Source organism: Verrucomicrobiota bacterium (genome assembly GCA_016871535.1).
Classification (GTDB): domain Bacteria; phylum Verrucomicrobiota; class Verrucomicrobiia; order Limisphaerales; family SIBE01; genus VHCZ01.
Genome location: VHCZ01000020.1, coordinates 1 through 44873, shown reverse-complemented (window position 1 = coordinate 44873; position 44873 = coordinate 1). Strand labels below are relative to the sequence as shown.

33 protein-coding genes and 1 riboswitch are annotated in these 44873 nt (G+C 60.0%); of the genes, 10 read left to right on the top strand and 23 right to left on the bottom strand.

The features are described from left to right. Positions 1 to 681: 681 nt before the first annotated feature. From FJ398_04895 to FJ398_04860, 8 genes are all read right to left on the bottom strand, one after another. Positions 682 to 2484 carry a nitrite/sulfite reductase gene (locus tag FJ398_04895; protein MBM3837294.1) on the bottom strand — a complete coding sequence of 601 codons (1803 nt, stop codon included), beginning with the start codon at positions 2482 to 2484 and terminating at the stop codon, positions 682 to 684. Positions 2485 to 2642: 158 nt separating this feature from the next. Further along, entirely contained in the window at positions 2643 to 3983 is a 1341-nt protein-coding gene (locus FJ398_04890; GenBank protein ID MBM3837293.1) for a hypothetical protein, read from the bottom strand. Positions 3984 to 4726: 743 nt separating this feature from the next. Next, positions 4727 to 7018, bottom strand: coding sequence for a DUF1553 domain-containing protein (locus FJ398_04885; GenBank protein MBM3837292.1), 2292 nt, complete (start codon positions 7016 to 7018; stop codon positions 4727 to 4729). Positions 7019 to 7223: 205 nt separating this feature from the next. Next, positions 7224 to 7853, bottom strand: coding sequence for a redox-sensing transcriptional repressor Rex (locus tag FJ398_04880; protein MBM3837291.1), 630 nt, complete (start codon positions 7851 to 7853; stop codon positions 7224 to 7226). A 230-nt stretch (positions 7854 to 8083) separates the two neighbouring features. Next, on the bottom strand, positions 8084 to 11602 hold the full coding sequence (locus tag FJ398_04875) for a DUF1553 domain-containing protein (protein ID MBM3837290.1): 3519 nt from the start codon (positions 11600 to 11602) through the stop codon (positions 8084 to 8086). Between the two features lie 426 nt (positions 11603 to 12028). Beyond that, a complete protein-coding gene (gene lpxB, locus FJ398_04870) occupies positions 12029 to 13231 on the bottom strand; it encodes a lipid-A-disaccharide synthase (GenBank protein MBM3837289.1) in 1203 nt (400 codons plus the stop codon). Further along, a complete protein-coding gene (locus tag FJ398_04865; GenBank protein MBM3837288.1) occupies positions 13228 to 14244 on the bottom strand; it encodes a Gfo/Idh/MocA family oxidoreductase in 1017 nt (338 codons plus the stop codon). The genes lpxB and FJ398_04865 overlap by 4 nt, the downstream gene beginning before the upstream one ends. 103 nt (positions 14245 to 14347) lie before the next feature. Then, positions 14348 to 15154 carry a helix-turn-helix domain-containing protein gene (locus FJ398_04860; GenBank protein MBM3837287.1) on the bottom strand — a complete coding sequence of 269 codons (807 nt, stop codon included), beginning with the start codon at positions 15152 to 15154 and terminating at the stop codon, positions 14348 to 14350. A gap of 125 nt (positions 15155 to 15279) precedes the next feature. On the opposite strand from FJ398_04860, the gene FJ398_04855 reads away from it, so the two are divergent. From FJ398_04855 to FJ398_04845, 3 genes are all read left to right on the top strand, one after another. Then, positions 15280 to 16761 carry a hypothetical protein gene (locus tag FJ398_04855; protein ID MBM3837286.1) on the top strand — a complete coding sequence of 494 codons (1482 nt, stop codon included), beginning with the start codon at positions 15280 to 15282 and terminating at the stop codon, positions 16759 to 16761. 6 nt (positions 16762 to 16767) lie between these two features. Continuing rightward, a complete protein-coding gene (locus FJ398_04850) occupies positions 16768 to 17028 on the top strand; it encodes a DEAD/DEAH box helicase (GenBank protein MBM3837285.1) in 261 nt (86 codons plus the stop codon). A 134-nt stretch (positions 17029 to 17162) separates the two neighbouring features. Beyond that, on the top strand, positions 17163 to 17984 hold the full coding sequence (locus FJ398_04845; protein ID MBM3837284.1) for a macrocin O-methyltransferase: 822 nt from the start codon (positions 17163 to 17165) through the stop codon (positions 17982 to 17984). A gap of 65 nt (positions 17985 to 18049) precedes the next feature. Here FJ398_04845 and FJ398_04840 read toward each other — a convergent pair whose 3' ends face one another. Together FJ398_04840 and FJ398_04835 are read right to left on the bottom strand one after the other, a co-directional pair. Next, positions 18050 to 18589, bottom strand: a complete 540-nt coding sequence (locus tag FJ398_04840; protein ID MBM3837283.1) for a GNAT family N-acetyltransferase — start codon at positions 18587 to 18589, stop codon at positions 18050 to 18052. Beyond that, positions 18550 to 18870, bottom strand: a complete 321-nt coding sequence (locus FJ398_04835) for a hypothetical protein (protein MBM3837282.1) — start codon at positions 18868 to 18870, stop codon at positions 18550 to 18552. Before FJ398_04835 ends, FJ398_04840 begins: the two co-directional genes overlap by 40 nt. Positions 18871 to 19169: 299 nt before the next feature. Here FJ398_04835 and FJ398_04830 point away from each other — a divergent pair, with 299 nt between their 5' ends. After that, positions 19170 to 22079: a metallophosphoesterase family protein gene (locus FJ398_04830; protein MBM3837281.1), complete on the top strand. Its 2910-nt coding sequence runs from the start codon at positions 19170 to 19172 to the stop codon at positions 22077 to 22079. A gap of 138 nt (positions 22080 to 22217) precedes the next feature. Here FJ398_04830 and FJ398_04825 read toward each other — a convergent pair whose 3' ends face one another. Further along, positions 22218 to 23627 (bottom strand): response regulator, encoded by a 1410-nt coding sequence (locus FJ398_04825; protein ID MBM3837280.1) that lies wholly within the window; start codon positions 23625 to 23627, stop codon positions 22218 to 22220. Between the two features lie 284 nt (positions 23628 to 23911). Here FJ398_04825 and FJ398_04820 point away from each other — a divergent pair, with 284 nt between their 5' ends. After that, positions 23912 to 24238 carry a hypothetical protein gene (locus tag FJ398_04820; protein ID MBM3837279.1) on the top strand — a complete coding sequence of 109 codons (327 nt, stop codon included), beginning with the start codon at positions 23912 to 23914 and terminating at the stop codon, positions 24236 to 24238. On the opposite strand, the gene FJ398_04815 is transcribed toward FJ398_04820, so the two are convergent. From FJ398_04815 to FJ398_04805, 3 genes are all read right to left on the bottom strand, one after another. Next, positions 24178 to 26121, bottom strand: a complete 1944-nt coding sequence (locus FJ398_04815) for a DUF1289 domain-containing protein (GenBank protein ID MBM3837278.1) — start codon at positions 26119 to 26121, stop codon at positions 24178 to 24180. The two genes, FJ398_04820 and FJ398_04815, sit on opposite strands and share 61 nt — an antisense overlap. A 280-nt stretch (positions 26122 to 26401) precedes the next feature. Continuing rightward, a complete protein-coding gene (locus tag FJ398_04810) occupies positions 26402 to 27376 on the bottom strand; it encodes a hypothetical protein (protein ID MBM3837277.1) in 975 nt (324 codons plus the stop codon). 305 nt (positions 27377 to 27681) lie between these two features. Then, positions 27682 to 28575, bottom strand: coding sequence for a hypothetical protein (locus FJ398_04805; GenBank protein ID MBM3837276.1), 894 nt, complete (start codon positions 28573 to 28575; stop codon positions 27682 to 27684). Between the two features lie 519 nt (positions 28576 to 29094). Further along, positions 29095 to 29281: riboswitch (cobalamin riboswitch) on the bottom strand. Positions 29282 to 29539: 258 nt separating this feature from the next. Here FJ398_04805 and FJ398_04800 point away from each other — a divergent pair. The 3 genes from FJ398_04800 to FJ398_04790 all read left to right on the top strand — a co-directional run bounded on the left by FJ398_04800 (position 29540) and on the right by FJ398_04790 (position 33233). Next, complete coding sequence (locus tag FJ398_04800; protein ID MBM3837275.1) at positions 29540 to 30997, top strand: DUF1501 domain-containing protein; 1458 nt, start codon at positions 29540 to 29542, stop codon at positions 30995 to 30997. Positions 30998 to 31213: 216 nt separating this feature from the next. After that, positions 31214 to 32227, top strand: coding sequence for a GDP-mannose 4,6-dehydratase (gene gmd, locus FJ398_04795; protein ID MBM3837274.1), 1014 nt, complete (start codon positions 31214 to 31216; stop codon positions 32225 to 32227). 7 nt (positions 32228 to 32234) lie between these two features. After that, positions 32235 to 33233, top strand: coding sequence for a GDP-mannose 4,6-dehydratase (locus FJ398_04790; GenBank protein ID MBM3837273.1), 999 nt, complete (start codon positions 32235 to 32237; stop codon positions 33231 to 33233). 13 nt (positions 33234 to 33246) lie between these two features. Here the strand turns inward: FJ398_04790 and FJ398_04785 are convergent, their stop codons facing one another. Further along, positions 33247 to 34179, bottom strand: coding sequence for a GDP-L-fucose synthase (locus tag FJ398_04785; GenBank protein ID MBM3837272.1), 933 nt, complete (start codon positions 34177 to 34179; stop codon positions 33247 to 33249). Between the two features lie 400 nt (positions 34180 to 34579). On the opposite strand from FJ398_04785, the gene FJ398_04780 reads away from it, so the two are divergent. Further along, a complete protein-coding gene (locus FJ398_04780; GenBank protein MBM3837271.1) occupies positions 34580 to 35248 on the top strand; it encodes a PAS domain-containing protein in 669 nt (222 codons plus the stop codon). Between the two features lie 375 nt (positions 35249 to 35623). Here the strand turns inward: FJ398_04780 and deoC are convergent, their stop codons facing one another. The 8 genes from deoC to FJ398_04740 all read right to left on the bottom strand — a co-directional run bounded on the left by deoC (position 35624) and on the right by FJ398_04740 (position 42995). Further along, positions 35624 to 36412 carry a deoxyribose-phosphate aldolase gene (deoC, locus tag FJ398_04775; protein MBM3837270.1) on the bottom strand — a complete coding sequence of 263 codons (789 nt, stop codon included), beginning with the start codon at positions 36410 to 36412 and terminating at the stop codon, positions 35624 to 35626. A 14-nt stretch (positions 36413 to 36426) separates the two neighbouring features. Further along, positions 36427 to 37341, bottom strand: a complete 915-nt coding sequence (locus FJ398_04770; protein MBM3837269.1) for a sugar phosphate isomerase/epimerase — start codon at positions 37339 to 37341, stop codon at positions 36427 to 36429. Between the two features lie 31 nt (positions 37342 to 37372). After that, entirely contained in the window at positions 37373 to 37771 is a 399-nt protein-coding gene (locus FJ398_04765) for a PIN domain nuclease (GenBank protein MBM3837268.1), read from the bottom strand. Continuing rightward, complete coding sequence (locus FJ398_04760; GenBank protein MBM3837267.1) at positions 37746 to 38012, bottom strand: hypothetical protein; 267 nt, start codon at positions 38010 to 38012, stop codon at positions 37746 to 37748. Before FJ398_04760 ends, FJ398_04765 begins: the two co-directional genes overlap by 26 nt. Before the next feature lie 27 nt (positions 38013 to 38039). Then, positions 38040 to 39392 carry a hypothetical protein gene (locus tag FJ398_04755; protein MBM3837266.1) on the bottom strand — a complete coding sequence of 451 codons (1353 nt, stop codon included), beginning with the start codon at positions 39390 to 39392 and terminating at the stop codon, positions 38040 to 38042. A gap of 15 nt (positions 39393 to 39407) precedes the next feature. Beyond that, positions 39408 to 41804, bottom strand: a complete 2397-nt coding sequence (locus FJ398_04750; protein MBM3837265.1) for a polysaccharide deacetylase family protein — start codon at positions 41802 to 41804, stop codon at positions 39408 to 39410. A 508-nt stretch (positions 41805 to 42312) separates the two neighbouring features. Then, positions 42313 to 42729: a hypothetical protein gene (locus FJ398_04745; protein ID MBM3837264.1), complete on the bottom strand. Its 417-nt coding sequence runs from the start codon at positions 42727 to 42729 to the stop codon at positions 42313 to 42315. Beyond that, positions 42726 to 42995, bottom strand: coding sequence for an AbrB/MazE/SpoVT family DNA-binding domain-containing protein (locus FJ398_04740; GenBank protein ID MBM3837263.1), 270 nt, complete (start codon positions 42993 to 42995; stop codon positions 42726 to 42728). Before FJ398_04740 ends, FJ398_04745 begins: the two co-directional genes overlap by 4 nt. 238 nt (positions 42996 to 43233) lie before the next feature. Between FJ398_04740 and FJ398_04735 the strand changes: the two genes are divergently transcribed. Further along, positions 43234 to 44787 (top strand): NADH:flavin oxidoreductase, encoded by a 1554-nt coding sequence (locus tag FJ398_04735; GenBank protein MBM3837262.1) that lies wholly within the window; start codon positions 43234 to 43236, stop codon positions 44785 to 44787. Positions 44788 to 44873: the final 86 nt, after the last annotated feature.

Below are 44873 nucleotides of genomic sequence, written 5' to 3'. Positions count from 1 at the left end.
TTTTGTCCGTGGCCTGCGTTGGCTCGGTCCTTACAGCCCGCGTTGGGGATGCTCGGACCTCGCCGCCTTGGCCACAGCCAAAATCCCTCGCCGCAGGACCCCGCGCAATTTTCGGACACGCTCTTAAGCAGAGCTTCAAGATCGGGCTTCATCCGGAAAGGCGCTCCGAAGGATTGTGTCAGCCTCAGCGTCGGACAGCGGGTTGTTCAGGCTCTGCCAGGAGTCTTCCAATTGAAGGAGTTTCCCTGAAATCTCGGTCCCAAACTGCTTTGCAGGAAAGTCAGGGTCGCTCACCAGGTTCAGCAGTGCGCGCGCCCCGCGAATCATCCACTTCAACTCTTCCCGATATTCGGCCAGCCTTTCAGGCGAGGGTGCCTGTTCGATAATCTCTCGTCGCTCGCGTTGTCGGAATTCGTTGCATGACGTGATCCAGGCGCGCAGCAACGCCTCAGTGGCCGCGGCGGCTGGCGTCGCGCTCTCGAGATTTGGTACGAAAGGTTGAGCTTGGGCCAGGATCTCCCCACGGTGCCCTTGTGGCTGTACGGCGAGAAGGCCTTGCCGCTTGATCTCTCCGCCAGTTACGCGCACACCTGCCGGGAGCAGCGGATTGAGAATGCCAGTCGATGAGCGACGGAGAATCAGCCCGCAACCGGGAGCGGCGGCCCTTGCAACAACACCGTGTCACTTTCCCATCAGCCCCGCCGTTTTCGGATGCTGCCTGAGGAAATCCACGATGGCTTGCATGCCGAGGCGCTGATGGAAGTAGCCCATGGCTTCGCCGTCGCGGCGGTTCTTCTCGTAATGCTCGAATAACGCCTCGACCACGTCGGCGGTCTGTTCGCGCGGGACGCTGCGCAGATAGACTTTGCCTTCGTTATCCGTCAATGCCTCGCCCTGGTGCCTCGCGTCTTCCGTGCCCAGCAGCTTGATCTGGTAGCGGTCCTTGCCTGAGCCGACCCAGCCGATCGTTTTCGTCGCAGGCCGCGAGCATTGGCGCTCGCAACCGCTGATCCCGATCGATTCGGTCATGTGGCCCCAGCCCCGCCCGTCCAGTTCGTCGATCAACTCCGGCAAAAACAATTCCGAGTCTGTGTAGGACAGGCGGCAAGTGGGCAGCCCTACGCACGCCACTGAAGCTTTGCGCAAGGTTGAGTAATCCTTGCCGTGCCGTTTGCCGTAACCGAAGCGCTGCATCTCCGTCTCGAACCGCTTTTTGGCGTCCGCCGGGATGTCCGTGAAGAGCAGATCCTGGTTCGGCGTGATCAGGATGTTGACGGGAAAATTCTCCATCAAATGCCGGACCATCTTCTTCAAGTCGGCCTCCGGGCCGTCGATGAGCCGTCCGTTTTCGATGTAGGCGCCGTAAGCCCAGAGTCCATTCGACGGCTGCCGAATCCAACCGTGGTGCAGGTGCCGCGGCCCAATGTCGAGCGTTTCGTCGGGCGGATCGAAGACATTTCCGATGAGCGCGCGGACTTGCTCGCGGTACCAGTCCATGCCCTTGGCATGCACCACGTATTTCAGCCGCGCCCAATGCCGGTTCTGCCGGTCGCCCCATTCCTGATGGACTTTGACAATGGCGTCCAGTCCGGCGAGCAGGTGTTTCTCGTGGAAAATGCCGATCGGCTTGCCGAGCGCGCAGAACGTCGGCTTGCCATTGCGTTCGCCTTGACCGCCGCCAATGTAAACCTGGAAGCGCTCGACTTTGTTGCCGTCCAGAATGGGCGCGATGCCGAGGTCATCCGAGCGCAGTTCAACGCAATTGTCCGGCAAATAGCGCCCGGTCAGTTCGTCGAGATGGAGCGCCGAAAAAGCGATCTTGAATTTGCGGTTGAGCAAGTTCGAGCCGTAATGGAAATGCTCCTCAGGCGTGTGTTCCGCATTCGGATTGATTCCGAAGATTTGCAGGTGCGGCTCGATAGGCAGGCGAAAGTATTTGCCGAATTTCTGCGCCAGCGCGTTGGAATCAAAGAGCGTGGAATACCGCGACAGCGGGCAGCCCATGACGTTGCGCGTATTGTCGCCGCAGCCGTTGAGCGTGTAAAAGTGCGTCTCCGCGATGCGTTGAACGATTTCGCGCACGGACTTCTTGCGCACCCAGTGAAGCTGGATGTTCTGCCGTGTGGTCAGCCGGAGCGAGGGTTTGCCGTCCTGGTTGGCGGTGTGCTTCTCGGAAACCTCGTCGAAGATTCGCCACTGCTCGCGATTCAGCGGCCCGCCGCCAGCGATGCTGAACCGCATCATGTACAGCCATTCCTTTTCCGTGCCGGTGCGATCGCGATTGAATTCCAGGTAAATCCCGTGCGATTTGGCCAGCGCTTCGGATTCCCACACGATTTCGTCGATCGACAAATCCTGGAAATGTGCCTCCAGATGCCCGACGTACCCGCCGGAGTTCAGCTTGTTCAGTTCTTCTTTGCAGAGTTGCTCGCGCGGCGTTCGAAAATTCGGCGTCGGTTGAGCAGCCTTTGGATTTTGCGCCATGGGCTTAATCAACAGCATCGAACGAGGGCTGGCAAGTTCCAGAATGTCCAGAATGGGAGTAAACGGAGTGTCGGGGTATCGGAGTGACGGAGTCTGGGAGTGTTGGAGTGTTGAGAATCATCACCCCGATACTCCGAGACTCCGGTTCGGCGGTCTGGTCACGCCGGGAGTGTGAAGTAGAAAGTGGCCCCCTGGTCCGGGACGCCCTCGGCCCAGGTGCGGCCTCCATGCCGATGGATGACCCGCTGGACCGTCGCCAGCCCGATTCCCGTGCCTTCAAACTCGCTTTTCGGATGCAGGCGCTGAAAGGCGCCAAACAGCTTGTTTTGGTAGGCCATGTCAAAGCCCGCGCCGTTGTCACGAACGAAAAATGCGCGTTCACCGCTAAGAGCGTGTCCGAAAATTCCGCGGGGTCCTGTTTTCGCGCCAAAGGCCGGATGGCGAGGCGCAACGAAGGAGAATATCCTCCCTGGATCTTCGACTGAGGAGCAACGAAGCCAGGCGGCCTTTGGCGCGAAAACCCTCCGGGCGGCGGGTCTTTTGTCCGTGGCCTGCGTTGGCTCGGTCCTTACAGCCCGCGTTGGGGATGCTCGGACCTCGCCGCCTTGGCCACAGCCAAAATCCCTCGCCGCAGGACCTCGCGCAATTTTCGGACACGCTCTTAGCTCCGTCGTCCCGAACTCAATAGGCGTCTTCGGTTTCCTGCGCGTAAACTTCCAGGCGTTGCCGAGAAGATTGTCGAGCGCAACCCGCAGCAACCTGGGATCGCCCTGCGCGCTGAGGCCGGGCCGAATCACGAACTCGGATTCCCGTCCCGTTTCCGCGCGGCTGAGATCGTCCAAAATGGTTTGAGCCACGTGGCTGAGATTGACTTCTTCGCGTTTGATCTCGGCGCGACTCACGCGGGAAAGATCGAGCAAGCCATCGATCAACTGGCCCATCCGTTGCGTCGCGTCGCGGATGCGCGCCAGGTGCTTCTTTCCGTTCTCGTCCAACCGGGCACTCGTGTCCTCCTGCAACGCCTGGCTGAATCCGTCAATCGCGCGCAAGGGAGAGCGCAAGTTGTGGGAAACGGAATAGGAGAAGGCCTCCAGTTCCTTATTCGACGCCTCCAGTTGAGCGGTGCGCTCGCGCAACGCCGCTTCGTTCTCCCGCATCAGTTTCTCAGCCTGTTTGCGATCCGTGATATCCCGCGTGATCTTGGCAAAGCCCCGCAACTGTCCGGTGTCGTCCCGCAGCGCTGTGATGACCACGGCGAAACCAATGAAGATCCAATGAAAGATCAGGTCCTTCCGCTTTCGGACAAAATAGACCAGCGTGATCGGAATCGAGTAGTACGCGGTCGCGATCAACACGTCGGAGAGAACGTGCAGCCACACCACGCCTGGATTCCACAGGTAGCAGTGGCCGTGGGGCATGAATCCATCCGCAGAAAACAGTTGTCGCAGAAATTCCATAGAAGCCTCGCAACTCGATTGTCTCTCGCGCCTGCACCGCATTGCTGGCGCGAACCATTGGCCCAGGTCATGGCATCGGGCGCATGACCACTTCCTCTCGTTTCAGGTCCGGCGTCTTTTTAGTCCGGCTCCCCGAAATTAACAATCCTCCTGCGATTGGACCAATTCCCCAAACTGGGAGAAAGCCCCCACCACTCGTTCGGGCGCGAAATCCAAATCCTACGATGTTTCCTTCCGGCCAGGGCGCAAACCGGGCGGCAGGTTCCGGGCAAAACGGCGCCGCCCAAGACCGCCGCTGGTTTCTAAAGTCCGTCCCGGCTAAAGGCTGCGTTGTGATTCGCGAGGTAAATCTCCCTTCACCAAAAAAACGAAGAGCGACCCAATGCACAAGGCCGCTCTTCCTGTCCCTTCACCCGAAGGAATCAATGCCAATCCAAAGGAGTATTGGCGAAGGTCTAAGAGCGTGTCCGAAAATTGCGCGGGGTCCTGCGGCGAGGGATTTTGGCTGTGGCCAAGGCGGCGAGGTCCGAGCATCCCCAACGCGGGCTGTAAGGACCGAGCCAACGCAGGCCACGGACAAAAGACCCGCCGCCCGGAGGGTTTTCGCGCCAAAGGCCGCCTGGCTTCGTTGCTCCTCAGTCGAAGATCCAGGGAGGATATTCTCCTTCGTTGCGCCTCGCCATCCGGCCTTTGGCGCGAAAACAGGACCCCGCGGAATTTTCGGACACGCTCTAAGAGCAGGGGCAATGCCGAGATTCGATCTTTGAGATGCGAGCCGACGGGCCTTATCTTCGGAACAAGAACTCCTTGGAATTGAGCAGGCCCCAAAGAATGTCTTCCAACGCGGCCCGGTGATCGCCGGTTTGATCGACCATCGCGGCCAAACGATTCAGTGGCTCGTCCGATGGCCCGGTGCTCAGCGCCGTCCAATGCAACTCCGCGATCATCTCGCGAGCGGACTTGCCGGAGGCAAGCAGGTCGCTGATGCGGTTTCTTTTCTCGGAAATCAGTTCGTTCACCGTGGGGCCGCTGATCATCTGGAACGCCTGGCTCATGTTGCACTCGCAAGAACGTTCGGTCTCGGAAGTCAACAATCGCGGCGGTTTCCCGAAGATTTCCAAGAATTGATCCATTTGATTGGACCGTCGCTGGCCTTTGGCTTCGGGCCGCACTCCCGGAAGTTGCGCGGCGCGGAGTCCGGCGGGAAGGCCGGCGAACCTCAGCGGAACTCCCGCGACCTGACTCTGGGCATCCAGCAGTTGCTCCGCCGTGAGACGCCTCACCAAAACATGAGAATAGTTGGCCTCATCGTCCGCATTCGATTCGTTCGGCTCAGAGCTCAGTTGATAGGTTCGGGAAGCCACGATCACGCGCACCAGATGGCGGAGGTCGAAACCGTGCTCGATGAAATCACGGGCCAGCGCGTCCAGCAGTTCGGGATGCGAAGGCGGATTGGTGGCGCGGAAATCGTCGATCGGCTCAACCAGCCCGCGCCCCATCAGATGGAACCAGATGCGATTGGCCTGCACGCGCGCGAATTGAAGGTTCTCTGGACTGGTCAGCCACTCCGCCAGTTCGTTCAGCGCGTCGCCGTCCTGCAGACCAGCCGTGGCTGCCGTTCCGAGCAGGCGCGGTCGCGCGGGCTGTCCGGTGCGCGGATTCACCACGGCGCCGCGACGCGACGCGAAGACGACTTGTTCGCCTTTCCATTCGTGCTTGTCGCTCCCGATGTCGCGTTTGTTTTCCAAAACCTTGTAACTCACTTTGGAGAATACGCTGGACCAGTCGTAATAATCGTCCTGGGTCCAGCGATCGAACGGATGATTGTGGCATTCGGCGCATTGGAGACGGACGCCGAGAAAAACCTGCGCCGCGGCCTTGGCGCGCGTGGCGGGATCCCGATTGGGCCGGTGGTAGTTCGCCGCGGGATTGCTGTACGTGCTGCCGCGGGTAGTGAGAAGCTCGCGCACGAACCGATCGAGCGGTTTGTGGTCCGCGATGCTCTGGCGAATCCAGTGATAGAAATTCTGCACGCCCTTGGCATCGAGCGAGTGTGCTTCATTGCGCAAAACATCCGCCCATTTCAGCGCCCAGAAATCCGCGAACTCCGGACGTTCGAGCAACGTCTCGATGAGCCGGGCGCGCTTGCTCGGCGAGGAATCGTCCAGGAAAACCTGCGCTTCACAGGAGCTCGGCAAAAGCCCCAGCAAGTCCAAATAAGCGCGTCGCAGAAACACCGCGTCGGAGCACAGGTCGGACGGATTCATCCGCAACCGGCGGAGTTTGGCCAAGATGTGTTCGTCGATGTAATTTTGCGCGAGGGGGCTCGCTCCGGCGAACTCAGGCCGCGAGGGCACAAACGCCAGGCGAACCGGTTGCTGGAGGTGCAAGTAGCGCGCGAGAATCGTCGTTTCTCCAAAGCCGGCGCGTTCAGCCAGGCCGTCCTGGCTCACCTTGGCCAGGCCATTGGAGGTCTCGTAAACCGTCAAGGCGGTGACATCCCGCGAGGTCCCATCGGAGAAGCTGGCCTGAACGCGCAGTGGGACGCGATTGGCCGGTTCGACCAGGATGGCCTCGGCTGGCGACACCTCCAGACGCCGGAGCATTGGAGCAGAATCGGCGTCGTTCGCCATCCCAACGGCAATCCATCGGCGGAGAATCTGAAATTCCTCCGACTCTTTGTGGAAGCGCGAGCCTCCCTCGTGCGAGACCCTAGCGGTCGGTTTGAGCAAAAGGAGGCTTTGATCTGGGTCGAGCGAATTAATCCGCCGGCCCAGGGCATCTCGAGTCAACGTTTGATAATCCGTGTCCGGATCCTGCCCGCGCAGGGACAACTTGAAGCCGCCTTTGCCGTTCTTGTTCCCGTGACAGGTGCCGGCATTGCAGCCGGCTTTCGAGAGCACCGCCATGACGTCGTTGCGGAAGGAGACCGGCGCGCCTGGCACAGCGAGAGGTTGAATGGCGAACGCCACGAGCAAAACGGCACGGAAGCAGAAGGCTCTTTCCGCCACGTTCAACCCCGTTTGGAACCGAACGAGGTTGCGGCTAGCCGGATGAGTGAACTTGAATCGGCGCATTCTGGACTCCCCATAATCTGAGGCATGAACGAGCGTTTGACAACTCAGGAGGCGGGCTTGGCTACGTGATCTACGTGATCCAGCGGCTGAGGATTTTTATGGCGCGCCATTTCCCGTCGACTTTTTCGAGCACGATGGAGCCGCCCTCGGAACCCATGCGGTATTCACGAACTGTTGCCTCCTGTTCAGGATTCAACCCATCCAGTCATTGCTGGATAAAGTAACTCAAATTCTCCAGCTCAATCGCCAGGTTCACGTCGTTCACCATCACATCCTCCGGCACGTGCAGGACAATGGGGGAGAAGTTCAGAATGCCGGTGATGCCGCACTGGACGAGCGTGTTGGCGACTTCCTGGGCGGCAGAGGCCGGCACGGTCAGGATCGCCATCTTCACGCCGCGTTGCCGGACAATCTCGGCCAGCTTCTCCATCGGATAAATAGGCTGGGGCACTTGCTTGTTGCGCTTGCGCAGATCGACGTCAAACGCGGCGACGATTTCAAAACCTTCGGGTTCGAAACCGCGGTAGGAAAGCAAGGCCAGGCCCAGGTTGCCGACGCCCACGAGAATCACGGGCTGAAGGCGTGTCGTGCGCAGCAGATCGGAAATCATTTTGCTGAGCTGGGCGACGTCGTAACCCAGACCGCGCGTCCCGAACTGTCCGAAATACGCCAGGTCCTTGCGCAATTGGGTGGGCTTGACGCGGGCCGCACGCGCCAGCGCTTCGCTGGACACGGTCCGGATTTCATTCTCCTTGAGCCGGAGCAGGCACCGCAAATAGACGGACAAGCGGTAGATCGCTTTGCGGGGGATTTCAGGGCGGCTGTTCTTTTTCAAGCGCGGCGCAGACTAATGCACATACGCTTTGCGGGCAAGGTTTGAGGCGGTCAGTCGGAAATGAATTGAAGAAGGGATGGGGAGGATACGCGCCTTCGCGTGTTCCGACTGGCGCCTCGCCAGTCGGTGCGTCGTTGAAACCCTCTCACTAAACAGTGACCTGGTCGGCGAGGGCGCCGACCACCGCACGCGAGGCCGCGTGCGGTCCCCATCTCTCCTGACGGATCCGACTAATCCACAAACACCAACTCGTTCGACATAAGGAGGACTTGCGCGAATTTCTCCCAGGCGCTCAGTGGTTTGGGCGCTTCTTTCGAGCCGCTGAAGTCCGACTTCGCGTCCCAATCCGTGGCCGCGCCCGCTTGGGCGCGCGAGCCTGTGGTTTGCACGCGAACCGCCGGCGCCCAGATGAAACCGTCCGAATCGACGCTCTCGCGGCAATCGACGACGAAATCAATCGTGTCGCCTTTGTAAACTTCCACGCGATCGAGTTTCGTCTCGTGCTTTGCCTTCTGCGCCATCCAACTTCCCAATTCGCCCAAGCGGCTGGAAACAATTCGGCCCTGAACTCCGTCCCCTTTGTCTGTATCGTGACCCAAAGTGCCGCTGATGGTCACGACGGCGTCGAAAGGGGCAGTCCACCGCCGGATTGCGGCGTGCTGGCGATCATTTCCGGCATGGCCGCCCGTGGCCGTCAGCATCACCCAACCCCATTTCGGGTCCGGCAATTTCGGTCCGCCCTGCCAGGCCTGGCCTGTGAAGTGAGGCAGGGGCCGGAACTCGCTGACTCGCTTGGCCGCGTCGTCATACTGGCCCGTTCCATACGCCCACACGACAGGCTCGGAAATCAGTTGCGACACGGTTCGCTGGTCCTTGAGGAACTTGACCGCTATCTCGATTTCATCCGGCGCCGGGTCGCGCTGGTACGCCAGCCGATAAAGCGCCTTCAAGCGCCCTGCATCGTCCGGCTGCGCCTTGAACTCCGCCCGGGCGACGAATTGCCGCGCCTGTTGCGTCACGAAAGGACTGTTCAGCATGTAGAGCGCTTGCTGCGGCACCGTAGTCGAAAATCGCTGCGGACTCGTCGTGTCCGGGTTGGCGAAATCGAATGTGCGAAACATGCCGGGCAAATTCTGGCGCTCGATGAATCCGTAAATCGTGCGGCGCGCGGCGAACGGTTCGGTCGTGATATCGACGGCGCGGCCGCCGGCCGTGAGGTCCAGTTTGCCGGCGACGGTCAGGAGCGAATCGCGCATGGCTTCGAGGTCCATGCGGCGGCGGTTCATCCGCCAGAGCCATTGATTGTTCGGGTCGATCTGTGCCCAGCGCGGGTTGTGATCGCTACCCTGCTGATACACACTCGAAAGCACGACCGAACGAATCAGTTTCTTGACCGACCAGCCTTCCTCCATGAAGCGCGACGCCAGGTGGTCGAGCAGTTCCGGATGGGAAGGCGGATCGCAGCGCACGCCGAAATCACTCGGCGTGCGCACCAGCCCGACGCCGAAAAGACTCAACCAAACCCGATTCACAAAAACGCGGGCGGTCAGCGGATTGTCGCGGCTGGCGATGGCTTGAGCGAGTTCGAGCCGGCCGCTGCCTTTCTTGAATGGCTCGCGCTTCGCGCCGGCCAGGACCGCCAGGAATTGGCGGGGCACTTCGGAGCCGGGATTGTTTGGATTGCCGCGAATGAAGACGCGAGGATTGGAAGGCGAGGTGTTATCGACCAACGCCATGGCCCGCGGTGGCGCGCCCGGATGCATGGCATCGAGTTCATCCACCTTGCGCTGAAGCGCGCGGAAGCGCTGGGCCGTCGGAACGTCGAACAGTCTCCGAAACTCGGAAGAGGGCACATTGGCGGGAGAATCCGCACCGTAGAGAATCTGCCGGAGCGCTTCCAGATTGGGATCCGCAAAACCCGCGGGCGGCGCGGATTTCGCATCGCTGCTTCCGGACGCCTTCTCAAAAGCCAGCAGCGTTTCCTGCCAGCGTTTGTCCACGTCCGCGAAGAGTTTTCCGTAACGCTCCGCCACGTCTTTCATCGAAGCTGGAGGTTCACCCGCGAAGGCGAGCGCGACGAAGGGATTGACTGCAAGGGTCGAATCCGAACGACCGATCGCCCCTCTCCCTACCCTCTCCCCATCGGATGGGGAGAGGGTAAGGGTGAGGGGCGATTTTGTCGCTGGCGTTACGTCGGTTTCGGAGTCGTCGGGAGAACTGGACACCGACTGTCGTCCGACCGCCAGACCGAGTGTGAACTCGCGTGCCTTCGACGCGAATTCGTTGGTTGGAAAGCCGGTGAAAGCAACCCAGGGCGCAAAAACGGGGTGATGCTCCTTGCCCCAGGTTTCCAGGCGCGACATCCAACGTTGCAGCGTGGCCGGGTGCAATTTGCGTTCGCGCGCGAAGCCTTCGCCTCTCGATGGATTGCCCAGGAAACGCCCGTCGTAGGCCGCCAGCAAGTATTCACCGGTCCGTTGCCGAACCTGGGTCAACGCTTCCTTCTCTTTCGCAATGCGGAAACTCTCCAGCTCTTCCTGGCGTTTCTTGCGTTCGGCCAGGTAATCGTCGTAGGCCTTGGCGTTTGGGGTCGTGCCCAGCCGCGGTTGCTCTGTCGGTTCGGAGGAACTCGCGAAAACGCCGTGCAAAGAATAATAGTCGGCCGTGGGAATCGGATCGTACTTGTGGTCGTGGCACCGCGCGCAAGCCACCGTCAAGCCCATGAACCCGCGTGTCACCACGTCGATCCGGTCGTCGATGATGTCATTCTGGTTATTCAGAAAACGCCGGCCCAGCGTGAGAAAGCCCAGCGCTGCCAGCGTGCGTTTGTCCTCGCCCAGCGACAGGTGATCCGCCGCGATTTGTTGGAGCACGAACTGATCGAACGGCAAGTCGTCGTTGAACGCGCGGATCACGTAATCGCGGTAGGTGTAGGAGTACGGAAACCGGCGTTCCTCTTCGAAAACATAGCCTTTGGTGTCGGCGTAGCGCGCCACATCGAGCCAGTGCCGCGCCCAGCGCTCGCCGAACCGCGGCGAATTCAGCAAACGATCCACCACGCGCGTGAACGCGTCGGACGATTCATCCGACAGAAAATCCGCGACTTCTTGGGACGTGGGCGGGAGCCCGGTCAGATCGTAGCTCGCTCGGCGAATCAGCGTGCGCTTGTCTGCAAGCGGCGAAGGCGCCAGGCCATTGGCCTCCAATTTGGCCAGGACGAACGCGTCGATCGGAGTCTGAATCCAATCCGAATCTTTGACGCCAGGGACGGGCGGTTTTCGCACCGGTTGAAAGGCCCAGTGCTGATTAGTTGAGAGTTGAGAGTTGAGAGTTGAGGGCAATCCGATCCGAGGATCCGGAGCGCCCATTCTGACCCAGGCCTCCAGGTCGGCGATTTGATCGCTCGACAGCTTCTTGTCCTTTGGCGGCATCTGAAGGTGTTCATCGGCGTAGCGGACCGCCTTGATCAAGAGGCTCCGGTCCGGATCACCTGGGACAATCGCCGAGCCGGAATCGCCGCCTTTGAGCAAGCCTTGGCGGGTATCGAGCGAAAGCCCGCCCTTTACCTTTTCACTTTGGGCGCTGTGGCATTTGTAGCAGTGCTCGACGAAGAGCGGGCGAATCTTCGTTTCAAAGAACTCGACGCCCGCGGCGCTCGGCGCAGCAGCGAGGCTGAGTCCCGTGTTGCAGACCAGCGCCAAGATGGAAGCGCCTGGCGCCCAGAACGTGCAAAAAGTCGGAAGAGTCATTTCACAGATTACGGCCAAAGAATATCACGACCTCACTCGGCGGCCAAATCATTCCTGGCTTTTTGATGGTCACGAACGCCTGTATTGGCGAGATTAACCCTCGAATCAATGGAAACGGAAGCTCTTCAAAGCTTGATGGATGTCTTGAGACTGGATTGCGCGGCACTCGCAGCGCGTCTCGGTGGACGCGCCGAACATTACCAACGGCTAAGTAGATGCCGGCGGCTACCATTTCCGATCTGGGACGCTCTGCAACGACTCGCCTTTCGCAAAGGATATGCCTGGAATGCGAAAGCGCGTCGTTGGCAAAAGGCGGTCGTTGTTCACGAGATGGCGCAGTCCAAGTAATAATAAGAACTTCATCGTGAATCTGACATCCGCTGAACACCGGTGATCTTCTTGTTCCACTAGACTCTTAATATCCCCTCACGGCACCAGCCTCAACTCATTCGCCGTCGCCTCGCGGACCACAGCCGCCGCCGCGCGACGGGATGCTCCGGATTCACCGAGGGACCGAATGGCCTGCGACAATTTGGATTTCAGGACGGCCAGGCGCGAAGGATCATCCAACAGCGTCACCGTTGCGCTCGCGATCGCTTCCGGCGTGGCCTGACTTTGGATCAATTCGGGATAGAGCGCCTCCCCCGCCAGCAGGTTTGGCATTGCGATGTGATTGACCGTGATGATTTGCTTCGCGATCTGATAGGTCAGCCAGGACGTTTTGTAGATCACCACGGTGGGAACGCGGAAGAAACCGCATTCCAGTGTGACCGTGCCGGAGGACGCGATGGAAAGACCGGCTTCGCGCAGTGACTCAGCCAAACCCTTGGCTTGAACCTCAAGATCAGGGAGCGGCCCCGCAACCTTCGATGCAAAGTCAACCAGGTCCAGACTTGGAAGAACCATCCGCAAACGAACGGCGCGTTCTCTTCGGATGATCCTCACCGCGCCTGCCATGGCCGGGAGATGCGCTTCAATCTCGCGCTTCCGGCTGCCGGGCAACAAGAGCACGAGAGGCGTTTCCCAAAATTCCGCACTCCGCACTCCGCACTCCGCACTCCCATGCCGGTCGATCAACGGATGTCCAACAAACTCCACGCGCAACTGCGGAACACGCTTCGCATACCAATCCTTCTCGAAAGGAAAAATGCTCAGCAGCAAATCCACGGTTCGAGCCATCCGGTAAGCGCGGCCCGGCCGCGACGCCCAGACTTGCGGCGAGACGTAATAGATGATCCGGGGACTCCACACGTTGAACGTGCCGGCATGTCTGCGGACATAGCGCCTGACCGCTTCGGCAAAGCGCAGATTGAATCCCCCGAAATCGACCAGAACAATCGCCTCGGGTTGACGCTTCACGGCCTCGCAGAGAAGCGTCCGAAAAAATCCTTTGAACTTGCGGTATTGTGACAACACGTCCGTGAGTCCGAAAACCGAGTGCGCCGTCAGGTCGATCAGCACCTCCACACCGGCCTCTGCCATCCGCGGCCCGCCTGCACCGAAGAACTTTGGCGGCCATGGCATCGCCTGGACTGCCGGCAATTGCTTTAACGCCAGGACGAGTTCAGACGCGAGCAAATCGCCGCTCGGCTCGCCGGCGATCAGCATGATTTGAGTTCCAGAGCTCACGCCTGTCCAATCTGCCGCGTGATCTCCAACGCCAGGTCCAGCGCCCGCTTCGCCGATTCTCCGCTCACAATCGGCGTGCGCCGCGCTTCAACGCACTCAATGAAACTGCGCAACTCCAGCTTCAGCGGCTGTTCTTTTTCCAACGGCACCGGCTCGCGCACGATCCGTTTCCCGCCGTATTCGCTGACGATGGTGGAGTCTTTCGAAGCCAGAAGTTTCTTGAACAGCGAGGTCTCGCCTTCGCCATCGCGCGCGATGCGATAGACGAATCCTTCCTGGGCCCGGTAATCCAGCGAGACGTAGCTGGTCGTGGCGCCGCCGCTGAAGACGCGGATCTTGCGCAGGCGTTCGGGGCTGACGCGGCTGGCGGTCAAGTTCGCCACGCAGCCATTGGCAAACCGCAGCCGCGCATTGGCAATGTCCTCCGAGGCGCTCAACACGGGAATGCCCACCGCATCGACGCTTGTGACGGGCGACTTCACGAACGCGAGGACAACATCCAGATCGTGAATCATGAGATCCAGCACCACGCCGATGTCGGTGCTGCGACCCGAGTAAGGCGACAACCGGTGGGCTTCGATAAAGCGCGGGTCGGTCGCCACCGTTTCCAGGTATTTGAACACGGGATTGAACCGCTCCACGTGACCGACCTGCAAAACGACGCCTTGCTCTTGCGCCAACCGCACGAGTTCGGCAGCTTGGGACGCGCTGTCCGTCATCGGTTTCTCCACCAGCACGTGCTTGCGTTGGCGCAGCAGTTGGCAAGCGAGTTCGTAATGGGTCGCGGTCGGAGTGACGATGCTGAGGGCGTCGCTCGCCGTCGCGGCTTCGTTCACGGAACGAAACGCTGGCACGCGCAGTTTGTCCGCTGTCTTGCGCGCCGCCTCCGGCAGGATGTCATAGACGCCGGCGAACTCCACGCGCCCCGCCGCCGCCAATTCCGCGTAGAACCGGGCGTGCTCTTTCCCTAGCGCGCCAACTCCAAAAACCGCGACTCTGATCTTCTGTGACATGCGGCGAACTTAGTCAGGGTAATGGATGACGGCGATGCAAAATCCAGAGCCGAATCCACCTCAGGTCGTGAGTGCACACTTCTCGAACTGTGCTTGTGGCTGGTTACTTTTCCCGGGCTAACCGCGCCAATTCTTTCTGAATGCCGTGAGTGCAATCGACCGCAGCGTACAGACCTCCCTGTTGCGTGATGAAATCTCGCGCTTCCAATTTCCTGAGATGTCGCACCAACGCCCAGGTGGAGATTCGGGTCTTGGCTCGCAGTTGGCCCAGGGAGTGCGGCCCGTTTTGCAGAACGCGAAAGATTTCTACTCGACGCGGATGCGTGAAAGCTGTTGCCAATCGGAAAACGACCTCCACAGCGGTTGTTTCTCGTTGGAAGAGTGCGCGAAGGGCCGTCACCAAACACGCAGAAGCGCTGCCGTTCGTCGCGCAACTGAGGCGATACTCCACGCAGCGACCGACGCGGCGCGCTGTGAGCAATCCGCGCGCTTCAAGCGCCCGCAGATACTCACTGGTTAGCGAGCGTGGTCGGCCAAGACGTCGGGCGACCGCACAGACCTTTTGGCCTGGTTCCTGGACCAGCAGGCGGAACATCTCCAGGCGTGTGCGGTTGGCGAGTACACGGCAAGTGCGCCAGAGTGTTGGCTGAAGAGGCAAGGTCGTGGGCATGTGCACACTTTCCGAACTGTGCTCAGTTCGGTCAAGCGCGGGCTGCGTCTTGGCCGGTCTCCTTGAATTCCGCAGACGCCAGGCGGACAGGCGGCAATGCGCGTCGGTGCGCGAGACAGTTAGGTCACTTCTCAATTGCCGATTCAACTTGCTGTGGCAGATTTGAAGCCGAGATTCCGCCAAAACGCCGCGCTCGCCAAGCGTCATACTTGTGAAATTCACCACCATCGCGTTGAACACAAAGCGAGTGCGCTGGACACTCGCAAGTGTGATCTTCCTCGCCGGATTGATGGCTGGCTACGTTCTGTTCCGGTCGCTTCTCGACGCGGCGCCAGATCAACGCAAGACAGTCGTACAATTGATCCGTGAGCTTCCGTGAGCTTCGCAAGCAAGACACGGCTTTGGGCAGGTTCTGGCAGGCGCTGTGGCCAAAACTTCCCCAGGTGGCGCAGAAGCGCCTGATCAAACTGGAACCCAAGCCCGCCCAGCTAGTGCGGAGAGCAGCATGTGAAGCGCTCTTCGATATGCAAACCGGAGCCGCCGAAGCGGTGCCCACACTGATCGAGACCTTGACCGACTCCGATCCGCAGGTGAAATGGACGGCCATTCGGACTTTGGGAGAGATCGGACCGTCGGCTTCGGATGCCCTTCCTGAACTGGTGCGGGTTTTCAAAGGCGGCTTCAATCCAGTGCCTCCTGGTGCAGCGAAATTGGCCGCTGCCGCCTCCGTGGCCCTAGCGCAGATTGCCCCAGCCGATCCGCTCGTTTTCCATTTGCTGAAAGGTGCCTTGGAGGAAAAGGCTGCGTCAGCAAATTCATCTGATTTGGCGCTGGCTACCGTGTCCGGTTTGGAACAGATAGCCGGCGCTGGGCATGACATCGTCTCGACGCTGCTCGCGACGCTGTCCCAGGCCGGTGCCAGCGCTCTAAGATATCGGATATTGTCGGCGCGCGGACGGATCGGGCAACAACCGCAAAGCGTCGTGCCCGTATTGATCGACGCACTGCGCAGCGAGGATTCGGCGCTTCGCAGCGCTGCTGTTGAATCTTTGGGCAGCTTTGGAGCCGCCGCCGCCCCAGCCGTGCCAACTCTCATTCTGCTCGCCCGAGAGTCGCTCGCGCAGACGAGGAACCGAGCTCAAGAGTCGCTCGTACAACTCAGAAAGCGCCTTGGCACATCCTCGACCCGACAAGACGGGCCTGAACTGCCCACCGATCCGCAACCCATCGGCCTGTTCAAGCGGTACGGGCTTCTGCCTGAGGTCGATCCCATGAGCAGCAGTCTGCTCCGAACCCTTGGCAGCATCGGTCGACCAGCGAAGGAGGCGATTCCTTTCCTCGTGGAGGAATACAACCAACGCGAAAACCCGGCCCGCTGCGAGGCAGCTTTCGCGCGCTGGCAAATCGACGGCGATGTTCAGGCCGTGTTTCCCGTCTTGCTTGAAGGAATTCGCCATCCGGTTTTTCACGAGCGCTCCCACATGATTCCGTTCTTGAGAAGGATCGGATCGGAGGCCGTTCCTGTCTTGCTGGTGGCGTTCCGTGACACCGACAGCACTGTCCGGGCGACGGCAGTCGAGTGCCTGGCGAAGATTCAGCCGGAGGCATTGCTGGACCCGGTTATCTTGAAGTCCGGAATCAACGACTCGAATTTGAGCGTCCGTATCGCCATGATTCAAGGGCTTGGAGCTTGTGGTGAAAAGGCGGCGGCGGCGGCGCCGCTGTTGAAGCCGCTACTGAATCATTCCAAACACGTCATCCGCAAAGTAGCGACGGAGGCGCTTGAGAAGACTGCTCCAGCACAAACCAAGAACGCTTCGGTCCACGAGTCACCTCCTAAACCGTAACAGAGCGTGCAGACCTTCAACTTCCATCCCGCCGCCGTCTGGTGGTTCCAGCAGCGATTCGGCACGCCGACGGAACCGCAAGCGCAAGGCTGGCCCGCGATTCAGTCCGGCCAGAACGTTCTCATTTCCGCGCCGACCGGAACTGGCAAAACGCTCGCGGCTTTCCTGGCTTCGCTGGACCGACTCTTCCGTGAGGCTGCGACAGGCAAGCTGCCGGATGAGACGCGAGTTGTTTACGTCTCGCCGCTCAAAGCACTCGGCCCATGAACCACGCCCGGCATGTAGTCCCGGCTTTAGCCGGTCGGGTGCCCCGGAGCCGCCTAAAGGCGGGACTACAAACCAACGCCGGTTCATGGGAAGTAGGAATTGCAGCGTCGGCGGCAATCCGTAAAAATCCGGGCATGGATGAATCGGCTCGGCTGTATCTGGACCTCCTCAAGAAGTGCCTGACGTTCGCTTTGTGGGAGGAGACTCTGCTCATGCCCTTTGACACCGCGAAGGCCTCGGCTCCGGGAGACTTGGTGGAATTTGATATGGGCCTGAGAAAGCTCGGTTACTGTCTGGCCCGAGAGTTCCCTTATCGCCGGGAGATTGCGTGGGAAGGCGAGGGAATCACCTACCTGGGCTACACCATGATTGGAATGAAGCGGCTGGCGAATTTTCAGGAGTGCATCGAACGCGCGATTGAGGAGAACACCCCTGGGGATATTCTCGAAACCGGCGTCTGGCGCGGTGGCGCATGCATCTTGGCGCGCGCGGTTCTGAAGGTGCGTCGGGTCTGCGAACGAAAGGTCTGGCTCGCGGACTCGTTCCAAGGTTTGCCGCCGCCGAACGCCGAAAAATATCCTCTCGACCAAGGCGACGACCTTTATCTGAATCCGTTTTTGCGCGTGCCTGTGGAAGTCGTGCAGGAGAATTTCCGGCGGTTTGGGTTGCTGGACGACCAGGTTTGTTTCTTGAAGGGCTGGTTCAAAGACACGCTGCCGACGGCGCCGGTTGATCGGCTGTGCGTGCTTCGCCTGGATGGCGACCTCTATGAGTCCACCCTGGATGCGCTGACGGCGCTTTACGACAAAGTTTCCATAAACGGATTCGTCATCATCGACGACTATGACGGCAAGGGGTGTCGCCAGGCCGTCACGGATTTCCGACACACGCGGGGAATTCGCGACGAGATCATCCCCATCGACCAACACGGGGCTTTTTGGCGGCGAACAAGATAGAAGCGATGGATCTCACTCTGTCCTCCGGATTCTTGGCGTGTCGCCTCACTTTGAAACCGAACCATCTATCTATTCGTTCCCCGCACCACGGTCTTGACTCTTTCAAGTCGAACAAGGTCGCGCTTCTGCTGCCATTCAGAGCCGAGCAGTCCATACACGAGCCCGTCCTGGGGCTCGCCTTGAACCCAATAGTGTTCCCGGAGCAGGCCTTCGCGACGGAAGCCAAGGCGTTCCAGAACTCGGATTGACGGGCTGTTGCGCGGGTCCGTGTCGGCCCACACGCGATGCAATTGCATCTCACAAAACGCGAATTGCAGAAGAATGGGTAAAGCTTCGGACATGTAGCCTCGCCTCCAGTTAGGCCGGGCCAGTGCGAATCCGAGCTCGGCTCGGCGGTTCTCCATGTCCAACGCGGCCAGCGTGCACGTTCCGATGACCACATCCGTGTCGAGCAGCGCCACGCCCCATTGAAACAAAATCCGGTCCGCAAATCTGGCACGGATCTCCTCGAACAACGCTGTGGCTGCGCTGAGATCGCGCAGCACCGGATGCCCCCAGTAACGAGTCACTTCTCGATCTCCAAAGATCGAGAACAGGGAGGGCACGTCGCGCCCGCTTCAACGGCGCGTGCAATCACTCGATCCGGATCATCCACGGACAATTCGACTCGCGCGGTTGTGGTGCCGATTTCCTTCGGGCTGGCGAAGCGGCTCTTCACCGGCTCGTGCAAGAAAAAGGGCGCGCCGTTAATCTCCAGGCCAGCGACTGAACCCAGGCTCCAGAGGACTTCTGCGCCAAGCGCCTTGTGGTACCACGCAACCGCCGCCGGTGTATCCGGCACCGCCAGCATGACCGAAAGGCCTGTTTTGTTATCCGATGAGTGCATGATTTTTCCCTTCTTGCAGCCGTGTGATTTAATACCGGGCTCTCTGCGCGCTCAACGGCTCGGCAACAAGCTAGCCACCAAAAGCACAATGGGTCGTCGAGGCTTGAGGACGGAGGTTTTCAAGCTGAAGGCAAGATAGTTACCAGCGCGGCACTGTCAACGAATGCGTAATTGCTGTAATCGGTGCGTGCGATTCAGACTCTCGGTCAAATTCCTCCTGTCCCATTTGCGGTCGTGCTTTGAATGCGAATCGCTGGACGGAGTTTGACTGCGCGGCTGCACCGAATAGGCTCTGGGTTATGATTCGTCTGCTGTTGCTGCTTTGCTTTGTTGCGGTGTCCGCGCTCGCCGACGACGTGGCGTTGGTCCGCGTGGGAGAAACCTGGCGCTACTTCCCGGCCGCGGCGGAGCCGTCCGGCGGCGGCAACGCCTGGAGTCAGATCGCATTCGACGACTCGAAATGGCTCTTGGGGCAAGCCGGATTCAGCGCGGGACTCGGGACTGAAGCCACGCAGTTGCCGGAGATGTTCGGAGTTTACGTCTCGGCTTATTTCCGAAAGCCGTTCGTCCTTTCCGATCCCGCTCAGATCAAATGGCTGACGCTGCGGATCGATTACGACGATGGTTTCGTCGCGTACCTGAACGGAAAAGAAATCGCGCGGAGGAATATGCCGGGACCTGCCGGCAGCTTCGTGCCATTCAACGCGCCCGCGACCAGTGCCCACCGCGTCGGCCTGGTGGAGGAGATCGACGTCCGCGCGTTTGCCGGATTGCTCGCGCCGGGGACAAACGTCCTGGCCATTCAAGCGCACAATTCGTCGTTGAAAGATTTTGATTTCGTCCTGGTTCCGGAACTGCGCGGGAATTTCACGCGCGGCCCCTTTCTCCAAAACGCCACCAGCCGGAGCATTCAGATCATTTGGAAAACGCTGGCCCCGGCCGACACCGCCATTGAATACGGAACCAATTCCACACTCGGACTGACTCTGTCGGATTCCACGTTGGCGACCAACCACGTGGCCACGCTGACGAATCTCGCGCCGGACACGGCTTACTTCTATCGCGTGCGCAGCGCCGCGAACGGACAGATCGCGGTTTCGCCGGTGGAGACATTTCGCACGCTCAAAGCCAGCGGGTCGCTGAGCTTCGTCGTGGTCGGCGACACCGGGGTTGGTTCCCGCGCGCAATACGACATCGCCGAGGTCATGCGCAAGGCGAAGCCGGATCTCGTGCTCCACGCCGGGGACGTGATTTATCCGTCCTTCACTTACACCTACGCCGACACACGATGTTTGAGCGTGTACGGACCGCACATGAAGAACGTCCCGTACTTTTTCGCGCTGGGGAACCACGACCTCTATTCCGGAGACGGGCCGTTTCTGGATGCCTTTTATTCGCCGACGAACAACGTCCCGCTGGCGGTCCACGCCGCGGAGAGGACCAGCCCGGAGCACTATTACTCCTTCGATCACGGCGATGCGCATTTTGTAGTCTTGTTTGCGCCTTTCCTCAACCAATACCAACTCAAAGTGGACGACCCGCAGCACAGATGGCTCGCGGCAGACCTGGCCGCCTCGAAGAAGCCGTGGAAATTCATTACCCTGCACCATCCGATGGCCACTTCCGCGCTGCACCGGTTCGATGACTACAACGGCAATGGCATCGCCGACCGCACCGATGTCCTGAAATCCGTGCTGCCGCTCGCCGCCAAACACGGCGTGCAGATGGTCATCGCGGGACACGATCACGTGTACGAGCGCTTCAATCCGACCAACGCGGTTTATCCCATCGTTTCGGGCGGAGGCGGCGTGGGGCTTTATCCTTTGGCGGAACTGGACGCGACGAGCGCTCAAATCTGGATTCGGCACAATTGCGCGCGAGTGACGATCGAAGGAGATCGCCTGCTGCTCGAAGGGCTTTCGCAGACGGGCGAGGTCTTCGACACCATGACGATTTATCGGACGCTGCCGCCGCCGAAGACCTTCGAAGCCGCCTGGCACACGCCAGTGATCGAGTCGCACCCGGCGGATGACAACGACGGCAACATTTACGGGCAGCGGTTTGATTTCGCGGGCGCGCCGATCCCGACGTTGCCCGGGCAATTCTCGAACTTGGGCCAGGCCTATGTGAACAACGACCGCGCGAATGTGTACGTAGGAATCGAGCAAGCCATGATCAACCCGGACAACAACATCTTCCTGTTTCTCGAATCGCCCCGCGTCGCCGGAGTGACGAATCTCGCGCAAGTCGGGAACGGCAAAATTGATCCCGCGGGCGAAGGCGCCGACGGCCTGGATTTTCTGGTGAATCTTTCCTTCACAAATTTCACCCCGAGCCTGGGCTGCGTTCTGGGGGATGAATGGGCGGACGTTCAGTCACGCTCCTTCGTGCGCCCTGGCCTGGCGACGAGCGTGGGCCAGGGGATCTTCCGGTTGGACGCCGCAATCAGTGACGTGCCTGGCGCCCGGTTCCAGCAATTCAATCGTTCTCCACAATTGGGCGGAGTCCTGGGCGAACAGAACGCCAATTTCATCGAAATCGCCATTCCCTACGCCGCACTGGGCAATTTGCAGCCAGGCGATACGATCAAGCTTGGCGCCGTGGTGGGCGGAGGCGAATTTGATTTGAGTCCCGCGCGGCAGGCTCGTCAGTTGGACGCGAGTTTCCTCGGCGCGTCTCTCAACGGGTCTGGAACCGGGCCGGTGGTCCTTGGCGGAGTCAGCGTCCAACTCGCCGTCGATCCCGATCCCGACGCGGACGGATTAGCCAGCGAAGTCGAATTGCGCATCCGGACCGACCCGAACAAGCCAGATACGGACGCCGACGGCCTGCCGGACGGCTGGGAAGTGACGCACTTGCTAAATCCCTTGTTAGCCACGGCGGACGATGGCGCGGCTGGGGATCCTGATCATGATGGGTTCGCCAACTTGTCCGAATATCTGGCGGGCACGAATCCGCGGGATGCCCGGTCCGCGCTCAAGGTCCAACTCCAGCCGTTGGGGAACCAGAAGTACCGGCTTTCCTGGCCTTCCGTCCCCGGCCGGAAATATCAAGTCCAAGCCGCGTCCAGTCCGTTCGGGGTTTTCGCCGACGTGGCGAGCACGAACTTTCCGGTGCGGGCGAATTCAGCCGTTTCGATTTACGAAGAGGATTTGAGCGCCTCGCTCTCCGGTTCACGATTCTACCGAGTCCGTCTAGCGCAGGAGTGAGCCGGAGGGGAAGCGCGAGTCTGGGTGAGGGTGAAAGCTCCCGAAAATCCGGTGCTTGAGATTGGGCGATGGCTCTCCCTCACCGCGGCCCTCGATCGTTGGGTGCTCAATTACACATGCCTCCGCTCCAATACTCCGTCACTCCACTCTCGGTTGTGCCGCGTCCAGATGCCTGCGGAACATGTGTGTGAGGGTTTTGACGGCGAGTTCGGGCGCGAGAAAGGGCTTGGACACGACATCGTCGCCGCCCGCGCGCGTCGTGGTGACCCGAATGTCGAATCGATTCAGCGAGGTGAGGAAGATCACCGGCGTTTTGGCGTGCTGCGGAAGCGTGCGCAGCTTCTTGCACAGATCCGTCCCGGTCATTTGCGGCATGTCCACGTCGAGCACGACCAGATCGAACGAATTCGCGGAAATGAGCGCAATCGCTTCCAGCGGATCCGCGACGGCGGCGCACTCCAACTGAATCGCTTCGAGGGCGCGGGCAGTCGATTTGAGCGACACGACCGAATCATCCACGACCAGTATCTTGGCCAGGGGAGGCTCCCAGAAACCGCGGGCTGTCTGCGCATCTTTGAACAGGCGTTGCAGAATCGGGCAAGCCTGCAGCAGCGTGCGCGTGGCGGAGGGCGTGCGGTTCTTCCTGTTCTCCACGAGATTGGCCGCCAGGCTCTCGAACACTTTCAAGAGACGCCCAAACGCGCCAGCCGTGGCCGCAGGAAGGATCTCGTCCAGGCGGCGCAAGCGCTCGACGATCTTAACCAGCATCTCGCCCTGCGCGTCTTCGCTTTGCTCCATGAGCAGCCTGCGCGTGTGCGATTCGAGTTCCTGCAAAATGGGCGCGGCGTCAGCCGTGACAGGCGCCGCGGCTTCCGCCGATCGGATCGGCTCCGGGACGACAGGCGCCTTGTCCTCGACGGGCGGCGGCGGCTTGGGTTGGACGGGAGGAGGCGGCGCTTTTTGAACAGGCGGTGGTGGCTGGAGGGAAACGAGAGCAGGCGGCGAACCGGGCTTCAATTCCTTGTGAACCGGCTCCGCGACCAACTCCGCGCTTGGCGATGGCATCAAGGTTTCTTTCTCCGCCAAGCGCGGCGCAGGTTCAGGCGTTGGTGAAGGCGTCTCAACGGAGGGCGGACTTAGCGGTGCGGAACCCTCGCCGTTCGGGCTGGCATCCGGCGTGGACGTGAGGAGTTCCTCCACAATGCCGAGCATTTGTTCCGGCGAAGTCTGCGCCTTGTGCAGAAAACGGTTGGCCAGCCGCCGCATGCGCACTTCTTCGTTGGGCAGCAGCAGGGAGCTTGTGAAGACAACCACCGGAAGATTCTCGGTAGCGGTGCTGGAGCGGAGCGCCTCCAGAATCACGCTGCCGCGCACCTTGGGGAGGACCAGATCCAGCAGAACCACGTCGGGTTGAAAGCTCCGCACGAGCTGGAGCGCTTGCCGGCCGTCCCCAACTATTTCCACGCGGTATCCCTTGCGGACGAACGGGAGCGAATAGGCCATCGCGAGGACCTGCGAATCTTCGACAATCAGAATTCTCTTACCCATTACGGCCAGATCGTTGCGCCGAAAGTCGCCAGACGCGCATCCCAGCCAACGGCGTGTTTGAAATCGACAAATTCAGCGCTGTTGCGAAGTATTGTCCGGCAGATTTGGCGAAAGTCAACAGGCAGGTTCAAGGGTAATGGCGGCGGTCTTTGTGCTCCGACAAAGACGGGGGAGTTGCGTCTGCGCCTGCGTCACCGTGAGCGTCTTCTTGATGATGACTTTTGCAGAGCACGCACGATCGCCGAGGCCAAACCAAGCCGTCTGGCCAGAGGTGCCCGGCAGGCATGAGCGCGACGGCCGACAGAATCAATCTTGGTCCTCGAGATCAAGGACTTGTGAGGACTTGTGTTACCCGCAAGGGGGAAGTCGTCGCTTTTATTGTGCCGCGCAAGCGGATGGCCGATTTGTTGGAGCAGATGGAAATTCTGTCTAACCCGGAAGCGATGGCCGCAATTAACAAAGCAAAGGCAGGGAAAACGAAGGATTATCCGATCAGCGTGCTCGAAGAGGATTCGAGTCACGATCGAGCCGCAACCCCTGGCATTCATCGTCAAGGATCCGCCAAAATCTCCGGCCGGAGCCGCCCGACAACCTGGCTCGGCAGCCTCTGATCCAGGGAGCTGTGCGCGGGCTTCTCCGGAGCGACGTGACCATCGCAGAACAGGGCGTTCGCAACGCGGGAGTGTCGGAAGTGGACCGTCGCTTCGTTCGTGTTCAGGTAGTAGAATTCTTCGAGCAAGGGATTCCGCGGCGATGCCGGCGCCTGAAAGGTGTTCACTTGCGCGGAGTCGGCCAGGAACACGAGTTCGGCCGCGCGCGCAAGCTTGTCCATGTTGATGGGAGGCTGAGCGGGCGGCGGCGACAGGACCAGATTGTAGCCGTAACCGAACGACGCTCCGGTCGCTTTGAGTTTGAATTGCGGGCTGAGGTAGTTCAGCGCGGGACAGACTTCCACACCGCGGCCCGCGAGGTACGGATGGAGCGCGCCTTGCGCGCGGTCGAAACGCCGCGCGCCTTCACCGCCGTTTTCCAGCCAGCCGAACCAATAGACCTGGCCTCCATTGGTTGCCGCGCCTCGCCAGCGAAAAGCATTGCCAGCGTTGTCGTCCCAATACATTTGCCCGGCCAATCCGAGTTGCCGGAGGTGGCCCACGCACTGGACGCGCCGCGCGGAAGACTTCGAGCGGTTGAGCGCGGGCAGCAAGAACCCAGCAAGCAGAACGATCACAGAAATCACCACGAGCAACTCGACTAGCGTGAACGCGGTCGAGGACGTTTGTGATTGGTAACCTTTCAGTGAACAAGGGTGGGGCGAGGCTCCCGCCGAGCCGTTCGTCGATGGCCATTGGCTCGCGAGGACGCTTGCCCCACCTTCACCGAAGGAATGCCCTAATTGTTCAATTCCACGCCCCTCCACTCGCGCGAACTGAGCATGACCGCGGATGGCCGGCCAGGAGCAGAGTTCCGGATGAATCAGATGGGCCAGCAATTCGACTCCTTCAACGATTCGCGGGCCGGGCCGGGCGAAATAGGCGTTCGCATCCACGGCGAAAACGTTGCCTCCGCGCACCGCCGGCAATTCGCGCCAGCCCGGTTCTTGAAGAAGTTGATTAGTCTGGACTATTGCTCGCTCCAGGTTGAAGCCGCAAGGCATCACGATCAAAACCTCCGGCGCCCACCTCGCGATGTCGTTCCAGGCAACGCGAACAGAATCCGCGCCTTTGCGACCCAACGCGTCCACACCTCCGGCGATTTCAACCATCTCCGGCACCCAATGGCCCGCGCAGTAGTACGGATCGGTCCATTCCAGGCAGAGGACTCGAGGGCGTCGCGGAACGCGGCTCGTCAGTTCAGCGATTCTGTCCAGGCGGGCTTGATGGGCGGCGATGATTCGTTCGGCTTCCGCCCACCGGCCCGTCGCGGAGCCGAGTTGGCGCAAGTTTTGGTCGATGTCTTCCAAGCAGCGGGGCGTGAACCAGAGCACTTGGGGTTTGGAGCGCAACGCTTGCAGGACCCGCGCGATTTCGTTTCCGGATGGCGCGCACACATGGCAGAGAGCTTGAGTCAGAATGTGCGTTGGCGCGAGCTGTTCGAGGAGTTGTTCGTCCGTTTGATACAAACTCTCGCCGCGTCCGATCCGTTCACTGGCTGCGGCATCGATCTCACGCAGGCTCATCTGGTCCACAGGCAGCACGCTCCGGACGACAACCAGCTTGCCACGCACGGCAGCGGGATAATCACACTCGTGAGTAATCCCAACCAGTTGATCTGCCAGTCCAAGAGCGCACACCATCTCTGTGGCGGCGGGGAGAAACGAAACGATACGCAGTTTTTGATCTTTCCTTCTCGTGGCCAACGCCTGCAGCACGCGAAGCTTTTCAGCTTCGGGCAGGCGAGGCCACGAAGCGATTTCCGTCAGGGTTCGAAAACACCCCACACAGTGAGCTGCGGTCTCATCCAGGCGACAAACGCCAATGCAGGGAGAAGTCGTCACAACTTATCCGATCACCAGATCGCTCCCCAATAAGCCGGTCATCAGCACCAGAAACGCGGCGTGTTTGTCAGAGAAGCACGCACCGCCGAAGAGGGCCATCCCGGCCAGAACGGTGAATGGAGTTTTGTTCATGATGTTCCTTTCCTTTCTTGGTTTGGGTGGAACGGGCTACCAGCCCGTTTTCGGCGGCAACTTGCCGCCGAAAACGGCGGCAGGCTCGTTGCCCGCCGCAACAGTGCAGTGGCTTGTTCCATGGTGAAGGCATTATTCAAACGCGCCTTCAGTCTGTTCGTTGGGCTTTGATTCGATAAAAGCGCCACCGGCCAGATGTTGAGTTCGTATCCCTCAACGTGAGTTGGCTGTCGGTGGCCAGCACCGGAGCCGAGGCTGCGTTCCACGCTCGCAGATCCTCAGTCCTTTCGAGCACGTAGCTCCAATTCGTCCGAGCGGAAAAGGTCCCTTGCCATTGGCCTTGATTCAAGGAGCCGCGCAGGTTCTGGATCGGCGGCGGCGGCGTGGTAATCACCACGTTGTCCACCGCACCGTGTGCAAGCAGTGAGCTCCCAAACCGTGTGTCTCGCGCTTGGCTGGAGTAGCTCTTGACCGCAAAGGTATCCACGCGAAAATCCGTGAACGACGGACTCAACACAACAGGATTCACCGAGGCGGACGGAACACCGTTTGTCGCAATCGTCGTGACCAGCGTGGCGTCCCTCGCGGTGTAGGTCATCGTGATTCGCATCCAGACGCCGACCGGCAAATCCAGGATCGTGAAATCCGAGGAACTCCGGTAGGTGAGCATGGAGTTCGTGGACCAGATCGCCGGCCAAACGGTCGAGCCGAAGCCTGTGTCGGGAAAAAAGTCGAACTCGACAAGGTTGGGCGAATCCGCGCCCGTGCCTCGAAAGAAATTTGTCCGGATGGCATCCGCTTGATTCTGGAATCCGATCGCGAAAGGAAAGGTTGAGGGCCGGGCCGGATCGACGCCTGCGGCCACGTCATCCAGCCAGAGATCGAAGGCCAGAGTGAAGTCGTCGTGGCGGTTCAGGATTGTGCCGAGCGGCCGATAGAAATAGCTGTTGGCCCGTGAGGAGTCCCAGGTCACCTGCAAATTCTGCTTCGCCTCGTTCCACCGGAAGAGCGAGGTGTCTGCAAAAATGCGCCAGCCTCGCGCGCTGGGATCGCTGGAGAAGTTCTCCTCGAACGTCGCCGCGTGGATTGAGAAGGCCGCGACCCACGGCAGCGCGGCCTTCATCCAGCAAAGAGCTGACACCCCAGACGGCTTGCTCGCTGTCTTCAGTGGATGACACATTGCATTCCATCCAAAAGCAATCGGATGTCGCCCACGGTAGTTCCCCTCACCCGCCTGCGTGGCCGAAGCCACTCCGGCATGGCGAAGGCCCGTCCTGCGGACGCCCTCTCCCCTCCGAGGGGAGAGGGAAGGGGTGAGGGGTTCGTTTACCGTCACATTCAATCGCCAACAGCCCATAGCCGAGTGCCTGCCCGGACCGTGTGTGCTCGGCAGTTGGCGCCCGCAGGGAATCTCTTTCGTTTGCATGGTCAATTGGGGCGTTCAATAGGTCGCGACCATCGCGCCAGAAGCACCGCGCAACCGAGCAACCCCAGCATCCACGGCCTTGGCTCAGGCACCGCGACAACGGCGTCGATCTCCGATGCGCCGCTCAGAACGTCCAGGCGCAGAAAGCTGATGCTGCCGAGATTCGCGCTCTGGCCGTTTGCGTCCACCGCCCAGCCAATGTCAAATCCAGCGCCTCCGCCTGATCCGGCGTAAAGCGCTCGGATTCCCGTCAGATCCTTGCCAGAAAAATCCGAGCCTCGCAGCGCCGGATTCAAGGGCTTGCTGAAATCCCCGGCGCCATCGGCCGGGAAATAGCCATCGACTCCGGGGGCCAACGAAGCCGAGAGCGGAAAGTAAGTGAGATTGTCCGCGCTGACCGAAACGCGCGTGGCGCCGGAGTTGGCGCCGAATAGCGTGCCGTCCGTGATTCCGCCGCCGGAGAAATTGCCGTTCGTGATGGTGAAGCCGGAGTTCCCGAAAATGATGAAATCGATTCCGAACGGATTGGATGGATGATTCAGAATCGGGACGTTAAAGCGCACCGTGAGGGAACCGCCCGCGCCGATCGATAGCACCTGATCTCGGAGGTAGGGCGGATTGAAGGGATCCACCGGCCCGCCGAAAGCGCCCGGAATCACGCGCGAAGGTTCGCCCAGAACCGCCGCCGTGTTGGTGAATCCCAAACCCGTGCCGAACTCCTTGGCGAACCCGGTGCCGGGATTGTACGAGACAACCGAGTCAGCGAATCCGGCGGCGCGGGAGGGTAGCACTGCGAGGAAGGCGGACAGCAGCAGAGGGGGAAGCAGAATTTTCCAGGTCAGCCGGTAAGGAGCGCGGCCTTGAGGCTTACCTATGCAGTCGAAATTGGGGAGCACACGCGCCCTCGCGTGTTCCGACCGGCGCCTCGCAGGCCGGAAGGGAGGCGCCGGACGGTCACGGAATGGTGATTGGCTCGATGGCACCCTTGTGCTCGGCGAGGGCGCCGACCACAGCACGCGAAGGCGCGTGCGCTCCCCATCAAAACGGAATAGATACGGTTGAGGCTGCTTCCGAGCGCTCCGTTGAGTCAAACGTTGAAGCGGCCTAAAGGCCACGGTCCGGGGGACGGGTTCATGGAAAGAGTGCGTGTTTCGGATTCGTCCGTCGGCGTGTTGCCAGGAACTGATTCGCATAAGGCTGATCTTTCAATTGAGTCCGCAAATACTGCGGACGGGTTTGCACTTGAGAGACCAGCGCGAACTGGAAGGTTCTTGAGGAGGTTGAGCCCGAAAACAAAAAAGCCTTCAAGCTCCGCGAGACGGGAATGAAGGCATTCGACGTATTCCGCTGAAAACAGCTCAGCGGACTGGCCTCATCCTTCTCTTAACGGAGAAGTTGATCCCGCTTGAGCGGGACCGTGACGAGCACAGCCAAACCGGTATCCTGACTTCGGGCTTCAAGTCTCACTCCCGCCTTCCCGGCACCGCGCGCGATGCCAGTGGCCTTGGGAGTTTGTATCCCGTCACAGTGGCGCAACCGTCCCCGATTCTCACGGGGTTCCCTGTCATCTGACTGGGGTTAGCATGGACTGCGTGTCCATGCTTTCAAAGAACTGAAGCCTTGTTACTGCGAGACCGGCGGAATGCCAAGAAGATTTTGAAGTAAGCCCTCAGTTAACCTCAGTTAACCACGGTGGGGCGAGGCTCCCGCCGAGCCTTCGTCTATGGACGTTGGCTCGCGAGGACGCTCGCCCCGCCTCAACTGAGGGAATCAGGGAATACATTTTGAATCTTCACTTTCGTCGATCGTCTGCTAACTTAACGTTGAACCGAGACACTTGCTAACGCTTTGCCAAAATCCATGCAGCATCACGCGCCACGCCTGGAAGACCAATTCTTAACTCGCCGCGAATTCCTGTGCCGTTGCGGCATGGGCATGGGCGCTTTAAGCCTCGCTTCGATTTTGCACTCGACAGGCGTGCTGGCTCCGAACGCGCAAGCGAACCCGGCTTCGCTTTCTCCGTTAATGCCTAAAGGGCCGCATTTCGCCGGCAAAGCAAAGCGGGTGATCCACCTCTTCATGAACGGCGGGCCGTCGCAGGTGGATACCTTCGATCCCAAGCCGATGCTGGAAAAATATGCCGGCAAGGCTCTGCCTCGGGAGAATCTTCGGACCGAACGCCGGACTGGCGCGGCGTTTCCGTCGCCGTATAAGTTCAAGAAATACGGCCAGAGCGGCATTGAAGTGAGCGAAATCTTCCCGCACGTCGGCGAGTGCATTGACGATATCGCGGTGATCCGGTCCATGCACGCGGACGTTCCGAACCATGAACCGTCGCTCCTGCTGATGAATTGCGGCGAGGCGCGGCTGATTCGCCCCAGTTTGGGTTCGTGGGTGACGTATGGCCTGGGCAGCGAGAACCAGAATTTGCCGGGGTTTGTCGTGATGTGCCCTGGGGGGTATCCGATTCAGGAATCGCAAAACTGGCAGGCGGGCTTTTTGCCGGGGGCTTACCAGGGCACTTACATCGACAGCCAGCACACCCGGATCGAGAAGCTGATCGAGCACATCAAAAGCAACAGCAGTTCGCTGGCGGAACAGCGGGCGCAACTGGACCTCCTTCAGCAACTCAACGAACGGCATCGCCGCCGGCGCGAGCAGGACGCGCAACTGGAAGCGCGCATCCAATCCTTCGAACTGGCGTATCGCATGCAAATGGACGCGACGGACGCCTTCGATGTGAGCCGCGAGCCGGAACACATTCGCAAGATGTACGGCGAGGGCACGCAGGCGCGGCAAATCCTGATCGCGCGGCGGCTGCTCGAACGCGGAGTCCGTTTCGTGCAATTGTGGCACGGCGCCGGGCAGCCGTGGGATAACCATGATGATCTGGACGTGAATCATCGCCGGCTCGCCAAGCAATGCGATCAAGCCATCGGCGCGTTGCTGAAGGATCTGAAGCAACGCGGAATGTTGGAGGACACGCTCGTGATCTGGGGCGGAGAATTCGGGCGCACGCCTACAGTCGAACTTCCCACGCCCGGCTCAAATGCGGGGAAGATCAATGGCCGGGACCACAATCATTACGGCTTCACCATGTGGCTGGCGGGAGGCGGCGCGCGGGGCGGCTACGTTCACGGCGCCACGGACGAATTTGGTTTTCAGGCGGCGGAGAACAAGGTGCATGTCCACGATCTGCACGCGACAATTCTCAAATTGCTCGGCTTCGATCACGAGAAACTGACGTTCCGTCATGCGGGGCGGGATTTTCGGCTGACGGATGTGCAGGGGCACGTGGTGAACGAGTTGATCGCGTAGTGTGTGATTCACGGCGGTAGGGCGGCGCTGCCGCGCCGCCGGGGTTCGGTTGACTGAGGAGGAAAGCTCGTATCGCGCGCCTTGTTCTGACGAAAGCGACGGCGGCGCGGCAGCGCCGCCCCACCTTTGATTCGTTGGACGGATTCCAACGACTTTCCGGCCCACTTCTCGGCTTGCTTCTGATTCCAACTTTCCCGCATTTTACAGGCGTCGCGTATGCTCAAAAAAGCGCTCATCACCGGAATCACGGGACAGGACGGGTCGTATCTCGCCGAATTGCTTCTGAGCAAAGGCTACGAAGTTCACGGCATTATTCGCCGCGCCAGCACCTTCAACACGGGCCGGTTGGAGCCGATTTATTCCGATCCCCACTCTGGGCGCACCCGACTCTTCCTCCATTACGGCGACTTGAGCGACGCCAGCGCGCTGGCGCGGTTGATTGGGCAAATCCAGCCGGATGAGGTCTATAACCTCGCCGCGCAAAGCCACGTTCGCGTCAGCTTCGACAGCCCGGAATACACCACGGACATCACGGCCACGGGCGCCGTGCGTTTGCTCGAAGCTATTCGCGAGACAGGCATCCGGCCGCGATTTTACCAGGCGTCCTCCAGCGAGATGTACGGCAAGGTGCGAGAAATCCCCCAGAAGGAAACAACGCCCTTTTATCCGCGCAGTCCCTACGGCTGCGCGAAAGTCCTGGCCTACTGGATCACGGTCAACTATCGGGAATCTTATGGGCTGCACGCCAGCAATGGCATTCTCTTCAACCACGAGTCGCCGCGGCGCGGTGAAACCTTTGTGACGCGCAAGATCACCCGGGCCGTCGCGCATATCCGGGCCGGTTTGCAGGAAAAGCTCTACCTGGGGAATCTCGAGGCGCAGCGGGATTGGGGCTATGCAAAAGAATTCGTGGAAGCGATGTGGCTGATGCTACAGCAAGAGAAACCCGACGATTACGTCATCGCCACGAACGAGACGCACTCCGTTCGAGAGTTTCTGGAAGTGGCCTTCGGGCACGTCGGGCTTAACTGGAAAAAGCATGTCGAAATCGATCCGCGCTACTACCGGCCGGCGGAAGTGGACGTTCTGATTGGCGACTGCAGCAAGGCGAGGAAGCAATTGGGATGGGAGCCCAAAACCAGGTTCGCCGATCTGGTCAAGCTGATGGTCGATGCCGATGTCCAGTTGCTCAAGGACCATCGGGAAGGGAAAATCAAGGTGATGAGTTGAGGGCAAAATGCCGCGCGCATTGATCACGGGCATCACGGGCCAGGATGGATCTTATCTGACGGAGTTGTTGTTGGAGCATGGTTACGACGTGCACGGCGTGGTCCGGCGCACGAGCAGTCTGGGCCGTTCCCGCCTGGACCACCTCTACAATGACCCCGCGATTTACGGGCGCCGCCTTTTTCTCCATTACGCAGAACTGGACGATCCCACCACGCTCCGGCGCGTTCTGGTCAAAGTCGCGCCGGATGAGATTTATCACCTGGCGGGGCAAAGCCACGTGGGGTTGAGTTTTGAAATCCCTGAATCCACGTGCGAGATGACCGCGATGGGCACGCTCCGTTTGCTGGAAATGATTCGCGACTTGAAGAACCCGGTGCGGTTGTTCCACGCCTCCTCCAGCGAGGTGTTTGGCGAGCCGTCGATCGTGCCTCAGGACGAGGCGACTCCATTCGCTCCGGTCAACCCCTATGGCTGCGCGAAGGCGTTTGCCAGCCACATGCTCGTGATCTACCGCCGAACTTTTGGATTGTTCGCCTGCAACGGGATCATGTTCAACCATGAATCCCCGCGCCGGGGAGAGAACTTCGTCACGCGAAAAATTTGCCGCGCCGCCGCCGCGATCAAACTGGGATTCCAGAAAGAACTTTTGCTCGGCGACACGACATCTCAACGAGACTGGGGGGACGCCCGGGACTACATCCGGGGTATGTGGCTGGCCCTTCAGCACTCGAAGCCGGAGGATTTCGTTTTTGCGACGGGCGAGTCGCACTCGGTGCAAGAGGTTGTGGAACTCGCCTTCCAGACGGTGGAACTGGATTGGCGGAAATATGTGAAACAAGACCAGCGATTCATGCGGCCCGCGGAGCCGCACCGTCTGGTCGGGAATGCGGCCAAGGCCAGGCGTCTTTTGGGTTGGGCGCCGAAGACAACTTTTGCCCAATTGATCGCGGAGATGACACAGACCGATCTGGAATCGCTTTCGAGAAGACCTGGAGAAGAAGCCTAGGCTTCCAGGAGTGTCAGGCTCGGGGCGAGGATAGAAAATCCTGGTAGGCGAGCCGGATGCCGGTTTCCATTTGGGTCTGCGGCTTCCAACCGAGCGCAAACAGCCTCGAACTGTCCATCAGCTTCCTCGGCGCGCCGTCAGGTTTGGAACTGTCCCAAAGCATCTTGCCCTCGAAACCGACGACGCGCTGGACCGTGCCCGCCAGTTCCTTGATCGAGATTTCAATTCCTGAACCAACGTTGATGAATTGCTCCTCGTCGTACGTTTCCATCAGAAAAAGACACGCGCGCCCCAGATCGTCCGCATAAAGAAATTCCCGCATCGGAGCGCCCGTGCCCCAGCACGTGACTGATTTCTGCCCGGCCACTTTGGCTTCGTGGAATTTCCGAATCAGCGCCGGCAGGACGTGCGAAGTCTCCAGATTGTAGTTGTCCCTTGGCCCGTAAAGATTGGTCGGCATGACGCTGATGAAGTTGCAGCCAAACTGCCGCCGGTAAGCCTGGCAGAGCTTGATCCCGGCGATCTTCGCGACCGCGTACCATTGATTCGTGGGCTCCAGCGGGCCGGTCAAAAGACATTCCTCCTTCATCGGCTGCGGCGCCAGCCTGGGATAAATGCAGGAACTTCCCAGGAACAGGAGTTTCTTCACCCCGGACAAAAATGCCGTGTGAATCAGGTTGTTCTGAATTTGGAGATTCTCATAAAGGAACGAAGCGGGCTGGCTGTCGTTGGCGTGAATCCCGCCGACCTTCGCCGCCGCAATGAAGACGTATTCCGGCCGTTCGGCCTCGAAGAAGCTGCGAACCTTGACCGAATCCAGGAGGTCAAGCTCAGCATGGCTGCGTCCGATCAACCGCGTAAATCCCTCCCGCGCCAGTTCTCGCCAGATCGCGTTCCCGGCCAGTCCACGATGGCCCGCCACGTAAATGCGGGCGTCACGGTTCAACTTCATGCGAGGGACTCTAATTGGACCTGGATTCCTCACGCAAGTCTCGCGCGCCGCGGGGCGCAGGGATATCCCCTCAGTTAGCAACGGTGGGGCGACGCTCCTGCACAAGATCATGCAGGTCACCACGCAGATCCTCGAAGCGGATCGCAGCACGCTCTTCCTGCACGATCCGAAGACGCGGGAGCTTTGGTCGCGCGTCGGCGTGGGCATTGGCAGCAAGGAGATCCGGTTCCCGGATGCGGCCGGCATTGCGGGATCGGTCTTCACGAGCGGCCGGACGTTGAATATCCCGGACGCGTATCAAGACTCACGCTTCAATCCGGAAGTGGATCGCAAAACCGGTTATCGCACGCGCAACATTCTCTGCATGCCTGTGGTCAACAAGGCCGGACGTGCCATCGGCGTGACTCAGGTTTTGAACAAGCGCGGCGGTCCTTTCACCGCCGATGACGAGAAACGCTTGCGGGCATTCAGTGCGCAGGCGGCCATTGCGTTGGAGAACGCGCAACTGTTCGAAGAGGTCACGAACGCCCGGAACTACAACGAAAGCATTCTGAAAAGCTTGAGCAACGGCGTCGTGACGCTCAACGCCGACCGGATTGTCATCAAAGCCAACGAGGCCGCGTTGAAGATTCTCCACGAAAAGGAACCCAACCTCATCGGGCGCCCGATCGGAGAGCTTTTTCCGAGGAAGACCGCGTGGATTTTGGACAGCCTGAGCCGCGTCGCCAGGACAGGCACGACCGACCTGGCACTCGATTCAGACCTCGAGTTGCGCGATGGCGCGAGAGTCTCTGTCAACTCCTCAGTCGAGAAAATGGGCGCGCGCGGCACGGTCTCCATGTTGAACAGTTATTTCGCGGAAATGGTGGATATTGTGTTCAACCATGGCGGCATTCTCGACAAATACATCGGCGACGCCATCATGGCCATCTTCGGAACGCCCTTCAAAAAGCCCGAAGATCCTGAGAGCGTGTCCGAAAATTCCGCGGGGTCCTGTTTTCGCGCCAAAGGCCGGATGGCGAGGCGCGACGAAGGAGAATATCCTCCCTGGATCTTCGACTGAGGAGCAACGAAGCCAGGCGGCCTTTGGCGCGAAAACCCTCCGGGCGGCGGGTCTTTTGTCCGTGGCCTGCGTTGGCTCGGTCCTTACAGCCCGCGTTGGGGATGCTCGGACCTCGCCGCCTTGGCCACAGCCAAAATCCCTCGCCGCAGGACCCCGCGCAATTTTCGGACACGCCCTTAACCTTTTTCCCGAGCACAAACCTTCGAAGATCTACTACCAGCGATGCCTGCATTATCAGGCCAATCCGCCCGATCCTTCCTGGAGCGGCGTCTGGACCATGACCGAAAAGTAGGCCAGGCATCCTGCCCGGCCCATTCAGGCGGTAGGTTCCATTCTGCGCTGGGCACAGCTTATAGAAACAGTGACAGGCATTGCTCAGTAGCCCCCCGAACCAAGCGAGGCTTCTGGCTTGGCCGCGGCGATGCCTGCCGCCGCCGCCCGTTTCTTGTATTCCTCCAACATCGCCGCCGTCGCCGTTGCGCCGACCCTCGTGACGCCCAGTTCACGGCACTTGATCAAGCCATCCAGATCGCGCACGCCTCCCGCGGCCTTGACTTGAACTCGCTGCGAACAGGCCGCGCGCATGAGCTTGAGGTCGTGTTCGGTCGCGCCTCTGTAATTGTAATTCCCATCGGATTGCTTCACGAAGCCGTAGCCGGAGGAGGTCTTCACCCAATCGGCGCCGGCGCGCTCGCTGATCTCGCAAAGCCGTCGCTTGAAATCATCGCCGCTCAAGCCCGCGCCGCCTTGGGTCAGGTAATCGTTCTCAAAGATCACTTTCACCTTGGCGCCATGTTTGTGCGCCTCATCGCAGACCGCTTTGATGTCCTGCTCGACGTATGGCCAATCGCCACTGAGCGCTTTGCCAATGTTGATGACCATATCAATCTCGGCCGCGCCGTCGCGGCACGCCAGTTCCGTCTCATAGCGCTTGGATTCCGTGCAGGAGTTTCCGTGGGGGAATCCAATGACACAGCCGACGAGCACACCGCTGCCTCGCAGCAATTCCACGGCGCGCTTCACGGCGTAAGGCTTGATGCAGACCGACGCCACTCCATATTTCCCGGCCAGCCGGCAACCGTCCTCCAGCTCCTGATCCGTCATTGTCGGATGCAGCAAGGAGTGGTCGATCATCTTGGCCAGTTGTTCGTACGTGTACTTCATGCAGCAAGTTTGATTCAGGGAAAAAACGGCTCGAGAACATTCCGGGCAACGGTTAACGCGGCTTTCCTTCCCTCGAGTGACTTCCCGAAGGTACCGTCCTCTACTTCGATGCAGACGGGGCCGCGATAACCTGTCTCCACCAGCGTGCCCATGAATCGATCCCAATGGATCTCGCCGTAACCCGGAATCCTAGGCCGGTGCCATTCGAGCGGGTGGGCGAAAATGCCGACCTCGTCCAGGCGGCTGCCCAGGATCTGCACGTCTTTAGCATGAACGTGAAAAAGCTTGGCCTGAAACTCGCGCAACGGGCCAATCGGGTCCATTTGCTGGAGCACGAGATGGGACGGGTCATAGTTGAGGCCGAAATGTTTCGAGGGAATGTCGCTGAACATCCGGCGCCAGATGGCCGGCGTGGTGGCGAGATTTTTTCCGCCAGGCCATTCGTCCCGCGTAAACAGCATCGGACAGTTCTCGATCCCGATCTTCACGCCGTGATCCTCGGCAAGAGCGATCAGAGGCCGCCAGGTCTTCAGAAAGCGCGGCCAGTTGTCATCCACGCTCTTGGTCCAGTCACGGCCTACGAAAGTATTGACGTTCTTGAGGCCAAGTAACTGCGCCGCCCTTATGACTTTCTTCAGGTGTTCGCGCGTGCTCTGCGCGACTCTGGGATCTGGATCGAGGAGATTGGGGTAGTAGCCCAGCGCGCTCAGGGTGACGTGGACGCTGGCGCAACGCGAATTGATCTCGTCGGCCTGGGAGCGTGTCAGCGTCGTCACATCAATGTGGGTGACGCCGGCGTATTTGCGCTCTGCTCTGCCGACGGGCCAACACATGATCTCGATGCACGGAAAACCCTCCGCGGCGGCGAAGCTCAAAAGCTTTTCCAGGGTCAGTTCGGGAAGAATGGCGGAAACAAAGCCCAGTTGCATCAGGTCACCTCGCGTTTTCTTGAAGGCCTTCTCACACGTCCAATCGGTTGACCGCCCGCACCCCTGGAATCTCGTAGAAATGGTGGTCGAACGTGAGCACGACCGCTCCAATCCGCATCGCGCAACAGGCGATCACGACATCAGTCAGAGGCAGCACACGTCCCTGGCGATCCAGTTTCCAAAGAATGTGTTCAACCTCATCCCAAAGTCGGTTGTCCGTGGGCACATTGATCATGACATCCCAGCAAGCTCGGAAACGCTTGAGAATGGCCGGCTCGCGGAGGGCGCGCCCCACTTCGCAGCGCACCACGCCGCAGATGGCCAGGTCCCGCGAAGCGGCCGCCAGCGCCAATGCGCGCAGCGGATCTTGGCGGTCCCTAAGCCACTGAATGTAGAAGCTGCTGTCAGCGAGAACGGGACTTGCGGCCATAATTTACCGGTGTTTCGCGGTGGCGCATCTCGTCCAGGTCGTAGGCCGGATCAACGGCATCATTGAGTTCATCCGGGGTAAGTCCAAGGCCCTCGCTGGCCAACTTCACGAGCTTGGCTTTTCGGTCCACCTCTCTCAACGCCAGGTCGATCGCCTTGGTCTTGCTCTCCGCACCGGTCGCGGCCATGACTCTGGCCAACAATTCATCATCTATGTGCAAGGTCATTTTCATGCCATCCATAGTATGGCATCAATGCCATATGTCAAGCTATTCCTCCGCGATGCAATAAAGGAATCTCTCGCCGCGCAAATAGAGTTCCTTGTCCACAAGCGCGGCGGACGCGTTGAAGACATCGTCCAGGTGATTCACGGCGAGCGTGGCGTTCGTGCGACCGTGCCGCAAAACGACGGTCGTCCCATCGCGCCCCGTGATGTAGATGCGCCCCGCGGCCGCGACCGGCGAGGAGAAAATGAAATCTCCAATCCCATCGAGCCGGAGCGGTTCGCCGCGCCGTTTCCCGGTAACCGGCTCGAGTCGTGAAAGAATATTCTGATTGTGCCTGATGAAGTAGAGCGTGTCGTCATAGAGCAACGGCGAAGGGACGTAGGGCGTCAAGCGGTTGAGTTTCCAGGCAATGCGGTCGGTGTCGGTGATATTGCCCTTCGCCCCGGCGAGCCGGATCGCGAGCATGGCCTGGCGGTCATAGCTGCTGCCCGCGATCACCAAGCCAAAACCAGCCACGGGCGAAGCCACGACATTATCCGAGAGGCCGGCGCATTCCCAGAGCAGTTCGCCGGTGGCGAGATCGTAACCGCGCACGCGTTTGGTGGCGCTGACCACGACTTGTGGTTTTCCCGCATGCTCGACTACCAGCGGCGTGGACCAGGAAGTCTTCTCGTCCCGGGCGACCTTCCAGCGTTCCTGGCCCGTGCGTTTGTCGAACGCGTAAAGAAACGAATCGCGCTCATGATCCCAGCACACGATGAGCGTTTCGCCGTGGAGCACGGGCGAACTGCCTTCGCCATGGGCATGCAGCGTGTGCATCTGGCCCAGGTCCTTTTGCCACTTCACTTCGCCCTCGAGCGTGAAGCAGTAAAGCCCGCGTGAGCCGAAAAACGCATAAAGTCGTTCGCCATCCGTCGTAGGCGAGTTGGATGCGAGGCTGCCCGTCACGTGGCCGCCTTCGTGCGGGAACTCCTCGCGTGCGATCTTCTTCCAGAGAATCCGTCCATCCCTCCGGCTCACAGCCAGGACCACGAACTGATGCCGGTGTGTGACCGGCACGCTGTCATGCACCCCCGGCGCGCTGTCATAGACGGGTTTCTGCGCTGGCCCAACCGGCACGGCGGCCAGCAGGAAAACGCGGTCGCCGAACACAATGGGCGAAGCGTGGGCCTTTCCCGGCAGCGAGACTTTCCAGCGTATGTTCTTCTTCTCGCTCCATTCCAGAGGCGGGTTGGCTTGCGGCGCCACGCCGTTGGCCAGCGGTCCGCGCCACTGCGGCCAGTTGCGGAGGAATTCAGCGCCAGGCGGCGAAACCTCGCTGTTCGCCCAGGCGCACGATTCCAGAAGACCCACCAACGTGCTGATCAGTCCAAAGCGCTTCAACAGACTTCGCATGGAATTCAGCAACTGCTACCGGGCGTTTTGGAGAATCCGTTCATAAGCGGCCAGGGACTCTTCGTATTCGCGCAGGCCGGCGGGAGGCAACAGACTTCGACTCCGCTCGATTTCCTCCCGGACCCGCTGGACGAGCCATTCGGCTTCGCGTTTGTGGGCCCGCATGGGGCGGCCTGGGACTTCGATAAACCACGGCGCGGTATGGGCGAATCGAAACCTCCCGTTGGCACGGCGTTCAAAACAGCGCACCGCCAACCACGAACTCTCGTCCAGTGAAATCAAGGTTTTGAATTCCGTCTGATAAGCGCCAGTCTGTGTGCGCCGATTTTCCAGGGCGACTTTCTCTGTGACTCGTCCGTGAGCGACGAGTTCGATGGCTTCGAGCGGTTCCTGGCTGAAAATGCTTCCGGCCATTTCATATTGCCTCGGCTTCGCCTCCTGTTTGAACGCATGGCCTGGATGCTGGCCGTTCACCTTTGCGAGCAGCATGGGGCCCGTCGTGACGAAGCTGCGGCCGGCGTCCAGTCCTCGCATCCAACCGGCGTAGTTGAAGGGACCGTCAAGCTCAACGTAAACCCGGCTGAAACCGAGCGGCACCGGATGCACTCCGTTCGCGGTCCCGGCGGCCGGCCGCAAGCGAAACCCGCAATTGAGCAGCGCGTAATACGTTTGAAAACCATAAAGCGTCCAGTCGCGCTCGGTGTCCGTGCCGCTGCCGCTCAACCCCATCCACGCCGGCGCGGGCACAGCCCAATTCTTGAGGGAATACTCCACCTCCCAGTGATGATTGTTCGCCAGCTCAAACAAATCCGGATTCAGCAGCGGCACCACGGCCATCGACCAATTCCAGTTGTGCTTTTCCAAATCGATCAACGCCCCTTCCGCCCGCGCTTTCGCCGCCACCGCTTTCAGGGGAAACACCAACTGATCGAATCGCGTCCGGTGATTGACGATCAAAATCGCGCCGAGTGTGTGGTTGTTTTGGCCGACGCGGAAGATCTCGTATTCGGTGTTTCGTGGATGCCACACGTGCGTCGCATCCAGGCTCACGGCCGCGTCCCCGAATTGGCCGCCGAGGCCCCGTTCGCTCGCCGTGGGCGGCACAGTCGAGACGGTGGTCCAGTCCACCATCGGCAGGCCGACATTGACGTCCTCGGCCAGCATGACGTTGGGCAACTCGCGAGGATCGCGGTGATTGTGTGTATCGCCGGAATACCACCCACGTTCGGCCATGTTGATCCAGCGGCGCATGGAGAAGGTGAGTTTGAGCGGCGCGCGCTCCACGATGACTTCGCGGGCTTCGGGAAAATACTCCTTCCCGCGCTCAATCGTGAACGTGTAGCGGCCCGGCAATAATTCCAGATGAAACGGATGCGCCGAATGGGTCGTGTGCATCTCGACGGCGTTTGGGTTGAAACCGCTCCGGCGATTGTAGGTGACGGCGGTCCCTTCTCGCGATGCCGGCTTCGGGAAATACCATTGGCCGTCTTCTCCGTGAACGTAGATTCGCGCCGGAAGCCGCTGGCCGGTCGAAGCGTCTTTGATCCCGCCTTCCACCCGAACTTCCCTGCGCGCCACCTTCCGCTTTTCAATGACGGCAAACGGATCGGATAGCTCCTGAGACGGATCCACGAATCGCGCCAGATCCCGGAGCGCGATGACTTGGCAGCCCTCATCGTGCAGATGCTTCATGTACTGCGCGAAGCGTTCCGGCGGCGTGTGGACCCACGGATGCTCGTTGTCCGGCGCACCGTGAAACTGGAGCACCGCGATGCGACCGCCTTTGGCCTGATCCACGGCACGCTTGAAATCGTCGATCGTCCAATCGGGACGCGCGTCCCCGGCGGAAGGAATCAGGAGGGGATGGTCGAGGCCCGGCTCGTAAGCGGAGCCGCGGCCCCAATCGTACGGAAACTCCGGCGCGCCGCCGCGCCGCGCGAAGCGAATGCCCAGGTGCTTCAATACCGGCAGAGCGCCAGGTTCGAGCGCATTCCCTGGATAGGCGAAACTCGCCGGGCGCGGAATGCCGTGTTCGGCGCATCGCGCGTTGATCGCTTCGATCTGCTCGGTCAGGCGGTTCAAATTCCCGGCCGAAACGCCCATGTGGTCGCGCGTGTGATTTCCGATCTCAAAACCCTCGCGGTGCAGCTCGGCGATCTGCTCCCACGTCATGTAATCCTTCTTGTTCGTGCGAAATGAAAAACCTTCCGTGATGAAAAATGTCGCGCTGAAGCCGTACTGCTTCAACAAGGGCCTGACGACGGAATAATGCGAAGCAACGGAATCGTCGAACGTCAGCACGACGAGCTTGTCCGGGATCGGTTCGAGCGCCGCGCAAAGCAATCCCGGCAAGCCTGCCAGGACGCTTCCCCACCAGGCCCGGCGGCGAGTTCGGCTGCAGGCGGATGTCATCGCCCTCCAGCACGCCATGACACTCCGGGCCGCGTCAAGTCGCGTTTTCGGCGGGCAGCAATTCTGCCTAAGTGGTCCATTTCATAAATACGCTCACGTTCGCGGCAAGGGATTTTTCGGCCAGACGAGGCGCGAGCGACGAGCATATCCCGAAGTGGATCTGTAAGGAGCAAGCAACGAAGTCTGGCGAAAAAGAACTGCCGCCCTTCGGGTTGCGCCGAATTTTGCCTGGGGCTGCGTTGCTCCTCGGTCACAGCCCCACTGGCGGGGGATGCTCGCTCGTCGCGCCTTGCCCCAGGCCAAATTGGGCGCAACGAACGTGAGCGCATTTACGAAACAGACCCTGAGACCGGCTGCTGAAATGACGCTCCGTTAGCGCATCGCGAAAGCCCGATAATTATCGGAACGCAAAGCGCACCCCACTCGGATCGATGAAGTCAATGGTTCTCGAGGTCAGATTCGTTCGCTGAAGTGTCGCCCAATTCAGAAGAGGGATCCGGCATAAAGGCTATTGGATCAAGGTGACTGTCCGGGATTCGTGTGCGAATGCCCGAACCAACGGTTGGTCGAGTGTCGCCAGACTGCCCTTGTGCCGTCGCGCCAGGGCAGCAAGATATTTGTCCGTAACCTGGGTGTGGCTTCGGATCAAGTCCCGGCGCACTTCAGATTCCACGAAAGAGAGGTCATCCACCCAAAACTCGTGGCGGTCATCGGCCAGGATAGAGTCCAGGGACACAAACGCATCGTCTGTCCCGTTAGCGAAGCCCAGAGCGGGATTGGAGGACAAGCGAAGGAATCCCCCTTGAGTGATCGGGCAGGTGGCAAACGATTTTACCGAACGAAGCCAGCGCGTAGTTAGAATATGGTGCTCATGGTTCTGCCAGGCGAGGGCCAGAAGGGCATTCGTGTCCAGGAGAAAGATCATAGGGTCTCCGCTTCCAACTTTTTCACCAGGTCTAGGGTGATCCTCGGCGCGCCTTTGGGTGGCTGAAACACCATGAAGCCATCCTTCGACCGGACTAGTCTGGCTCGGGTCCTAGCTGGAGCCGACATCTTTTCGAGGAGGTATTTGCCGCGGGCCAGTCTCTCCAGGCGAAACACATCGCTGGCTTCCAATGAATCGGTATCGCGGATTTCCTTAGGCAACGATAATTGCCCCTTGGACGATAGCGTGACGGTGGTCGGAGTCATGCCGGTAAGATGGCCTTACCTGCATCCTCTGGCAAGCCGAAGCGCCAGCTTGGAAGGCGGAATTCTATCCCCCATTCTGAAAATATTTCGTGGACACGGCCGAAGGCAGGGATATTTTCGCCAAGCTGATTTTTATAATGAGGCAGCGATTAGGCAAATCCAATCAAGGGTGAGCCTCTAAAGCATATGTCTTCCTTTCTAATGGCTGGAGCTATTCCGCAAAACTATGCCCGAACCCATTAAACTCACCCGCATTCCAACCCTGAAGACCGTCGCGGATTTTCGCGCGTATGGGGCGTCGCTCGGAATCGAACTGCCGTGTGAAGAGGCGATCGTTTCCGGCCCATCCTCGCCGCTGGCGCAGCCGATTTCCGCCGTCCAGGTCAACGGCAAGAAGATCGGGAATCGCTTCGCCGTTCAACCCATGGAAGGGTGGGATGGCACGACCACCGGCGGCGCGACCGAGGAAGTGCGGCGGCGCTGGCAACGCTTTGGGGAAAGCGGCGCGAAACTAATCTACGGCGGCGAAGCGATGGCCGTGCGTCCCGACGGCCGCGCGAATCCGAATCAGCTCATCATCATTGAGCAAAACAAAAGGGACTTGGCTGAATTGCGCGAAATCCTCGTCCGCGCGCACCAGGAGCGATACGGCGCGGCGGACGATCTCGTGATTGGGTTTCAGCTCACGCATTCAGGCCGTTTCTGCAAACCCACGGACAAATTCCGCATGGAACCGCGCGTGGCGTATCGGCACCCGATCCTCGACCGCCGATTCAGCGTCACGACCGACGCCCAGGTCTTCACCGACAGCGAGATTGAGCAACTCATCGAATGTTACGTCGCGGGCGCGAAGATTGCCTGGGACGTGGGCGCGGACTTTGTCGATATCAAGCATTGCCATGGCTATCTGCTGCACGAGTTCCTCGGCGCGCACACCCGATCCGGCAAATATGGAGGCTCGTTCGAGAACCGCACGCGCATTCTCCGGGAGATCATCGCGGGCATTCGCGCGTCCGGCAATCCAATCGAGATTGGCGTGCGATTGAGCGCGTTCGATTTCGTTCCGTTCAAGCCCGATCCCGCGTCCTCAAAGCCAGGCAAGCTCGGCCCCGGCGTGCCTGAAGATTTTTCCCATTGCTTGCCTTACCGCTACGGGTTCGGTCTCAAAGAGAGCCATCCGGTCGAATACGATCTCACCGAACCGATTCAATTCCTCGAACTCTGCGCGAGCCTGGGAGTGAAGCTGGTCAACGTGAGCGCCGGCTCGCCGTACTATAATCCGCACATTCAACGGCCCGCCGCCTACCCGCCTTCAGATGGCTATCAACCGCCGGAAGATCCGCTTGTCGGCGTGGCGCGGCAAATCAACGTCGTGCGCCAATTGAAGGAGCACCTCGCCAACGTAGGTCAGGCTTCCAGCCTGAGCCAAAACCCTGCTTCTGCACTCACAGGCTCGAAGCCAGGAGAGTCGCCACTCCCGCCCATGATTCTCATCGGCACCGCCTACAGCTACCTGCAAGAGTATCTTCCGCATGTCGCCCAATACGTGGTGCGCAATGGCTGGGCCGACATGATCGGCCTGGGCCGGGTCACGCTGAGTTATCCGACAATTCTGGCGGACGCGCTGAGCAGCGGGGCGTTGAATACAAAGATCATTTGCCGGACCTTCAGCGATTGCACGACGGCGCCCCGCAACGGCATGATCAGCGGCTGTTACCCCCTCGACAAATACTACGCGGGGAAACCGGAGGCGCAGAAATTGAAGGAGGTCAAGAAGGCGGCGGGGGCTTAGTGGTCCGTTTCGTAAATACGCTCACGTTCGTTGCGCCCAATTTGGCCTGGGGCAAGGCGCGACGAGCGAGCATCCCCCGCCAGTGG

What these genes read in the sequence shown, in the direction of transcription:
- FJ398_04895 (MBM3837294.1), bottom strand. Translation starts at nt 2,484, where the DNA reads ATGGCGCAAAATCCAAAGGCTGCTCAACCGACGCCGAATTTTCGAACG.
- FJ398_04890 (MBM3837293.1), bottom strand. Translation starts at nt 3,983, where the DNA reads ATGCGGTGCAGGCGCGAGAGACAATCGAGTTGCGAGGCTTCTATGGAA.
- FJ398_04885 (MBM3837292.1), bottom strand. Translation starts at nt 7,018, where the DNA reads ATGCGCCGATTCAAGTTCACTCATCCGGCTAGCCGCAACCTCGTTCGG.
- FJ398_04875 (MBM3837290.1), bottom strand. Translation starts at nt 11,602, where the DNA reads ATGACTCTTCCGACTTTTTGCACGTTCTGGGCGCCAGGCGCTTCCATC.
- FJ398_04865 (MBM3837288.1), bottom strand. Translation starts at nt 14,244, where the DNA reads ATGTCACAGAAGATCAGAGTCGCGGTTTTTGGAGTTGGCGCGCTAGGG.
- FJ398_04845 (MBM3837284.1), top strand. Translation starts at nt 17,163, where the DNA reads ATGGATGAATCGGCTCGGCTGTATCTGGACCTCCTCAAGAAGTGCCTG.
- FJ398_04835 (MBM3837282.1), bottom strand. Translation starts at nt 18,870, where the DNA reads ATGCACTCATCGGATAACAAAACAGGCCTTTCGGTCATGCTGGCGGTG.
- FJ398_04830 (MBM3837281.1), top strand. Translation starts at nt 19,170, where the DNA reads ATGATTCGTCTGCTGTTGCTGCTTTGCTTTGTTGCGGTGTCCGCGCTC.
- FJ398_04825 (MBM3837280.1), bottom strand. Translation starts at nt 23,627, where the DNA reads ATGGGTAAGAGAATTCTGATTGTCGAAGATTCGCAGGTCCTCGCGATG.
- FJ398_04820 (MBM3837279.1), top strand. Translation starts at nt 23,912, where the DNA reads ATGAGCGCGACGGCCGACAGAATCAATCTTGGTCCTCGAGATCAAGGA.
- FJ398_04810 (MBM3837277.1), bottom strand. Translation starts at nt 27,376, where the DNA reads ATGAAGGCCGCGCTGCCGTGGGTCGCGGCCTTCTCAATCCACGCGGCG.
- FJ398_04800 (MBM3837275.1), top strand. Translation starts at nt 29,540, where the DNA reads ATGCAGCATCACGCGCCACGCCTGGAAGACCAATTCTTAACTCGCCGC.
- gmd (MBM3837274.1), top strand. Translation starts at nt 31,214, where the DNA reads ATGCTCAAAAAAGCGCTCATCACCGGAATCACGGGACAGGACGGGTCG.
- FJ398_04790 (MBM3837273.1), top strand. Translation starts at nt 32,235, where the DNA reads ATGCCGCGCGCATTGATCACGGGCATCACGGGCCAGGATGGATCTTAT.
- deoC (MBM3837270.1), bottom strand. Translation starts at nt 36,412, where the DNA reads ATGAAGTACACGTACGAACAACTGGCCAAGATGATCGACCACTCCTTG.
- FJ398_04770 (MBM3837269.1), bottom strand. Translation starts at nt 37,341, where the DNA reads ATGCAACTGGGCTTTGTTTCCGCCATTCTTCCCGAACTGACCCTGGAA.
- FJ398_04765 (MBM3837268.1), bottom strand. Translation starts at nt 37,771, where the DNA reads ATGGCCGCAAGTCCCGTTCTCGCTGACAGCAGCTTCTACATTCAGTGG.
- FJ398_04760 (MBM3837267.1), bottom strand. Translation starts at nt 38,012, where the DNA reads ATGGATGGCATGAAAATGACCTTGCACATAGATGATGAATTGTTGGCC.
- FJ398_04755 (MBM3837266.1), bottom strand. Translation starts at nt 39,392, where the DNA reads ATGCGAAGTCTGTTGAAGCGCTTTGGACTGATCAGCACGTTGGTGGGT.
- FJ398_04750 (MBM3837265.1), bottom strand. Translation starts at nt 41,804, where the DNA reads ATGACATCCGCCTGCAGCCGAACTCGCCGCCGGGCCTGGTGGGGAAGC.
- FJ398_04745 (MBM3837264.1), bottom strand. Translation starts at nt 42,729, where the DNA reads ATGATCTTTCTCCTGGACACGAATGCCCTTCTGGCCCTCGCCTGGCAG.
- FJ398_04740 (MBM3837263.1), bottom strand. Translation starts at nt 42,995, where the DNA reads ATGACTCCGACCACCGTCACGCTATCGTCCAAGGGGCAATTATCGTTG.